The 55,599-nt window shown below is 65.6% G+C and carries 50 protein-coding genes, 1 pseudogene and 1 riboswitch (1 of these 52 cut by a window edge); of the genes and pseudogenes, 24 read left to right on the forward strand and 27 right to left on the reverse strand.

What is annotated here, in order from left to right; translation table 11 throughout:
• Window positions 1–596, forward strand: the 3' portion of a protein-coding gene (locus QCE64_RS20780; protein ID WP_310005983.1) for a pyridoxal-dependent decarboxylase. Its footprint begins 751 nt before the window's first position; only the last 596 of its 1,347 coding nucleotides appear in the window; the start codon falls outside the window, past its left edge; its stop codon occupies window positions 594–596.
• 3 nt (window positions 597–599) lie between these two features.
• On the opposite strand, the gene QCE64_RS20785 is transcribed toward QCE64_RS20780, so the two are convergent.
• The 5 genes from QCE64_RS20785 to QCE64_RS20805 form a co-directional block, all read right to left on the reverse strand.
• Window positions 600–1,478 carry an isocitrate lyase/PEP mutase family protein gene (locus QCE64_RS20785; RefSeq protein ID WP_309818230.1) on the reverse strand — a complete coding sequence of 293 codons (879 nt, stop codon included), beginning with the start codon at window positions 1,476–1,478 and terminating at the stop codon, window positions 600–602.
• Between the two features lie 34 nt (window positions 1,479–1,512).
• Entirely contained in the window at window positions 1,513–2,940 is a 1,428-nt protein-coding gene (locus tag QCE64_RS20790; RefSeq protein ID WP_310005985.1) for an MFS transporter, read from the reverse strand.
• Between the two features lie 83 nt (window positions 2,941–3,023).
• Window positions 3,024–3,710, reverse strand: coding sequence for a GntR family transcriptional regulator (locus QCE64_RS20795; protein WP_310005987.1), 687 nt, complete (start codon window positions 3,708–3,710; stop codon window positions 3,024–3,026).
• A 105-nt stretch (window positions 3,711–3,815) separates the two neighbouring features.
• Window positions 3,816–4,631: a cytochrome c gene (locus QCE64_RS20800; RefSeq protein WP_310005990.1), complete on the reverse strand. Its 816-nt coding sequence runs from the start codon at window positions 4,629–4,631 to the stop codon at window positions 3,816–3,818.
• Between the two features lie 10 nt (window positions 4,632–4,641).
• Window positions 4,642–5,424, reverse strand: a complete 783-nt coding sequence (locus QCE64_RS20805) for an IclR family transcriptional regulator (RefSeq protein WP_309923114.1) — start codon at window positions 5,422–5,424, stop codon at window positions 4,642–4,644.
• Window positions 5,425–5,615: 191 nt separating this feature from the next.
• Here QCE64_RS20805 and QCE64_RS20810 point away from each other — a divergent pair, with 191 nt between their 5' ends.
• A complete protein-coding gene (locus tag QCE64_RS20810; protein ID WP_309923117.1) occupies window positions 5,616–6,941 on the forward strand; it encodes an MFS transporter in 1,326 nt (441 codons plus the stop codon).
• Window positions 6,942–6,954: 13 nt separating this feature from the next.
• Window positions 6,955–7,401, forward strand: coding sequence for a type II 3-dehydroquinate dehydratase (locus QCE64_RS20815; protein ID WP_309923118.1), 447 nt, complete (start codon window positions 6,955–6,957; stop codon window positions 7,399–7,401).
• Here the strand turns inward: QCE64_RS20815 and QCE64_RS20820 are convergent.
• The 3 genes from QCE64_RS20820 to QCE64_RS20830 all read right to left on the reverse strand — a co-directional run bounded on the left by QCE64_RS20820 (window position 7,398) and on the right by QCE64_RS20830 (window position 11,122).
• Window positions 7,398–9,002 (reverse strand): acyl-CoA synthetase, encoded by a 1,605-nt coding sequence (locus QCE64_RS20820; protein WP_310005991.1) that lies wholly within the window; start codon window positions 9,000–9,002, stop codon window positions 7,398–7,400. The genes QCE64_RS20815 and QCE64_RS20820 overlap by 4 nt on opposite strands.
• Before the next feature lie 63 nt (window positions 9,003–9,065).
• Complete coding sequence (locus QCE64_RS20825; RefSeq protein WP_310005993.1) at window positions 9,066–10,622, reverse strand: MFS transporter; 1,557 nt, start codon at window positions 10,620–10,622, stop codon at window positions 9,066–9,068.
• Complete coding sequence (locus tag QCE64_RS20830; protein ID WP_309923124.1) at window positions 10,619–11,122, reverse strand: MerR family transcriptional regulator; 504 nt, start codon at window positions 11,120–11,122, stop codon at window positions 10,619–10,621. The genes QCE64_RS20825 and QCE64_RS20830 overlap by 4 nt, the downstream gene beginning before the upstream one ends.
• Window positions 11,123–11,335: 213 nt before the next feature.
• Between QCE64_RS20830 and pssA the strand changes: the two genes are divergently transcribed.
• A complete protein-coding gene (gene pssA, locus QCE64_RS20835) occupies window positions 11,336–11,944 on the forward strand; it encodes a CDP-diacylglycerol--serine O-phosphatidyltransferase (protein WP_309818240.1) in 609 nt (202 codons plus the stop codon).
• Between the two features lie 17 nt (window positions 11,945–11,961).
• On the opposite strand, the gene QCE64_RS20840 is transcribed toward pssA, so the two are convergent.
• Window positions 11,962–13,173: an MFS transporter gene (locus QCE64_RS20840; RefSeq protein WP_310005995.1), complete on the reverse strand. Its 1,212-nt coding sequence runs from the start codon at window positions 13,171–13,173 to the stop codon at window positions 11,962–11,964.
• A gap of 162 nt (window positions 13,174–13,335) precedes the next feature.
• Here QCE64_RS20840 and QCE64_RS20845 point away from each other — a divergent pair, with 162 nt between their 5' ends.
• Window positions 13,336–14,256: a LysR family transcriptional regulator gene (locus tag QCE64_RS20845; RefSeq protein ID WP_310005996.1), complete on the forward strand. Its 921-nt coding sequence runs from the start codon at window positions 13,336–13,338 to the stop codon at window positions 14,254–14,256.
• Window positions 14,257–14,409: 153 nt separating this feature from the next.
• Here the strand turns inward: QCE64_RS20845 and QCE64_RS20850 are convergent, their stop codons facing one another.
• Window positions 14,410–15,966, reverse strand: a complete 1,557-nt coding sequence (locus QCE64_RS20850) for a diguanylate cyclase domain-containing protein (RefSeq protein ID WP_310005999.1) — start codon at window positions 15,964–15,966, stop codon at window positions 14,410–14,412.
• A 344-nt stretch (window positions 15,967–16,310) separates the two neighbouring features.
• Between QCE64_RS20850 and QCE64_RS20855 the strand changes: the two genes are divergently transcribed.
• Genes QCE64_RS20855 through aroQ form a run of 3 tightly spaced genes read left to right on the forward strand, consistent with a single transcriptional unit; the run spans window position 16,311 to window position 19,289 of the window.
• Entirely contained in the window at window positions 16,311–17,729 is a 1,419-nt protein-coding gene (locus QCE64_RS20855) for an MFS transporter (RefSeq protein WP_309923133.1), read from the forward strand.
• A gap of 28 nt (window positions 17,730–17,757) precedes the next feature.
• Window positions 17,758–18,816: a Gfo/Idh/MocA family protein gene (locus QCE64_RS20860; protein ID WP_404987421.1), complete on the forward strand. Its 1,059-nt coding sequence runs from the start codon at window positions 17,758–17,760 to the stop codon at window positions 18,814–18,816.
• A gap of 26 nt (window positions 18,817–18,842) precedes the next feature.
• The gene (aroQ, locus tag QCE64_RS20865) at window positions 18,843–19,289 is read left to right on the forward strand and encodes a type II 3-dehydroquinate dehydratase (RefSeq protein ID WP_309923135.1); all 447 of its coding nucleotides are present in this window, start codon (window positions 18,843–18,845) and stop codon (window positions 19,287–19,289) included.
• Window positions 19,290–19,379: 90 nt separating this feature from the next.
• Here aroQ and QCE64_RS20870 read toward each other — a convergent pair whose 3' ends face one another.
• The gene (locus QCE64_RS20870; RefSeq protein WP_309923136.1) at window positions 19,380–19,541 is read right to left on the reverse strand and encodes a hypothetical protein; all 162 of its coding nucleotides are present in this window, start codon (window positions 19,539–19,541) and stop codon (window positions 19,380–19,382) included.
• 106 nt (window positions 19,542–19,647) lie between these two features.
• Window positions 19,648–20,067 carry a hypothetical protein gene (locus QCE64_RS20875; RefSeq protein WP_309923138.1) on the reverse strand — a complete coding sequence of 140 codons (420 nt, stop codon included), beginning with the start codon at window positions 20,065–20,067 and terminating at the stop codon, window positions 19,648–19,650.
• Between the two features lie 326 nt (window positions 20,068–20,393).
• On the opposite strand from QCE64_RS20875, the gene QCE64_RS20880 reads away from it, so the two are divergent.
• A complete protein-coding gene (locus tag QCE64_RS20880; RefSeq protein ID WP_309923140.1) occupies window positions 20,394–21,593 on the forward strand; it encodes an amino acid aminotransferase in 1,200 nt (399 codons plus the stop codon).
• 15 nt (window positions 21,594–21,608) lie between these two features.
• On the opposite strand, the gene QCE64_RS20885 is transcribed toward QCE64_RS20880, so the two are convergent.
• A complete protein-coding gene (locus QCE64_RS20885) occupies window positions 21,609–21,989 on the reverse strand; it encodes a hypothetical protein (protein ID WP_309923142.1) in 381 nt (126 codons plus the stop codon).
• Between the two features lie 174 nt (window positions 21,990–22,163).
• Between QCE64_RS20885 and QCE64_RS20890 the strand changes: the two genes are divergently transcribed.
• The 3 genes from QCE64_RS20890 to QCE64_RS20900 all read left to right on the forward strand — a co-directional run bounded on the left by QCE64_RS20890 (window position 22,164) and on the right by QCE64_RS20900 (window position 25,488).
• Complete coding sequence (locus QCE64_RS20890) at window positions 22,164–22,412, forward strand: hypothetical protein (RefSeq protein ID WP_310006001.1); 249 nt, start codon at window positions 22,164–22,166, stop codon at window positions 22,410–22,412.
• A 68-nt stretch (window positions 22,413–22,480) separates the two neighbouring features.
• Window positions 22,481–22,804 (forward strand): hypothetical protein, encoded by a 324-nt coding sequence (locus QCE64_RS20895; RefSeq protein WP_310006003.1) that lies wholly within the window; start codon window positions 22,481–22,483, stop codon window positions 22,802–22,804.
• Window positions 22,805–22,959: 155 nt separating this feature from the next.
• On the forward strand, window positions 22,960–25,488 hold the full coding sequence (locus tag QCE64_RS20900; RefSeq protein WP_310006004.1) for a glucose/quinate/shikimate family membrane-bound PQQ-dependent dehydrogenase: 2,529 nt from the start codon (window positions 22,960–22,962) through the stop codon (window positions 25,486–25,488).
• Window positions 25,489–25,504: 16 nt separating this feature from the next.
• Here the strand turns inward: QCE64_RS20900 and QCE64_RS20905 are convergent, their stop codons facing one another.
• The gene (locus QCE64_RS20905) at window positions 25,505–25,642 is read right to left on the reverse strand and encodes a hypothetical protein (RefSeq protein ID WP_309923147.1); all 138 of its coding nucleotides are present in this window, start codon (window positions 25,640–25,642) and stop codon (window positions 25,505–25,507) included.
• A gap of 194 nt (window positions 25,643–25,836) precedes the next feature.
• Between QCE64_RS20905 and QCE64_RS20910 the strand changes: the two genes are divergently transcribed.
• Window positions 25,837–27,591 (forward strand): PQQ-binding-like beta-propeller repeat protein, encoded by a 1,755-nt coding sequence (locus tag QCE64_RS20910; protein ID WP_310006007.1) that lies wholly within the window; start codon window positions 25,837–25,839, stop codon window positions 27,589–27,591.
• 10 nt (window positions 27,592–27,601) lie between these two features.
• On the opposite strand, the gene QCE64_RS20915 is transcribed toward QCE64_RS20910, so the two are convergent.
• The gene (locus tag QCE64_RS20915) at window positions 27,602–28,663 is read right to left on the reverse strand and encodes a lipopolysaccharide biosynthesis protein (protein WP_309923151.1); all 1,062 of its coding nucleotides are present in this window, start codon (window positions 28,661–28,663) and stop codon (window positions 27,602–27,604) included.
• 419 nt (window positions 28,664–29,082) lie between these two features.
• On the opposite strand from QCE64_RS20915, the gene QCE64_RS20920 reads away from it, so the two are divergent.
• Window positions 29,083–29,559, forward strand: coding sequence for a hypothetical protein (locus QCE64_RS20920; RefSeq protein ID WP_309923153.1), 477 nt, complete (start codon window positions 29,083–29,085; stop codon window positions 29,557–29,559).
• 20 nt (window positions 29,560–29,579) lie between these two features.
• Here the strand turns inward: QCE64_RS20920 and QCE64_RS20925 are convergent, their stop codons facing one another.
• On the reverse strand, window positions 29,580–30,026 hold the full coding sequence (locus tag QCE64_RS20925; RefSeq protein WP_310006008.1) for an ester cyclase: 447 nt from the start codon (window positions 30,024–30,026) through the stop codon (window positions 29,580–29,582).
• A 114-nt stretch (window positions 30,027–30,140) separates the two neighbouring features.
• Window positions 30,141–30,308, forward strand: a riboswitch (yybP-ykoY riboswitch).
• Window positions 30,309–30,317: 9 nt separating this feature from the next.
• Between QCE64_RS20925 and mntP the strand changes: the two genes are divergently transcribed.
• Window positions 30,318–30,887, forward strand: a complete 570-nt coding sequence (gene mntP, locus QCE64_RS20930; RefSeq protein WP_309932998.1) for a manganese efflux pump MntP — start codon at window positions 30,318–30,320, stop codon at window positions 30,885–30,887.
• Here mntP and QCE64_RS20935 read toward each other — a convergent pair.
• Window positions 30,880–31,290, reverse strand: a complete 411-nt coding sequence (locus tag QCE64_RS20935; protein WP_309923159.1) for a DUF6632 domain-containing protein — start codon at window positions 31,288–31,290, stop codon at window positions 30,880–30,882. The genes mntP and QCE64_RS20935 overlap by 8 nt on opposite strands.
• A gap of 224 nt (window positions 31,291–31,514) precedes the next feature.
• Between QCE64_RS20935 and alr the strand changes: the two genes are divergently transcribed.
• Entirely contained in the window at window positions 31,515–32,615 is a 1,101-nt protein-coding gene (gene alr / locus QCE64_RS20940) for an alanine racemase (protein WP_310006011.1), read from the forward strand.
• 28 nt (window positions 32,616–32,643) lie between these two features.
• Here the strand turns inward: alr and QCE64_RS20945 are convergent, their stop codons facing one another.
• The 5 genes from QCE64_RS20945 to QCE64_RS20965 form a co-directional block, all read right to left on the reverse strand.
• Window positions 32,644–33,408 (reverse strand): hypothetical protein, encoded by a 765-nt coding sequence (locus QCE64_RS20945; protein ID WP_309933000.1) that lies wholly within the window; start codon window positions 33,406–33,408, stop codon window positions 32,644–32,646.
• 166 nt (window positions 33,409–33,574) lie between these two features.
• Window positions 33,575–34,969 carry a CoA transferase gene (locus tag QCE64_RS20950; protein ID WP_310006013.1) on the reverse strand — a complete coding sequence of 465 codons (1,395 nt, stop codon included), beginning with the start codon at window positions 34,967–34,969 and terminating at the stop codon, window positions 33,575–33,577.
• A gap of 104 nt (window positions 34,970–35,073) precedes the next feature.
• Complete coding sequence (gene pdxA / locus QCE64_RS20955) at window positions 35,074–36,075, reverse strand: 4-hydroxythreonine-4-phosphate dehydrogenase PdxA (RefSeq protein WP_309818294.1); 1,002 nt, start codon at window positions 36,073–36,075, stop codon at window positions 35,074–35,076.
• A 31-nt stretch (window positions 36,076–36,106) separates the two neighbouring features.
• The gene (locus QCE64_RS20960; RefSeq protein WP_309933004.1) at window positions 36,107–37,363 is read right to left on the reverse strand and encodes a four-carbon acid sugar kinase family protein; all 1,257 of its coding nucleotides are present in this window, start codon (window positions 37,361–37,363) and stop codon (window positions 36,107–36,109) included.
• Window positions 37,360–38,358 (reverse strand): 2-keto-3-deoxygluconate permease, encoded by a 999-nt coding sequence (locus QCE64_RS20965; RefSeq protein ID WP_310006016.1) that lies wholly within the window; start codon window positions 38,356–38,358, stop codon window positions 37,360–37,362. The genes QCE64_RS20960 and QCE64_RS20965 overlap by 4 nt, the downstream gene beginning before the upstream one ends.
• Before the next feature lie 239 nt (window positions 38,359–38,597).
• Between QCE64_RS20965 and QCE64_RS20970 the strand changes: the two genes are divergently transcribed.
• Complete coding sequence (locus QCE64_RS20970; RefSeq protein WP_309923170.1) at window positions 38,598–39,377, forward strand: DeoR/GlpR family DNA-binding transcription regulator; 780 nt, start codon at window positions 38,598–38,600, stop codon at window positions 39,375–39,377.
• On the opposite strand, the gene QCE64_RS20975 is transcribed toward QCE64_RS20970, so the two are convergent.
• Window positions 39,358–40,533, reverse strand: coding sequence for a thiolase family protein (locus QCE64_RS20975; RefSeq protein WP_404987422.1), 1,176 nt, complete (start codon window positions 40,531–40,533; stop codon window positions 39,358–39,360). The two genes, QCE64_RS20970 and QCE64_RS20975, sit on opposite strands and share 20 nt — an antisense overlap.
• 42 nt (window positions 40,534–40,575) lie before the next feature.
• Complete coding sequence (locus QCE64_RS20980; protein WP_309923172.1) at window positions 40,576–41,877, reverse strand: MFS transporter; 1,302 nt, start codon at window positions 41,875–41,877, stop codon at window positions 40,576–40,578.
• A gap of 203 nt (window positions 41,878–42,080) precedes the next feature.
• On the opposite strand from QCE64_RS20980, the gene QCE64_RS20985 reads away from it, so the two are divergent.
• Together QCE64_RS20985 and QCE64_RS20990 are read left to right on the forward strand one after the other, a co-directional pair.
• Window positions 42,081–42,836, forward strand: coding sequence for an SDR family NAD(P)-dependent oxidoreductase (locus QCE64_RS20985; protein WP_310006018.1), 756 nt, complete (start codon window positions 42,081–42,083; stop codon window positions 42,834–42,836).
• Between the two features lie 15 nt (window positions 42,837–42,851).
• Window positions 42,852–43,655, forward strand: a complete 804-nt coding sequence (locus QCE64_RS20990) for an enoyl-CoA hydratase-related protein (protein WP_309923176.1) — start codon at window positions 42,852–42,854, stop codon at window positions 43,653–43,655.
• Window positions 43,656–43,659: 4 nt separating this feature from the next.
• On the opposite strand, the gene QCE64_RS20995 is transcribed toward QCE64_RS20990, so the two are convergent.
• On the reverse strand, window positions 43,660–44,562 hold the full coding sequence (locus tag QCE64_RS20995) for a LysR substrate-binding domain-containing protein (RefSeq protein ID WP_309923178.1): 903 nt from the start codon (window positions 44,560–44,562) through the stop codon (window positions 43,660–43,662).
• A 64-nt stretch (window positions 44,563–44,626) separates the two neighbouring features.
• Between QCE64_RS20995 and QCE64_RS21000 the strand changes: the two genes are divergently transcribed.
• On the forward strand, window positions 44,627–46,588 hold the full coding sequence (locus QCE64_RS21000; protein WP_310006020.1) for a CoA transferase: 1,962 nt from the start codon (window positions 44,627–44,629) through the stop codon (window positions 46,586–46,588).
• Here QCE64_RS21000 and QCE64_RS21005 read toward each other — a convergent pair.
• Together QCE64_RS21005 and QCE64_RS21010 are read right to left on the reverse strand one after the other, a co-directional pair.
• Complete coding sequence (locus tag QCE64_RS21005) at window positions 46,530–49,025, reverse strand: PAS domain S-box protein (RefSeq protein ID WP_310006022.1); 2,496 nt, start codon at window positions 49,023–49,025, stop codon at window positions 46,530–46,532. The genes QCE64_RS21000 and QCE64_RS21005 overlap by 59 nt on opposite strands.
• Window positions 49,026–49,235: 210 nt before the next feature.
• Window positions 49,236–50,114 (reverse strand): NmrA/HSCARG family protein, encoded by an 879-nt coding sequence (locus QCE64_RS21010; RefSeq protein ID WP_309923185.1) that lies wholly within the window; start codon window positions 50,112–50,114, stop codon window positions 49,236–49,238.
• A gap of 106 nt (window positions 50,115–50,220) precedes the next feature.
• Here QCE64_RS21010 and QCE64_RS21015 point away from each other — a divergent pair, with 106 nt between their 5' ends.
• The 4 genes and pseudogenes from QCE64_RS21015 to QCE64_RS21030 form a co-directional block, all read left to right on the forward strand.
• Window positions 50,221–51,078, forward strand: a complete 858-nt coding sequence (locus QCE64_RS21015; protein ID WP_310006023.1) for a LysR family transcriptional regulator — start codon at window positions 50,221–50,223, stop codon at window positions 51,076–51,078.
• 264 nt (window positions 51,079–51,342) lie between these two features.
• The gene (locus QCE64_RS21020) at window positions 51,343–53,619 is read left to right on the forward strand and encodes a type VI secretion system tip protein TssI/VgrG (RefSeq protein WP_310006025.1); all 2,277 of its coding nucleotides are present in this window, start codon (window positions 51,343–51,345) and stop codon (window positions 53,617–53,619) included.
• 10 nt (window positions 53,620–53,629) lie between these two features.
• Window positions 53,630–55,000: a hypothetical protein gene (locus QCE64_RS21025; RefSeq protein WP_310006027.1), complete on the forward strand. Its 1,371-nt coding sequence runs from the start codon at window positions 53,630–53,632 to the stop codon at window positions 54,998–55,000.
• Window positions 55,001–55,002: 2 nt separating this feature from the next.
• Window positions 55,003–55,599 (forward strand): annotated as a pseudogene (locus tag QCE64_RS21030) (type IV secretion protein Rhs); the annotation flags it as partial.

Consider the following 55,599-nt stretch of genomic DNA (forward strand, 5'->3'; position numbering starts at 1 on the left):
TACACGTGGATGGCGCATTTGGCTTGTGGGCGCGGGCGTCGTCGAAGGCGTTTCTGACGGACGGCATCGACGGCGCGGACAGCTGGACCACGGACGGCCACAAGTGGCTGAACACGCCTTATGACGGCGCCATGGTGATCTGCCGCGACGCCGCCGCGCTCGCTTCCGCGATGAACAGCGATGCCGTCTACCTGACCGGCGCGCCGGACGCGCAGAAAAACCTGACGCTGGAGTTCTCACGCAGGCCGCGCGGCATTCCGGTCTGGGCGGCGTTGCGCTCGCTCGGGCGCGCGGGTGTCGCGACGATGATCGAGCGGCATTGCGCGCAGGCTTCACGAATCGCCGAGGGCTTGCGCGAGGCGGGCTACGAGGTGCTCAATCGTGTGGTGATCAATCAAGTGCTGGCGCGCGCCGCGACCGACGAGCAGACCGTCGCGATCCGTCAGGCGGCGCAGGCCTCCGGCGATACCTGGTTCGGCGCCACCGTGTGGCAGGGGCGGCCCGCGTTCCGGATCAGCGTGTCGTCGTGGCGCACGACCGACGAGCACGCGGACCAGCTGGTCGCGCTGCTCGCCGATCTCAAGCGGCGCGTCTGAACCTCAATCCGCGTGTGCGCGATCGAAAGCCCAGACATCCGGGAAGCCCATCAGTTCGCACATCGCGGAGAACGGATACATCGCGTCCGCTGCGCTCTCCGTGTTCTTGCGGGCGAGGATCTGTCCGTACGCGTCCTTGAGCGCCTTCGCGGCGGTCAGGAAGCCCGTCGCCGGATAGATCGCCAGTGTGAAGCCGAGTTTCTGGAACTCGTCGGGCGCAAGCTGCGGCGTGCGTCCGCCTTCCACCACGTTCACCAGCAGCGGCTGGTCGAAGCTGCGGCCAATCTTCTCCAGTTCCTCGACGCTCTCCGGCGATTCGATGAACAGCACGTCCGCGCCCGCCTTCGCGAATGCTTCGGCACGGCGCAGCGCTTCATCGAGACCGAGCGAGGTGCGCGCATCGGTACGCGCGATGATCTGGAAGTTGCTGTCGCTGCGGCTTTCCGCGGCGACCTTGATCTTGCGCACCATGTCTTCCAGCGGAATCACGCGACGGCCCGGCGTGTGGCCGCACTTCTTCGGAAACTCCTGGTCTTCCAACTGAATGCCCGCCGCGCCCGCCTGCTCATAGCCGCGCACCGTATGCGCGACGTTGAGCAGGCCGCCGTAGCCGGTGTCGCCGTCGCAGATCATCGGCGTATTCGTGCCGCCGCAGAAGGCCGCGACGCGGTTGACCATGTCGGTGTAGGTGGCGAGGCCCGCGTCCGGCAGGCCGAGGTACGACGCCACCGTGCCGAAGCCGGTCATGTACAGGCATTCGAAGCCCATGGAATCGGCCATCTTCGCGGAGATCATGTCGAAGATGCCCGGCGCGGTGACGAGGTCCTTGCGCGCGAAACGCGCTTTCAGCGCCTGGCGCTTGCTTTCGTGTGTGACGCTCATGAGGTCTTCCTTTCGTGACGATGTAAAGTAAGGATCAGCGCTGCGATTCGTGCGAAAGCGGCGAGCGGGCAAGCGGGTCGCCAGGTTCGAGCGACGGCGCGATGTCTTCCAGCGAGCGCCGGTTCGTCTCGATGCCGAATACCGCCAGCACGACGGTCATCACGACCAGCGTGCCGATGATCATCGACAGCACGTCCTTGACGCCGCCCGCCGTGTACATCACGACGACGAGCTGCGGCGCGAAGATGCCCGTGATGCGTCCCGCGCAGCCCGCGATGCCGTTGGCGCGCATGCGGTTCTCGGTCGCGAACAGTTCGGGAATATACGTGGCGATGCCGAGCGCAACGAGCAGATAGGTGAGCGTGAACAGCAGGAAGCCGAGCAGCGTCGCCATCTCGACGCCGGTCGAATGTCCGTACAGCCAGCCGACCACCGCCGCCAGCGCCGAGACCACGATGAGCCCGTTCCTGCGGCCGATGCGGTCGGCGAGGAACACGCCGAGCAGCGCGCCCGCCGGTCCGCCGAGCGCCATCAGCGACGAATAGCCCAGCGACGACGCCATGCCGATGCCCTGTTTCATCAGGAAGGTCGGCACCCAGACGATAAAGCCGTAGATGACCATGTTGACCGCCACCTGTACGACGATGGACACGAAGGTGCGGCGAATCTGCGCCGGCCCGAAGAGTTCGAGCAGCGTGGTCTTGCGCGTGACGGTGCGGGGCACGTCGGCGATGGGCGGCAGCGGCGCGGCGCGCGACGACTCTTCCTCGGCGGCGCGCAGGATCGCTTCGGCTTCTTCGTAGCGGCCTTTCGATTCGAGCCAGCGCGGCGATTCCGGCATTTTCTTGCGGATCACCCACACGATCATCGCGCCAACGCCGACCATGGCGAACATCGCGCGCCAGCCAATCGACGGAATGATCAGGTAGCCGAGGAAGGTCGAGAAGAACAGCGCGGAATTCGTCATCAGCGACAGCATCGCCGACCACTTGCCGCGCACGGCGGGCGGCATGAATTCGCCGATCGAGCCATAGCCGACCACGATCTCCGCGCCCAGCCCGAGCCCCATGAAGAAGCGGCACACGATGAGCCACGTCATGTTCGGCGCGAAGGCGCCCGCAATCGAGGCCAGCCCGAAGACCGCGAGATTGAACTGATACGTGAACTTGCGGCCCTTCGCGTCGCCGAGCACGCCGGCCGCGAAGGCGCCGAGCAGCATGCCGATGAAGGTCGACGAGAGAAACGCGGCGTTCAGCTGCAGGTTCGACCAGCCCGTCTTGGTGAGCGCGCCGAGCACGCCGCCTGCGAGATAGACGTCGAACGAATCGAGAAACATGCCCGCGCCGATCAGCCATAGCACGCGCTTGTGAAAGCCGGAAATCGGCAGCCGGTCCAGACGCGGACCGGCATTGACGGTGCTGACGGTGGTGTCAGCGGTGGTGGTGCCTTCGGCGCCCGGCATGTCGTGTCTCCTCTGTCGTCCAAGCGACTTTTTCAACGACGGTTCATCAATGCTGTTGCTGCTCGACGGTCATGCGCGACGCGTCATGCGGATGCCGCATGCTCCCTGTCGTAACGGTCGAGCACCGCCTTTTCGGCGGCAAGAATATGGCAGCGCGTGATGGCTTCCGCCCACGCGACGTTGCGTTGTTCGAGCGCCATGACGATTTCGAAATGCTGGCGCGCGCTGCGTTCGCGGTCCACGTCGCTATAGGTGTCGAAGGTCCACTTGATGAGCGGCGTTTCCTTCATCGACTTGAGCGAGCGGTCGAGCCGCGCATTGTTGGCGGCCGCCGTGATGATGGCGTGGAACTCGCCGTTGGCGGCGAACCAGGCCTCGCAGGATTCGGGCGTGGATGGATGCTGCGTGATGGCGAACATCGCGTCGGCCAGCGTTTTCAGATGCACGATGTCCGGCGCACCGATCCCAAGCGCCGCGCGGCCCGTGAGATACGGCTCGACCAGCAGGCGCGCTTCAAAGATCTCGCGCGCATCCTGCAGCGTCCACGCCTTGACCCGTACGCCGTAGTTCGGGCGGGTTTCGACCCAGCCTTCGGCGTCGAGGCGGCGCAGCGCCTCGCGCACCGGTGTGCGGCTCACGCCGAGGCTGCGGGCAAGTTGCTCCTCGCGCAGATACTGGCCCGCGCCGTACTGGCCGCCGGCGAGCGCCTCCTTGATCGCGAGATAGACGTCGTCGGCCGAGCGCGCGGGTTCCGGCGAAGTTGTATGCAAAACTTGCTGAGATTCGGCCACATGACACCTTTTTCACGCGTTCGACGGGATCATTGTATGCAAAGTGAGCCGGTTGAACCGTGGGGGATTTCCCGCAGTGCCTGCTTACTTCCGGTGTTTTGCCATGTAGCCGAGATAGGCAACGAGGGCGTCGAGATCGCTGTCGCTGATGGCGTTCTGGTCGAAGGCGGGCATTTTCATGTCCTGCCACGCGCGGATCGACTTCGGATTGCGGATGAAGGATTGCAACACCCACGGCTGGAAATATTCGGTGGGGTTGTGCGGGAGATTGAGATCGGGGCCCATCGAGGCATCGCCGGCGCCGTTCATCTTGTGGCACACGATGCATTGCGTCACGAACACGGCCTGGCCGCGCCGGATGGGCGAATTTGCCGGCACGCTTCGATCGACCGCGAGTTGCGGCCAACGCGCGGCGAGCGTCGGCGCGACGCGGATCGAATCGACCTTGTAGGGCCATTGCTCGCTCGACACACCCGACAACGCCGGATCCAGCCACACGACATAGAACGGACCGATGTCGCCGCCTTCGGCCAGGCGCGGCCAGGGCGCGTCCGGCGTCTCGATGGCGAGCCAGGGTTCCGCGCGCTTGCCGGGCTGGCCGAACAGCAGTTGCGGAGAAAGATGTGTGACGAAGCCGTCGCTGGCGGTGATCTGGAGTTCCTGTTCCGCAGGCAGCGCGTTGACGCCGAGCAGCGCGCGCAAGGGCACGGCCCGATAGGTCATCGTGCGATGAAAGACGACGTCGTTCGGAACGTGGATGGTGGCGGCGTCGGGACGCGCGAGCAACTGCTCGGTCGTGAGCGAGCGCTCACCGCCGACGTTGATCGCCAGGCTCGCCGCCCACGATGCGGCACTGAAGCCCATCAGGCTCGCTAGAACGAGGACACGGCGCAGGTTCATCGCATGTCCTTCAGCGCGTGTTGCTGAACAGCGGCGAGGCGAGACTGGCCGCCGCCAGTTCGTTCGCTGCGGCGAGCAAGGTGGGGCCGAGCGTGGCCATGCGTTTCTCGGTGAGCCGGATCAGCGGCCCCGCGATGCTGATGACGCCGATCGCCCGATGGCCGCGCCGCTGCACCGGCGCGGCCATTGCCGTCATGCCCGGCGCGAAGACCTCGTTGATGGTCGCGTAGCCGCGCGTGCGGGCCGCATGCACGAATTCGAGCAGGCCGGTCACGGTGGTCGGGGCGCGCGGGCCGTACTGCTTCGGCGTGCCGAAGCCCTGGCGCGACACGAGTTCGAGCGCGCGTTCGTCGCTCATCGTCATCATCCAGGCGTGGCCGGTCGCGCTGCACGAGAGGATGGTGTCCATGCCCATGTCCGGGTCGTAGCGCAGGCCCTTGAGCGCGCCTTGCGCCTTCGCGACCCACGTGAGGCGGTCGCCGTCCACGATGGCCAGCCGCACCAGTTCACCCGATTGTTCGGCGAGGCGATCGAGCATGCTCTGCGCGATATCGACGATGCCGGACGTCGCCAGATAGCTCAGCCCGAGACCGACGAGCCGCGTGGTGAGCACGTAGTCGCCGTGCTCGCGCAGCTGGCGGACATAGCCGCATTGCTTCAGATCCACCAGCAGCCGATGACACGCGCTGCGCGGAATTTCGAGCTGGTCGGAGATCATCGCGAGCGGTGTGCCTTCCATTTGCGTCGCGAGAAATTCGAGGACCGCCATGGTTCTTTCGGTGACGCCGGGCATTGCTTCCTCTTGCTGGGTCATGCTTTGAAGAGCCGCATGATTGCATATGGCGGGATGAAATTCCACCCTGGAACGATGTCCCAGCGCTGCTGATAATCTGTGCGCCATGCCGGATTTCACGGCGATAAATGGAGAGGAGACACACACCTATGCAAGCCGCGACTCAACCGCCAACACCAGCGCATCAGTCGATGCGTACACGCGCCGTCACGGCCGCCGCCATCGGCACGGCGCTCGAATGGTTCGACTTCACACTGTACGGCGCACTGGCCGCGACCGTCTTGCCGAAGCTGTTCTTTCCGTCGATGGACGCGACCTCCGCGCTGCTCGCCTCGCTCGCGACGTTCGGCGTCGGGCTCGCGGCGCGTCCGCTCGGCGCGATCATCTGCGGACACCTGGGCGACAAGCTCGGCCGCCGCAATCTGATGCTCGGCACTGTTACGGTGATGGGCCTTGCGTCGATGCTGATGGGCTTCCTGCCGACCTACGCGAGCATCGGCGTATGGGCGCCGCTGTTGCTGGTGATTCTGCGTATTTTGCAAGGCTTCGCGCTCGGCGGCGAATCGACCGGCGCGCAACTGATGGCGATCGAACACGCCAGTCCGGATGCACGCGGCAAGTACTCGGGCCTGCTCGGCCTGTGCTCGCCGCTGAGTCAGATCATGGCGAACGGCGTGCTGCTCGGCCTGTCATCGACGATGTCGGCGGAGGCCTTCGACAGCTACGGCTGGCGCATTCCGTTCATCCTGAGCTTCGTGCTGGTGGTGGTCGGCGTGTATATCCGGCTGCGCGTGGCGGAGACGCCTGCGTTCGTGGCGCTCTCGAAGACCGACGTGGCGGACGTCGGCAGCCCGTTGCGCGATGCCTTGCGCCTGCACTGGCGCACCGTGTTGCGCTGGATGCTGTTCTTCTGCGGGCCGGCGGCGATCTTCTATCTGATCGTCGTGTTCTCGCTGAGCTATGTGACCAAGACGCTCGGCGTGCCGAAGCAGACCGGCTTCCTGCTGCTGATGGGCGCGAACGTCTGCGCGATCGTCGGAGCGCTCGCGGGCGGCATGCTGAGCGACCGGATCGGCAGGCGGCGTGCGCTGGCCATCGGCTCGACGGCCACGCTGCTGATGCTGTTCGTGTATTTCCAGATTCTCGACACGAAGAGCTTCCTGCCGATGCTGCTCGCCATGGGCTTCTTCCTCGGCTTCACGCAGTTCCAGAGCGGCATCCAGCCGGTGGCCTTCGCCGAAGCCTTTCCGACCAACGTGCGTTATTCGGGCTCCGCGCTGGCTTACACGGGCGCGAATCTCGTTGCCGGCGGCCCGATGCCCGTGCTCGCGGTGTGGCTCTTCGCGGTCTGCAACGGCTCGCCCTGGGGCGTGGTGGCGGTGTGCGTCGTGTTCAACCTGATTTCGCTCGCGATGATCCTGACCGCGCCGGAAACGCTGGGCATCGACATGAACCGTACCGACTCCGCGGCGGAAGTCGCGGGTGCGTCCTCGCCTTCTTCCCTGCAATCACACTGAACTGACGAAGCTGATGAATCCCACTGTCCATGTCCTGAACGGCTCGAACCTGAACATGCTCGGCAAGCGCGAGCCGCATCTCTACGGCACCACGACGCTCGCGCAAGTGCAGGCGCGCACCGAAGCGCTCGCGGGTGAACTCGGTCTTGTCTGCGAGTTTCGCCAGACCAATCACGAAGGCGTCATGGTGGACTGGCTGCAGGAAGCCTTCGAGAAGGACGCCGCCGTGATCATCAATCCGGCCGGCTTCTCCTTCTCGTCGATTCCCGTGCTCGATGCCATCAAGCTCATCCGCAAGCCCGTGATCGAAGTGCACATCACGAATATCCATCAGCGCGACGAGCAGTATCGGCATTCGCTTGTTTCGCTGGCGGCGCGCGGGGTGATCTGCGGGTTGGGGCCGCAGGGGTATCTGCTTGCGTTAAGGGCGGTTGCGGAGATGTTGCGGGAAGCCGCTTAGCCTTCGCCCGCCGTGAACTGCGCCCGCAACGACTTGCGGATGATCTTTCCTGTCGCGGTCATCGGCAGTTCGGCGGCGAAGCGCACTTCACGCGGATATTCATGCGCGGCGAGCCGCGTGCGCACGTGGTCCTGCAATTCGCGCACGAGTGCTTCGCCGGGTTCGAAGCCCTCGTTGAGCACGACCACCGCGCACACGATCTCCGTGCGCCGCGCATCCGGCACGCCGATGACCGCCGCAAAGCGCACCGCCGGATGCCGGATCAGACAATCCTCGATCGGTCCCGGCCCGATGCGATAACCGGCGCTCGTGATGACGTCGTCGTCGCGGCCGAGGAAGCGGAAGAAGCCGTCTTCGAGGGTGCCGAGATCGCCGGTCAGCAGGAACTCGCCGCGAAACTTCTGCGCGGTCGCGGCTTCGTCCTGCCAGTAGCCGAGGAACATCACCGGATCCGGCCTCTCAATGGCGATATGACCCGGCGTGCCGTCGGGCACCGGTACGCCGTGATCATCGACCACGGCCACGCGATGCCCCGGCACCGCCCGGCCAATCGCGCCGCTGCGCGGCTCGAACCAGCGCGCGCACGATGACAGCACCATGTTGCATTCGGTCTGTCCATAGAACTCGTTGATGGTGACGCCGAGCATCGCGCGTCCCCACGACAGCAGTTCCTCGCCAAGCGATTCCCCGCCGCTCGCCACCGAACGCAGCGCCAGACCGTCAGGCTTCGCACCGGGCGTCGCGCGCATCATCTTCAGCGCGGTAGGCGGCAGGAAGGTATGGCTCACCTGATGCCGCGCGAGCAGGTCATACGCGGCGGCGCCGTCGAACTTGTCGAAGCGGCGCGCCAGTACCGGCACGCCGTGATGCCACGAAGGCATCAGCACGTCGAACAGACCGCCGATCCATGCCCAGTCGGCGGGCGTCCAGAACAACGTGGCGTCGAGGGGAAAGCATTGCTGCGACATCTCCACGCCCGGCAGATGGCCCGGCAAGATGCGATGCCCGTGCAGCGCGCCCTTCGGCTTGCCGGTCGTGCCGGAGGTATAGATGATGACGGCGGGATCGTCGGCGGCGGTATCGACCAAAGCCGGTTCATCGGATGCGGCCTCGATCGCCGGCCAGAAGTCCGATTCGGCACAGAACACATGATGCAGATCAGGCAAGGCGGCGCGGATCTGCGCAATCTTCGCGGCGCCTTCGGCATCCGTGATGACGGCCTTCGCGCCCGAATGCCCGAGGCGGAATTCAATGGCGTCCATGCCGAACAGCGCGAACAGCGGCACGGCGATGCAGCCCATCCGGTACGCCGCGAGATGCGCAATGGCAGCTTCCACCGACTGCCGCACGAAGATGGCGACGCGGTCGCCGCGTTCGACGCCCCGCGCCTTCATCGCGTTGGCGAAGCGGTTGGAAAGACGCTTGAGGTCATCGAAGCTATAGCGCTGCTGCGAGTGATCAGCGGCTTCGACGATCAGCGCCAGGCGGCCGGAGCCGTCCGCCCATTTGTCGCAGACGTCCTGCGCGATGTTGTAGCGCGCGGGGATGCGCCATTCGAACTGCGCTGCGACGGCTTCGTACGAGTCACCAGACGGGAGCATGGGGCGAGGGCAGGAAGTTGATCGTGCGGACATCATACTTCGGTGCCCTGCGCGGCAACCGGTTCAGTCGATACGTTTCTGCCAGGCCGCCACCGCCCCGGCGACGAGCGCGACGCCGATCAGATAGTAGAAGCCATCGAGCGAACTCAGGAAGTTGGCTTGCTGCGCAACGAGGCGGCTGATCTCGCCCAGCGCGAGACTGCTGGCCTCGGACGCACTGTGCCCGCTGTTCAGGAAGCCGCCGAGCAGGCTTCGATAGGCATTCTCGAAGACCGGGTTGTACGGATTGATCGTTTCGACAAGCCGCGTCTGATGCAGCGCCACGCGATGTTGTTCGAGAATGATGATGGTCGCGGTGGAGAACGAGTAGGTCAGCTGCTTGACAATGTTCTTGAAGCGATAGCTGTGGCTGTATTCCTCGATCGCGAAGACGCGGAAGGTGAGATTCGCGACCGGCAGCGCGATGAAGAGCAGCAGCATGCCGCGCAGGATCATCGGGGCGATGAGCCAGCCCATGCTGACGTCGGGCGGCAGGCTGACCATCCACGCGCCGATGAACGCGGCCATCAGGAAGCCGGTCATGATGAGCCACTTCTTGTGCTTGATGCGCGCGGAATAGCGAAAGTAGATTACGGCCATGCCGAGCGACACCATCGAGGTCAGTCCGACTAGCCGCCCCGCGTTCTCCACCGGATAACGCAGCCCGCCTTCCAGCAGACGCGAGACGAGGAAGCTCATCGCGTTGTTGATGTAGTAGAACCCGATGTACAGCACGATGCCCACTTGAAACGTCTTCTCGCGCAAGGCCTGAAGGCGCAGCAGCGGACGCGGATGATGCCACTGATGCCAGACGAACCAGCCGAGCGCGAGCACGCCGGAGGCCGTCAGCACGATGAGTTCGGGCGAGCCGCTGAACAACTCGAAGCGCACTTGCTGCATGACGATCTGCAACGCGCCCTGCGCGAACGCGAAGATGATGTAAGGCCAGAAATGGGTGTCGCCGCGTTCTTCGGGCTGTACGCGGCCGGTCGAAGGCACGGCGAGGAAAGCGAGCAGCGCGAGCGTGGCGCCGCCGATTGCCGTGCAGGTGAACAGCGCGCGCCAGCCGAGCCACGCGACGAGATAGCCGCCGCACAGCGGCGCGAGCGCGGTGCCGAGCAGGATCATGTTGAGGAAACGGCGCGTCGCGGGCGGGCGCAGTTGCGGCGTGAAGCGCGTCTGGATCAGGATGCGCGCGGCGCTCATCATCGGGCCGATGAAATAACCCTGGAAGCCGCGCACGAGCGCCAGTTCGAGCGCGGACTCGGCGAACGTGGCCGCGACCGCGCCCGCTGCGAACAGCAGCAGACAGCCGGCGATGTATCGACGGTTGCCGATCCGTTCGATCCACCATTGCTGCTGCAGGATGCCGAGCACCGACGCGACCGCATACGCGCTGGAGGCCCAGACGAGTTCATCGGACGAAGCGTTGATGCCGCCCGCGATGGTGCTCGTGAAGAACGAGAAGACGGCGTTGTCGAAGTAGTCGAGGCCCGTTGCCAGCGCAATGGCCCACGCGAAGGAATCCGTCCGCAGCCTCTCCGCGATCCTTCCCGGCAAGCCGAACGATGCCGAGCTCATGCGTCATCGTCTCCCGCGCTCGCGGGTTTGCGCGGCTTGCGCGCGGCCAGCCGCTCCTGCAACAGCGCTTCCTTGCTTTCGCCCGCGATGCGCCGCCGCAGGTAGTCGAGGTCGTCGGCGAGATCCTTGCGCACCGCCTGCGCTTCCTTCAACTCGCGCCGCACGCCCGCGATGCGCGCGTCCACCGCTTCGATCTGCTGCGACAGCGCCTGCTCGATCTCGCGCAGCGATGCGCTCGAATAACCGGTACGGCCTTCGCCGAGCGTTTCCATCGGCCGCTTGAGCATCTCGACGATGCCCTGCAACGAGAAGCCGAGTGAACGCAGCCGCAGGATGCGCGCGAAGCGTTCCAGATCCTCTTCGCTGTACAGCCGGTAACGTCCTTCACTGCGGCTCGGCGTGACGAGCCCGCGTTCCTCGTAGTACTTGAGCGTGCGCGGGGTGACTTGCAGGCGTTCGGCGGCGTCGCGGATGGTGAGGAGCGCGGAGGGCGTGGACATGACGAATGACAGGAAACGATGCGTCGCAGTATAACGCAAACCTGTACGTTCACGTACAGGTTTGCCGGGCATGGGGCATGCTCGCCTTCGATCAATCGTTGAACGGGAACGCAGTGATAGACTCCAACGGCCTTTCACCGGGCCACGCGGCGCCTGCATCGGACACTGCCTGAACGTCCCGCACGCCACGAACGCCACGAACAAACAATACGAATGAAACGATTCTCGATGATCCGCGATTTCCACCTGGCCGACTGGTTCACGCTGGGCAACGCGGTATGCGGTACGGGTGCGCTGTTCTCGGCGATGTCCTATCTCGACGATTCCGATGTCCTGCACATCTATCTCGCCTGCGCACTGGTGTTCGCGGCGCTCGTCTTCGACGTGCTCGACGGACGCATCGCGCGGTGGCGTCAGAAGGCGTCGCTGCTCGGCAAGGAACTGGATTCGCTCGCGGACGTGATCTCGTTCGGCGTCGCGCCGGCGATCATCGCGTATGGCTTCGGCATGCGCGGCCTGTATGACCGCGTGATCCTGGCGTATTTCGTGGCGTGCGGCGTGTCACGTCTCGCGCGCTACAACGTGACGACGGAAGAGATGTCGGGCGCCGCCGGCAAGGTCACGCATTTCGAAGGCACGCCCATTCCCACGTCCTTCCTGATCGTGCTGCTGCTGACAGTCGGAGCGGCGCTGGGCGCGATCGGCGAGAACATGTGGTTCGGCTCGGCGCGCATCGGCGGGTTCGTGCTGCATCCGCTCGTGCTGGTCTACGCCATCTCCGGTTCGCTGATGATCAGCCGCATCCGCATCCCCAAGCCCTAAACGCCCGACGGGCGGCGTCAGTGGTGCGACGCGTGATGCCGCCCGACCAGCAGGAAATGCACGAGCGCGAGCAGCGGAAACACCGTCGCGCAGACTGCGACGAGCGGCCAGCCGCCATGCTCGTAGATCTGGCTGGCGAACGCCGAGCCGGATGCCCCGCCCACGAAGATACTTGTCATGTAAACCGCGTTCAGCCGGTTGCGGCTCGCGGCATGCAGCGCATAGATCTCGCGCTGGCCGAGCACCATGTTCATCTGCACCGCGAAGTCGAGCAGGACGCCCGTCACGACCAGCGCGCCCACGCCCCACGCAGGGTGAATCAGAACCGGCAAGTACGCGAGCGCGGCCAGGATCAGCGCGGCGAAGGTGGCGCGCACGGTGTGGCCGGCATCGGCGAGACGTCCGGCGGTCGGCGCCGAGGTCGCGCCCATTGCGCCGATCAGCGCGAAGATGCCGATAGCGGTCTGCGAAAGCCCGTAATGCCGCGTGAGTTCGATGGGAATCGCGGTCCAGAACAGGCTGAACGAGGCGAACATCAGCGCCTGATACAGCGAGCGATGACGCAGCACCGGCATCGTGCGGACGAGATGGCCGAGTGAGCCGATCAACTGGAAGTAGGTTGCCTGGTGATTCGGCTGGCGGCGCGGGATCGTGAGCGCCAGGACGGTCGTGATGACGACCATCAGCACGCCGGCTCCGGCGAACATGGCGCGCCAGCCGAAGTGACCCGCGACGATGCTCGACACCGGCCGCGACAGCAGGATGCCGAGCAGCAGTCCGCTCATGATGGTGCCGACCACCTTGCCGCGCGATTCGTCCGGCGCGAGGTGCGCCGCGAGCGGAATCAGGATCTGCACCGCGACTGACGAAAAGCCGATCAGCAGCGAAATCACCAGGAACCAGCCGGGCGTGTGGGTGAACGCGGCGGCCGTCAGGCTCGCGATGGAGACGAGCGCGGTCGCGATCATCAGCTTGCGATTTTCGAGCAGATCGCCGAGCGGCACGATGAAGAAGAGGCCGAGCGCATAGCCGATCTGCGTGAGCGAGACGATCAGGCTCGCCGTGCCGCCCGCCATGTGCAGTTCGGGCGCGATGAGTTCGGTGATGGGCTGCGCGTAATACAGATTCGCGACGATGGCGCCGCAGCAGAACGCGAACAGCGCGATCAGGCCGCGCGTGAGTTCGATGTGTTTGGTGCCGTCGAGCGTGGTCGATGTGGGTGTCGACATGAGAATTCCTTGAATGGCAGAGAGCGACTATACGGTGTTGCGGCGCAACCTGCTTGGGACGCCCGCAGCTTGAAGGGAAGCGTAATCGTTGCGTCCGGGTGACGGAATCACTCTAGAATGCAAGCTTGCGTTGCGTGCGATGCAACGAAAAAAAGGCACTGAATGGACAAGCTCCAGGCACTCAATACGCTTCTCGAAGTGGCCCGCGAAGGCGGGTTTGCCAAGGCCGCGCGGCGTCTTGGGGTCGCCACGTCGTCGGTGACGCGGCTGATGGACGCGCTCGAAGCATCGCTCGGCGCCGCCTTGCTCACGCGCACGCCGCGCAAGGTGAGCCTGACCGACGCCGGCGTCGCCTATGTGGACCAGGTCGGCCGTCTGCTCGACGATCTCGCCGAAGCCGACGAAAGCGTCTTCGACAGCGGCGCTGCGCCGGTCGGCGCGTTGCGCGTCGCGGTGCCGTCCACCTTCGGGCGGCTGCGGCTGGCCGGGCATCTGGCGGCGTTCATGGCGGAGCATCCGCGCGTGGTGCTCGACCTCGTCGTCGCGGATCACTACGCCGACCTCGTGACCGAGCGTATCGACGTCGCGGTGCGCATCGGCGTGCCGGACCGAGACGGCACGCTGATCGTGCGCAAGCTTGCGGACAATCCGCGCGTCGTCGTCGCGAGCGGCGGCTATCTCCGGCAGCGTGGCACGCCAGCGTCACCCGCGCACCTTGCCGAGCATGAATGTCTGCGTTTCGCCTATGGCGGCGGCCCTCGCGCGCGGCAGGAATGGACCTTTCGTGCGAAAGGCGGTGAGACGCGCGTGGAAGTGCAGGGGCACCTGCTGTCGAACAATCTGGACATGCTGCTTCAAGCCGCGCTCGCCGGACGCGGCATCGCACTGTTGCCCGCCTGGCTCGTGGATGCCGACGTGCGCGCCGGACGGCTCGTGCGGCTGTTCGATAGCCACGAAGCGAGTCCGCACGAGAAGGCCGTGGTGATCCATGCGGCGTATCTGCCGAACCGGCGGCAGTCGAGCAAGGTCCGGGCGCTCGTGCGTTTCCTTGAGGCGCGCCTTGCCGCTCCGGACACGACCTGAACTCGCGTACCGGCTTTCTCTACATATGATTTGCCGCTGCCCGGCCGCTGCGAAAGAGGGACTTCGTCGAGCCTGAGGCCGGTCCAGTGCCCGCCGATCTCATCTGCACGGTTCAGGATCACGCCCTCCGAGCAGTGCGGCCAAGCCGCGGCGTCACAGCGAGCGATCGCGTTCCTCGAGCCCCGTGACGGCATGCACGCCGTCCTGCGATGCGATTCGGTACGTGCCTCGCGCACACGTCTTCGCTTCGAAGAGCGCGGCGTCGGCGCGCTTCAAGGCGCTCTCGAACAGCTCGCCCGGTCCGGCGAGCGCCATGCCGGCGCTCACGCCCACTTGCTCGGCGATCCCGTCCGTCAGGTCATACGGCTCCGAGAGTTCGCGCAAGATCTTCTGCACGAAGGCCTCGCCGGAGCTGCTCGCGATAAAGGTCGCGACGATCGCGAATTCGTCGCCGCCCAGCCGCGCGGCCAGTTCGCCACGCCGCATCGCATTGCGCAGGCGGTCGGCGACCTGGCGCAGCAGTTCGTCGCCGGCGTTGTGGCCGTAGGCATCGTTGATGCGCTTGAAGCCGTCCAGATCCACGTACATGACGAAGACTTTCTCGCGTCCCGCGCCGCCCGTCATCAGGCGTTCGGCGTGATCGGACAGATAGCGGCGGTTCGGCAGGCCCGTCAGCGAATCGTGATGCGCCCAGTGCAGGATCTTCGCCTCGGTCCTGCGGCGCTCCGTCACGTCCTCGATGATGATCACCGTGCTGCCGTCCGGCACCGGATTGCGGATCAGCTGGAGCTGGCGGCCATCGCCGAGCGGCAAGTCGAGCGGTGCGTGGCCGTCCTTCAGCCATTGCGCAGATCGCGTGGCGAACTCGCGGCGCAAGGTCTCGCCGAACCTCGCAATGCCCACTTGGCCGATGAAATCCGGCAACGACACGTTCAGGCGCAGCGTGTCGTCGCTCACGCCGAACAGGTCGGCCGCCCGGCGATTCGCGATGATCACCTTGCCCGCCTGATCCACCGTGCACAGGCCGTGCGGCATGTGGGCGAGCGCGGCGTCGAAGCGCGCGGCGATCTCGGCATGGCGATGTTCGGCGGTCATCATCGCGACGAGACCGCGATAGTGGCGGCGCACGACCGCGGACATTGCAGCGAGATAGAGAAAGAGCGGCGGCACCAGAATGCCGTAGCCGGCTGGCGCCAGCAGCGCGCCGATGCCGATCGGCGCTGCGCCCAGGCTGACCTGGGCGAGCGCCAGGTGCGGCGTGCCCGCATTGCGGGAGCCGATGCCGCCGAGCGAGCCGGCTGTCACCATGATCGCGAGGGCGGTCAATACGGCGTCGCCGGACGCGACGCACGCCATCGTGCCGAGACCCGGCGCGAAGCATGCCGCGAGCGCGAACGGCGCATAGCGCCGGGCCCACGGAGCGGGATGCGCCAGCGCGGTGGCGCGCAAGGCGCGATACCTGCACACGATCCCCAGGCGCACGGCGAGCAGCAGGACATCGGTGGCCAGCCAGGCAACGGTCCAGGGCGCATGGAGCCGCACGCAGGCGACGACCGCGACGAACGCGCCCGACAGCCCGGACAGCAGCAGCGGACGCACATCGACGACGAGCGTCGACAGCAGTGCCGCGCGCATGGCGGGCGTGATCGTGCCGTCCTCTGTCGCCGGGGTGGCGAGAATCGAATCGATCAGGGACGGGGTACGTTGCATACAAAGGACCGGCGCGCCGGGAAGAGGAAATGACAGCACCGGCGGTGAGAGTACCGCCGGTGCACGTAATTACGGCAGTGCCTGCAGAAATCTTGAGCGACGGCCGCCGTTCAGCCGTCGCTGGCGCATTGTGCCCGTTCCGCATGATCGTTTGACGACCGCGCGCTGCAAAACACGCGCGACGCGGGTTTTGCCTCATCGAAAGCTTCCGGTTCACGGACGATGATGGATGACGGCCGGCGGCGCGCCGGTCGGTTGCGCCGGGCGCATTGTGATATCGATGTAGAGACAACGTCGTGAAGAAGGCCCGAGAGCCGTCAGGCGATCGATAACAAGGAGACGTCATGAACACGAATTCACGCTCATCCGGCGCACCGGACGGGTCGCACGCCGAACACCGCAAGCAGACCAGGAAGGCCACGGCGAGCGGCTGGATCGGCTCGGCGCTCGAATACTACGACTTCTTCATCTATGCGCAGGCTGCGGCGCTGATCTTCCCGCAACTGTTCTTTCCGTCCGGGAATCCGAAGGTGGCGATCGTCGCGTCGCTGGCCACTTATGGCGTCGGCTATGTCGCGCGGCCCATCGGCGCCTTCGTGCTCGGCCATTTCGGCGATACCCACGGCCGCAAGACCGTACTCGTGCTGTGCATGTTCATGATGGGCTTCTCGACGATGGCCGTCGGCCTGTTGCCGACGTATCACAGTGTCGGCATGCTCGCGCCCGCGCTGCTCGTGATCCTGCGTCTGGTGCAGGGCTTCGCGGTGGCGGGCGAGATTTCCGGCGCGAGCTCGATGATTCTCGAACACTCGCCGTTCGGCCGGCGCGGCTATTTCGCGAGCTTCACGTTGCAGGGCGTGCAGGCCGGCCAGATTCTCGCCGCCGCCGTGTTCCTGCCGCTCGCGTACTACATGCCGGAGGACGCCTTCAATTCATGGGGCTGGCGCATCCCGTTCCTGCTCTCGGCGGTCGTGCTGATCGCGGGCTACATCATCCGGCGTGAAGTGCACGAAACACCGGCCTTCGAGAAGGAAGGCGAGCGGGGCGCGGTGCCGCGCTCCCCGATCGTCGATGCCTTCCGCTACAACCTCGCCGACATGATCCGCGTGGTCTGCATGGCGCTGATGAACGTGATTCCGGTGGTTGCGACCATTTTCGGCGCGGCGTATGCGGTGCAGGCGGCGTACGGCGTCGGCTTTCACAAGAGCGTGTACCTGTGGATTCCGGTGGTCGGCAACATCCTCGCCGTGATCGTCATTCCGCTGGTCGGCAATCTTTCCGACAAGATCGGGCGCAAGCCGCCGATCATCGTCGGAGCGATTGCCTCAGGGCTGCTGTCGTACCTGTATCTGTATGCCATCAGCATTCATAGCGTCGGCATGGCGATCATCGCGTCGCTGCTGATGTGGGGCGTCGTGTATCAAGGCTATAACGCGATCTTCCCGAGTTTCTATCCGGAGCTCTTTCCCACTCGCACGCGCGTGTCCGCCATGGCCATTGCGCAGAATGTCGGCACGACCATCACGGCGCTGCTGCCCGCGCTGTTCGCCACCGTCGCGCCGCCGGGATCGACCAACATCCCGCTGACCATCGGCTCGATCACGCTGGCCGTCACGATCATCTCGGCCATCGCCGCATGGAGCGCGCGGGAAACCTACCGCATTCCGCTCAGCCAGCTCGGCGAGGCCGATGCGCGGGAAGTCGAGAAGTCCGAATACGAGCGGCTGCGCGCGGAGTCGGTGGCGAATGCGCGTGCTTCGTGAGCTTTCTTTCTCAGACAGGTGAGGTCCGGTGAATCCAGCAGCAGGCAAGACGCGCATTGCCGTGGCGGGCGCGGGGTATATCGGTCAGGCGCACATGGGCGTGGCGCAGCACAGTGCGACCTGCACGCTCGCCGCGATCGTCGATCCGGCGCCCGCCGCCGAGGCCATCGCGGCGCAGGCGCAAGTGCCGTTCTACGCGACGCTCGATCAACTGCTCGTTGAAGACCGTCCCGATGGCATCGTGCTCGCGACGCCCAATCAGCTTCATGTGGAGCAGGCGCGCACATGCCTGGCGGCGGGCGTGCCGGTTTTGCTGGAAAAGCCCATCGCGCCGACGGTCGCCGAGGCGCAGGCGCTCGTCGATGACGTGGAGCGCTCGGGCGCGAGGATGCTGATCGGGCATCATCGCGCGCATAGTCCGATCATGGCGCGCGCGAAGCAGGTGATCGAGGAAGGGCGGCTCGGGCCGCTGGTCGCGGTGATGGGCAGCGCCGTGTTCTTCAAGCCCGACGAGTACTACGCCGGCGCGCCATGGCGGCGCGAGCCGGGCGGCGGTCCGATCCTGCTCAACATGATCCACGAGATCCACAACCTGCGGATGTTGTGCGGCGATATCGTCGCGGTACAGGCGTTCGCTTCGCACGCGACCCGCGGTTTTGCCGTCGAGGATACTGTCGCGATCAACCTGCGCTTCGCCAGCGGCGCACTCGGCACCTTCATGCTGTCTGACACGGCCGCGTGCCCGCGCAGCTGGGAGCAGACGTCGCAGGAGAATCCGGCCTACTCGACTTATCCCGACGAAGACTGCTACGTGATCGCCGGCACGTTCGGCTCGCTTTCGGTCCCGACGATGCGCCTCAAGTCCTACGCCACCCCCGCCGACCGTTCCTGGTGGAAGCCCTTCGACGAGGAAATCGTGACGATGCAGCGCGCCGATCCGCTCGCATTGCAGATGGAACATTTCGGGCGAGTGGTGCGCGGCGAAGCTGAGCCTATTGTCAGCGCGCGCGACGGACTGCAGAATCTGCGGATCACCGAGGCCATCGTCGAGGCCGCGCGCAGCGGCAGAATCGTCGAGACCGTCTGAATTTCCTATCCCATCGAGGACAAGTCATGGCAAAAATCCTGACGCTGCACGGCGTCAATCTCAACATGTTCGGCAAGCGCGACCCGAAGCAGTACGGCACGGCGACGCTCGCGCAGATCGATTCCGAAATGAGCGCGCTTGGCAAGGAACTGGGTGTGGACGTGGAGGGCTATCAGACGAACATCGAAGGCGAGATGTGTTCGCGCATTCATCGAGCCTTCGAGGAAAAGGTCGATGCCATCGTCATCAACGCGGGCGCGTGGACGCATTACAGCTATGCGATCCGCGATGCGCTCGCCATTCTGACGGTGCCGGTCATCGAGGTGCACATGTCGCACGTGCATGCGCGCGAGGAGTTCCGCCACAAGTCGGTGTTCGCGGAGATCGCGAAGGGGCAGATCTCCGGCTTCGGCGTGGACAGCTATCTGCTGGGATTGCGAGCCGCTGTTTCCGCGATCGGCGCGGGGAAGTGAGGCTCGGGTAGAACGGCTTCTGAAACGTGTCCGGCGTGGCGGTCAATCAGGCCGCGCCGGTATCGGGCAAAGGCGTTGCGGTCGGGTGGGTCAGACCGTGTGGCCGAAATCCTTGGGCTTGGCGCCGGATTTGCGTTCCGCCGCACGCACGCGCACCGGTTGTTGATCGCGCCGGGTGGCGCCCCGGATGAACAGCACCGCACAGAGTGCGCTGATGGCCCAGACAGCTGCAATGATCGTCAAGTAGTTCATGTCGTTCTTCCTGATGCTTCTTCGTGCTGCCTGTGCGGTCCGTCGACGCGGGCGGCGGTCCTGAGGTCCAGTCCGTCCCGCGCGCTTTACCCGTCTTGTCTCAAACTCAAGCCTGCGAGGCCGGCATCGTCAGAAGACGGCCGATCAGCTGTTCCGCGATGGCGTGTTGCTCGGTGAGGGTGATGGCGTCGTCGCTTGCGGCGTCCGGCGCGGCGCGAAGCGTGCCCGCCAGGCGCATGATGTTGTCCGACACCGACTGCAGCTCTTTCAACAACTCGGCTTGCGTCGCCGACACGTTCTGCTGACTGTTCCCTGCAAGCACTTCAGCCGTGCGATGCGGCCTTGCGTTACCTTCCATCGTCTGAAACATGTCGACCCCCGTGAGTGGATGATGCGATTCTCCCGCCGCTGCTCGAAAAGCAATCCTCCGAACAACACCTGATTCCGGCCTCAAATCATTTTGTGGCCCGTAACCGATGCCTCGCTGAAGTTGCAGCAGGTCCGCCCAGCAAGGCTTTGCGGCCATCGGGCGAAAACATCGCGAATTTTTCGTGGCTTCTTTTTCAGACTGACAGCACGAGCGTGCTGGACGGAAAGGGTGGGCCGCTCAAAAAAACAACACTTTTTACACGAAAGGGCGCGGCGGCAGGTGGGCGAAATGACCCAAATTTTTGGGGTCGCAAGAGGCAAGCGGTAAATCTTGCGGCGTGGCTTGCGCTTTGGGGGATTCCGCGAGGCGGAGAACGGGCGGAATCGGCTACTATCTCGAAACCATAAAGACTCATCAGGCGGTCACGCACTGCGCGTCAATCGTCCCAACCCTCGCTGATCTCTCGTCCTGACACGCTCACCATGTTCGAACACATCGATGCCTATCCCGGCGACCCCATCCTGTCGCTGAACGAAAACTTCCAGAAGGACCCGCGCACCAGCAAGGTCAACCTGAGCATCGGCATCTACTTCGACGACGAAGGCCGTCTGCCCGTCATGAAGGCGGTGCGCGAGGCGGAACTGTCGATCCTGAAGGACCTCGGTCCCAAGCCCTACCTGCCGATGGCCGGTTTTGCCCATTACCGCGACGCCGTGCAGGCGCTCGTGTTCGGCAACGACAACCCGGCGCGCGCCGCCGGCCGCATCGCCAGCGTGCAGACGCTTGGCGGTTCGGGCGCGCTGAAAGTGGGCGCGGACTTCATCAAGCGCTATTTCCCGCAGTCGAAGGTCTGGGTGAGCGACCCGACGTGGGAAAACCACCGCTTCATCTTCGAGCGCGCGGGCTTCGAAGTGAACACCTACCCGTACTACGACGAGGCCAGCGGCGGCCTGCTGTTCGACGCCATGCTCGCCGCCATCGACAAGCTGCCGGCAAAAAGCGTCGTGCTGCTGCACGCGTGCTGCCACAACCCGACGGGCGTCGACCTCGACGACAGCCAGTGGCTCAGGATCATCGACGTATTGCAGAAGCGCGATCTGCTGCCCTTCGTCGACATGGCCTATCAGGGCTTCGGTTCCGGCCTGGATGAAGACGCCTTTGCCGTGCGCGAACTCGCGCGCCGTGGCGTTCCGGGCTTCGTCGCCAATTCGTTCTCGAAGAACTTCTCGCTGTACGGCGAGCGCTGCGGCGGCCTGCACGTGATCTGCGACGACTCCGCCGCCGCCGACCGCGTGCTCGGCCAGCTGACGAGCGCGGTGCGTTCGAACTACAGCAATCCGCCGACGCACGGCGCGAAGATCGTGACGCAGGTGTTGAACACGCCGGAACTCAGGCAGTCGTGGCAGGACGAGCTGGCATCGATGTGCCAGCGCATCGCGCGCATGCGTCAGGCTATCCATGACGGCCTCAAGGACCACGTTCGAGGCGAAATGCTGACGCGTTACATCAAGCAGCGCGGCATGTTCACCTACACCGGACTCGTGGCGGAACAGGCGGACCGCCTCAAGGAGGAATTCGGCGTGTATATCCTGCGTTCGGGTCGCATGTGCGTCGCGGGCCTGAACGACAGCAACGTGCAGATCGTCGCCGATGCGATCGGCAAGGTGCTGGCGGCCAAGTAAGTCTCCTCCACGGCGCTACATCGCGGGACAGGACAGTACTTTCTGCGGCGGCAGGCTGCCCGGTCCCGTGTCCACTTTCGTCCCGCGTGTCGGCGTCAGGATGAGCCGCACGCTGTTCGTGCCTTCGTTCGCGAGTACGTAGACGTCGCCGCTTCCCTCCGGCTGCCAGTACACGCGATACACCTCCCCTTCCTTGTAGACATGCAGCGCGCCATGCCGCACCGCGCCGCTGCGCCAGAAGTTCACGCTTTCGCCCTCGCGCAGGGTGATCGGTGCGTCCTGTCCGCCGGTCGCGCTTTCGAGCGTGCCACAGACGGCGTCGTCGGCGCGGGCGGACAGGCTGACCGTAAGCGCCATCAGCGCGCCGGCGCAGATCGTCAGAGATGAGCGTTTCATCGTCATGCGTCTCCTTTCAAGAACACCGGCGCGCGTGCGCCGTGCCGCGCTGGTTGCAAGATACGCGCCGCCGTTCTTTTTCCCGTGTGCTACTTTGAATGAAGCAGGCCGGCCCGGATGCCTGCATGCGAAGGCGGCCGGCCCGGCAGGCGGCGTTCGATCATGGAGGCCCTCATGTCAGTGATCGCACCGGACGAAAGAGCGAAGTTTCTGGCCATCCTGACGCGCCATCGGCTCGACGAGCAGGATTTCCTCGTGCAGGAGGGCGGTCAGAACGATGTCGTCGATGACGTGTATCCGTTACAAGGGCTCGTCACCATCACGCGGCGCTCCACGCTCAAGGAGCGCGAATATCGCATCGGACACGGCACGAACTGGACCGCTGCGTTCGAGAAGGATCTGAACAAGGGCGTGTTCCGTTGAGCAGCACGCCTGAAGGAAGTGAGCTGAAGCAGTCTTCCATCACGCATCTTTTTGACGCGGAGCAGGCGATGAGACCCATCGAATTCAAGTCGTTCAAGGCGCATGTCGCGATGATGCTGCGCGATCTGCCGCGCGGCGTGACCGCCGATCTGACCGACGTCGCCGTCGCGTACTGGAACGGGACTCAGGTGGTGGGCGCCTATCTGCGCGACCACGGCCGCCTCGACGAGGACTTCGACTTCGACGAAAACGCCTGGGGCAACTGGGGCGAAGAGTTCCTGATGTGGCTGGATGCGCCGCGCTTCACCGAACGCGCCGACCTGAAGGCGGCGTTTGCCGCCGGTGCGGTCGCGGCGTTGCCGCCCGGCGGACTCTGGCCGCGACCACGCTGACTTTTATCGTAAGTCACTTGTAAAGCTTTACCCATGGCGCGCTTTCATCCGCCGAAACGGCACGTTGATTGCTCCTGACGACGACGCGACAGCGTCCGAACCACGACCGCCCGCCGGCCGTGTCTCGCCATTCATCGTCACTGAGGGAGTCCAGCATGGCTGGCAACGGAAGACTTCATTCGCTCACGTTCTTCACGGCCATCGTGTTCGTCGTCATCGGCGTGCTGCTGGGGATCGGCGGCGCTTACCTCGTGGCGGTGAAAGGCTCGTGGTACTACGTGGTCACGGGCGTGGCCATCGTCCTGACCGGATTGCTTCTGCTGATCCGGCGCCGCTCGGCGCTCCTGCTGTTCGCGCTCGTGCTGTTCGGCTCGACGCTGTGGGCCGTCTTCGAAGTGCATTTCGATTTCTGGCAACTGATGCCGCGCCTGTGGGTCTGGCTCGTGCTCGCTATCTGGCTGCTGATTCCGTTCGTGCATCGCGGGGCCATGTTTGGGCCGCCTTCCACCGCGCGGGCCGCGCGTACGCCGCTGGCGGCGGCGATCATTCTCACGTCGCTGCTCGGCGCCGGCACGTATTTCCGCGATCCGCACGACCTGTCCGGACGCATCGACGTGGAAGCCGCCGCCGATGCCAATCAACCCGACACGAACGCCGGCACCGGACGCAAGCCGGGCGACTGGACCGATTACGGCGGCTCGCCGCTCGCGCAGCGTTATGTGCCGCTGACGCAGATCACGCCGGAGAACGCGCATCAACTGAAAGTGGCCTGGACCTATCGCACCGGCGACATGCCCGGTTCCGGCGATCCCACCGAGACCACCGACGAGAACACGCCGATCAAGGTCGGCGACACGATTTTCCTGTGTACGCCGCATAGCAAGGTGATCGCGCTGGATGCCGCGTCGGGCAAGGAAAAATGGCGCTTCGATCCGCAGATCCAGAGCCCGGTCGGCTTCAAGCATTGGGAGCATATGACTTGCCGGGGCGTCGCTTATTACGATCCGGCAATGCATGCGGCTGCTGCTCCTTCCGATGCGGCCGCTTCCGCGCCTTCAGACGCCGCCGCATCAGCTCCTTTGGATGTGGCCGCCTCCGCTCCAGCCGATGCCGCCGCAGCATCAGTACCCGCCGCACCCGCACCCGTAACAACGCCCGCACAAACCACCGCGCTTGCCGAGTGCCCGCGCCGCCTGTTCCTGCCCACCGCCGACGCCCGCCTGATCGCCCTCGACGCCGACACCGGCAAGCCCTGCGCGAGCTTCGGCAAGGACGGCGCGATCGATCTGCGCGCCAACGTCGGCCCGTTTACGCCGGGCGGCTATTACTCGACTTCGCCGCCGGCGCTGTTCCACAACCTCGTGATCGTCGGCGGCCACGTGACCGACAACGAATCGAACAACGAACCTTCCGGCGTGATCCGCGCGTTCGACGTGAACGACGGCCATCTCGTCTGGAACTGGGATCCGGGCAATCCGGACGCCACCGAGCCGATCGCCGCGGGCGGCACCTACGTCCGCAATTCGCCGAACATGTGGTCGATGTTCAGCGTCGACGAGAAGCGCGGCATGATCTACCTGCCAATGGGCAACCAGACGCCGGATCAATGGGGCGGCCAACGCACGCCGCAGGCGGAGAAGTTCGGTGCGGGACTCGTCGCGCTGGACGGCGCGACGGGCAAGCTGCGCTGGAACTATCAGTTCACGCATCACGACCTGTGGGACATGGACGTGGGCGGGCAGCCGACGCTCGTCGACCTGCAGACGGCGCAGGGCACGCAGCCGGCGATCATCGCGTCGACGAAGCAGGGCAGCATCTACGTGCTGAATCGCGAGACCGGCCAGCCGATCGTGCCGATCAATGAAGTGCCCGTGCCGCAGGGCGCGGCCAAGGGCGACCATGCATCGCCGACGCAGGCGGTTTCCGCGCTCAACTTCAATCCGCCGCGCATCCGGGAGGCGGACATGTGGGGCACGACGCCGTTCGATCAGCTCTGGTGCCGTATCAAGTTCAAGAGCCTGCGCTATGACGGGCCGTTCACGCCGCCGTCGGAGCAGGGCACGCTGGTGTTCCCCGGCAACTTCGGCGTGTTCGACTGGGGCGGCATCTCAGTCGATCCGGTGCGGCAGATCCTGATCGCGAATCCGGACTATATGGCGTTCGTGTCGAAGCTGATTCCGCGCGAGAAGATCCCGGAAGGCAAGAGCGACGGCGTGGTCAGCGAGACCAGCGGCATCAAGCTGGCGCGCGGTACGCCGTTCGGCTTCGAGATCAACCCGTTTCTTTCGCCGCTCGGCATTCCCTGCCAGGCGCCGCCGTGGGGTTACATGGCGGGCGTCGATCTGCGCACGAACAAGATTGCGTGGCAGCACAAGAACGGCACGATTGTCGACAGCGCGCCCTTGCCCATTCCGATGCCGCTCGGCGTGCCGAGTCTGGGCGGAACGATCGTGACGGCGGGCGGCGTTGCGTTCCTGACCGGCACGCTCGATCAATACGTGCGCGCCTACGACGTCCACGACGGCCGGAAGCTGTGGGAAGCGCGCTTGCCGGCGGGCGGACAGTCGACGCCGATGAGCTATGCGGACGCCAGCGGCAAGCAGTATTTGCTCGTGACCGCGGGCGGACATGGCTCGCTCGGCACCAAGGCCGGCGATTACGTCATTGCCTACACGCTGCAATGACGGTTGGGGCGCGAGATTACTGCGCGCGCCGATAGGCTTCGGCCATCAGCGCGCTGACCTTGGCGCGGGTATGAAGCGCGTCGCGCGTGGCTGCGCGAAGCTTGGCGGCGAGGAAGGAAACGAGGGCGATCGGGGTGGCGGCGATGATTCCCATGGCGGACTCCATACTAGGGGTAACTAACTAGGTAATAACCCTAGGTTAGCATACTTTGATGCGGTGCAATAAAACGCTTTCATAAAACCGCATCCGTGTGGGCATTTCGTAAGCTGATTAGACGGATCGCCGTCGCGTTGAAGTGTCGGCGCGATGGTTCCAGGTCGTCCCGTCTCTCCGTCGAGGAGTTGCACATGAAAGCGCTCGTTCCTGCCTGTGCCGCTGCTATCGGCGTCACGCTGCTCGCGATCATCATCGGCGCATGCAGCGGGGGCGGCTCCGGCGGGGACGCCTCCTCATCCGCGGCGGGCGGCGGAGCGGCTTCGGGGGCATCGAGCCCAGCGGGGGCATCGAGTGCATCAGGTGCATCAGGCGCCTCGGGCGCTTCCAGTCCTTCCGGCAGCAACGGCAACGGCAACGGCTCGACCACCGCCGTCAGTCATCCGACGGACGTCACCACCTGGCACAACGACATCGCCCGAACCGGCCAGCAACTGGCCGAAACCGTCCTGACGCCGTCGAACGTCAATACGGCGACGTTCGGCAAGGTGGGCGTGTTCAACGTGGACGGCGCCGTCGATGCCCAGCCGCTCTTTCTGGCCGGCGTGCCGATCGCGGGCGGCACGCGCAATGTGCTGTACGTCGCGACCGAGAACGCGAACGTCTATGCCTTCGATGCCGACAGCGGCGCCGTGCTCTGGAAAGTCTCGACGCTCGGCAACGGCGAGTCGCCCAGCGACGACCACGGCTGCGCTCAGATCACGCCGAACATCGGCGTCACGGCGACGCCGGTCATCGACCGTTCGCGCGGCCCGCATGGCGTGATGTACTTGATCGGCATGTCGAAGGACGGGTCGGGCGGCTATCACCAGCGCATCCACGCGCTCGACGTCACCACGGGCGCCGAGCTCTTCAACGGTCCGACCGAAATCACCGCGAGCTATCCGGGCAACGGCGCGGGCAGCCAGAACGGCCAGGTGCCGTTCACGCCGGGCCAGTACGCCGAACGGGCCGCGTTGCTGCTGTTGAACGGCGTCGTGTACACGTCCTGGACTTCGCACTGCGATTTCATGCCGTACACCGGCTGGGTCATCGGCTACAACGCCGACACGCTCCAGCAGGCAAGCGTGCTCAACCTGACGCCGAACGGCCAGATGGGCGCGATCTGGATGAGCGGCGCGGGGCCGGCATCGGACGGGCAGGGCATCTATCTGCTCGATGCCAACGGCACCTTCGACCCGACGCAAAACGCCCAGGAAATGCCGATCAACGGCAACTACGGCAACGGCTTCCTGCGCATCGACCCAAATCCGCTGCGGGTGCAGGATTACTTCCAGGCGTCGAACACGGTGCAGGAGTCGAACGAAGACGAGGATCTCGGCTCGGGCGGCGCGATGGTGTTGCCCGATTTCACCGATGCAAACGGCACCGTCCAGCATCTTGCGGTGGGCGCGGGCAAGAACTCGACCATCTACGTGGTCAACCGCCTGTCGATGGGCAAGTTCGATTCGAACGCCGACCACATCTATCAGGAACTCGTCGGGCAGATCACGGGGCCGATGTTCGCCGGGCCGGCCTACTTCAACAACACGGTGTACTTCGGTTCGATCGGCGACAGCATCAAGGCGTTCGCGGTATCGAACGCTGCGTTGTCCGCGACGCCCACCAGCAAGACCGCGAACACCTTCGGCGCGCCGGGCGCGACGCCGAGCATTTCCGCCAATGGCGCCACGAACGGCATCCTGTGGGCTGCGGAGAACGGCACCATCGCCGGGCTGCGCGCCTACGACGCAAGCAACCTGGCGACCCAGCTCTACAACAGCGGCGACACCAGTGGACGCGACCAGTTTGGTCAGGGCAACAAGTTCATCACGCCGACCGTCGCGAACGGCAAGGTCTATGTGGGCACGAAGAGCGGCGTCGGCGTGTTCGGGCTGCTGGCGAAGTGAGCGCGCGATCTCACGGCGCCGGATGCGCCGCGACGAACGACTTGAACGCGCTGTAGGCCGGCTTGGGCGTCTTGCCGTCGTTCAGCATGATGCCGTACGGGCCTTCGCCGCCGCTGGGGTCGTCGTAGAGTTCGTAGACCTGCAGTGACGTGATGCCGTATTGCGTGGAGATCGACTTGAGCGCGCCCAGCATGTTGACCGACAGGTAATCGGCGGCCTGTTGCTGGGTGCCCGGAAAGCTCGGCCGGATACCGACTTCGTTGATCCACACCGGCTTGCCGAAACTCTTCAAGGTGCCGATCACGTTGTAGCAGCCCGTGCCGCCGCACGCGTGGGTGATATCGCCTTGCTCGGAATACCAGTGCCAGGCCGTCACGTCCCAGGTGACTTTCGGATGACCGGTCGTGCCGTCGGGCTGCGTGCCGTTCGCGAGCATGACATCGAAGCCATAGTGCATCCAGGTGTTGCCGCCGATCACGATCTTGCCCAGCGGATCCAGCGACTTTATCCCCGCGATCAACCCGCGCACCACGCCGCGTGCAATCTGGAAGCGCGTGTTGTCGAAGTCGGTGCTGCGCACGCCGTCCACCCAGCCGACGAGACATTGCGCCGCGAGTTCGTTGGTCACTTCGTAGTACGCGTAGCGCTGCACCGCGACGATCTGCCGGGCGATGGAATACGCGGCGCTGTAGGCATCGCTCTCGCCGGCGAAATTGAGTTCGAGCAGGATGACCGGATACACGGTGATGCCGCTGGCGGCCATCGTCCTGGCGACGTTGGCGAGGGTTCGGGCGCCTGGCGCATCGCGCACCTCGATGCGGTACATCTTCACGTTGAGATCGCGCAATTGCGACCGTTGCAGCGCCGGGCTCGAAAGGGCGTACGCGCCGGTGTTGTTGTGGCCGTTGATGCCGTAGGCGATGTCGCGGGCACTCGGGTACGTGAGCGGCGCGGGAATGACCGGGCGCGCGGCATCGCTGACCGCGGCGGGGCCGGCGCTGTCCGAGCCGCCGCCGCACGCCGCGAGCAACAGGGGCAGCGTGAGCGCGCCGAACTTGTGGACGAGTTTCATGATGAGGAAGGACGCGAGAAATATCGAAGCGATACCCCGAACCGTTGCCGATATCGAATTAGTTGGGCGGATGCGAACCGGAGGGACGCGGCGTTGTGATGGTTCGATGGGAATGCGCGTCGGCGGCGGGCGTCTGGCCGGTGCACGCACGTTCTGCGGAAGGGACAGGAAGAGGCCGCGAAGGCCTTGTTTGGCGAAGCTGCGGGAACGTGTGGGAGCGTGCGTAGATGACTATAGACGCTGGTTGCGCGCGAAATCAAGGCGTGGCGTCGCCAGGCAAACGCACGAAACGGTAGACCCTCGGAAGCCCTGCTTTTGATTGGGCCGAACGGTCGGAATGCCGTGTCAAAGACGGATGCGTTATATTTCAAAATACATAGCGCATTGCATTCGACGCAAAGAACCTGTCACTGGCTACCATGTTGACCCGCACACGATCACGATCACCCGCCACGTCCGCCCCGGCCGATTCGAGCCTGGGCGCCAGCATCATTACCGTGCAGGCCGCGCGCGATCGCGAACGCGCCGAGCCGCTTCGGGATCTCGTCGATGCGCATCGGCGCTTGCAGGGCAGCGTGTTGCGCTTTCTCTCGTTATTCGTGGAGAGCGTGGAGCCCGCGCCGCTGGACCAACTGGTGGCCTGTCTGGAAAAGAAGGCGCGCGCGGCGGGCTTTGCGCGCATGCCGGAATTGAGCGAAGCCGTGCAGGCGACGCGCGAAGCCGCCCGGCAGCGCGAGTGGCTGTTCTCCGATTCCTTCGGCACCGATGCCGCCGCGCTCCGCGAAGCCGCTCGCGCGCTGGAGCGCCTGGACGCGACGCTCGTCGGCTTGTGTGTCGAACATGTGGTGCGGCAGACCGCCTCGCGCGGCGCGAAAGGCAAGGCGCGGCGCGCCTGAGCATCAATCCGGAAGTACTTTCAGGGCGATGGCCTGATCCCGGACGGCACGGCGTCGAGCTGGCGGAATACGCTGAGCCAGTCTTCGAGATGCCAGGTTTGCGAGACGCGGTCGCCGCGTATCTCGTGGAAGGAGTGAATCGCGAAACGAAGCGGCTTGCGGGTGGCGGCGATGCCCATCAGCGGCCCGGCCTGTGTGCCGCTCACTTCGGCGCGTACGCCCACGCGATCATCCTGCACCAGCATGTCCAGGATCTCGATGCGCATGTCGGGCAGCGCAATGGCGAGATCGGCGAAGATGGGAATCATCTGGTCGGGACCTGGACGCTCTCTGGGCGGTTCGGGAAGATACGCCCAGTCCGGTGTGACGGCCTCGCGCAGCAGCATGAGATCGTGCGTGGCAAATGCGCGATAGAGCCGTTCGACTGCGTCTTTCGCAGCCGCGTGGGTAAGCTGGCCTGCCTGCATGGCGCCTCCGTCATGAGCGAGTTGGCATGCGGTGGAAACTGCGGCATAACGTACCCACTGTACCGCAACCTGTCGTGAACGCGCAGGAACGGCCCAGGAGTCATGTTAAGCTCACGGCTCTTCGCTGGGGAGTAGCCGGCTTTCCGTTCGGGAAAGCGTCCATGTCAACACGCTCGGTCGTTCGGACCGTGGCATGGGCAACCGTCAAGGGTTGGCAAGACCATCGACAGATCCGCGACCGGTCGGGCGCGCGTTCTGTCGTTCCATCTTGCCCGACCAGAGCGCTACTCGATGAACCTCGCCTCCACACTATTCCTCGCCTTCGCCATGTCCACCGACGCCTTCGCGGCCGCCGTCGGCAAAGGCGCCACGTTGCACAAGCCGCGCATTGCCGAGGCCCTGAAGACCGGCGTGATCTTCGGTGTGATCGAGGCGCTGACGCCGCTCGTCGGCTGGGCGCTTGGCAAGGCGGCCGCGCAGTACGTCACCGCGTGGGACCACTGGATTGCGTTCGCGCTGCTGGGTCTGCTCGGCGCGCGCATGATTCGCGAAGGCCTGCGCGCCGTGGAGCATGAGGAAGAAAAGCCCAACTCCCACTCGTTCTGGGTGCTCGCGCTCACCGGCTTCGCCACCAGCATCGATGCCATGGCGGTCGGCGCGGGCCTCGCGTTCATCGATGTCGATATCTTCTCCACGGCCGCGACCATCGGCTTCGCGACCATGCTGATGGTGACCATCGGCGTGATGGTCGGGCGGCTCGTGGGCGCGACCATCGGCAAGCGGGCGGAGATTGTCGGCGGGCTGATCCTGATGGGCGTCGGCTGCGTGATCCTGGCCGAGCATCTCGGCTATCTCAACTGAGCTTGCCTGCCTGCCCGCGGCGCGGCGTGAAGTACGCGAGCGCGGCGGCGACGATGAACAGCGCCGGCACATCGCCGGCCAGATGGCCGATATGCGCATGAGACTGCGTGCCGCCGAATGACTGCACGGCCATGATGGCGCCGTGCACGATGCTCGACCACACCGTGAACCAGATGAGACTCAGGTGCCGCAGCGGATCGCGCGAGGCGATCAGCAGGAACACGCCGAGCGTCGCGTAGAGGCCGACGATCATCAGCGCGTACTCCGAGCGGCCTTCGTGCGTGCCTTCCCAGGCCCAGCCGGAAGGCCAGAGCAGCATCAGGGGATAGACGGCGAACAGCGCGATCAGCCCAACGATCACGAGCACGATGCGCAGGCAGGCAAGACGACGGGCGTCGGTCATGGCGATCTCCTTCGCCGCATGCGGCGTGAGCCTCACGATACGCCGGAAAGCACGCGTCGCGAAGCTTGGGCTGCGTGTTTGGCGGGCAGCGTCTTCCACCAAAATTCGGCGCGAATACGATAACAAAAACTGCCTTCCGGCCGATACGATTCGTGCTTCCACTGCCTTCTTTCACAAAAGCAGCATGGCGCGTCCGATCAGGCGGCCCATGCCGGGGAGCACGCATGCCACGTCCGATTTCCGCACGCATTCTTCTCGACGCCATCCGTCACAACCTGCAATTCGTCCGGGACACGGTGCCGACATCGCGCGTGTGGGCCGTGATCAAGGCGAACGCGTATGGTCACGGCATCGAGCGCATTTATCCGGCGCTTGCCGAGGCCGACGGCATCGCGCTGCTCGATCTCGACGAAGCCGTGCGCGTGCGCGAGCTCGGCTGGCACAAGCCGGTGCTGCTGCTGGAAGGCGTTTTCGAACCGGCTGACGTGCTGGTGGCGGACCGGTATCGCCTGCATGTCACCGTGCACTGCGACGAACAGCTCGACATGCTCGAAGCCGCCCGCCCGCGTGAGCGCATCGACATCCAGTTGAAGATGAACTCGGGGATGAACCGGCTGGGCTTCCGTCCGGCGGACTATGAGCGTGCGTGGCTGCGTGCGTCGCGGATCGGGTCGATCGGTTCGATCGGGCTGATGACCCATTTCGCCAACGCCGATGATGGCGCGATCGACTGGCAAGTCGACGCCTTCGACGCCGTCACGCGCAACCTGCCGGGCACGCGGTCACTGTCGAACTCGGCGGCGGTGCTGTGGCACCCGCGGGCGCATCGCGACTGGGTGCGGCCCGGGACGATCCTCTATGGCGCGTCGCCGAGCGGGTGCGCGCGTCATATCGCGGGCAACCCGCTGCGCGCGGCGATGACGCTGGAAAGCCGCATCATCGGCGTGCAGACGATGCAGCCCGGCGAGACGACCGGCTATGGCCGAACCTTCACGACGGATCGACCGATGCGCGTCGGCGTGGTGGCGTGCGGTTACGCGGATGGCTATCCGCGGCACGCGCCGACCGGCACGCCGGTCATGGTGGCGGGCGTGCGGACGCGGATCGTCGGGCGCGTGTCGATGGACATGCTCACGGTCGATCTCACGCCCTGCCCGGCGGCGGGTATCGGCGCGCCGGTCGAGCTGTGGGGCGCGCATGTCAGCGTCGATGAAGTGGCGGAGCCGTCCGGTACGATCGGCTACGAGTTGCTGTGCGCGTTGGCGCGTCGGGTGCCGGTGCGGTGCGAGGTGGCTGAAGGGGCAGCGGCGATCGTCTACGAGTGACCCCGGTGACGTGCCGCTGCGCGAAGAATCAGCGCGTCGCCGCCATGAAGAACGCCGTGGAACGCTGCGGCGTCACGCCCACGATGCTCATCTGATTGTTCACGACGGTCGCCTCGACCGGCATCGTCACGCCGCCGCCGGTGGCGCACGCGGCGCTGGTGAAGTTGAGCGAGCCGTCGAGAATGTGCTTGCCGGTCGCGCGCGGCTTGAAGTTGCCGGTGAACGTGCAGGCGCCCTGCGAACCGGTAACTGCGCCGTTTGCGGCGAAGGTGATCGTCGAGACGGTCGTGATGCTGCCCGGGTTGGTCCACGTGCCCAGCACATCGCCGATGGCGAGCGGCGTGTCGTAGGTGGCGTTGTAGTTGCCGTTGAAGTTCAGCGCGGTGGTGTTCGGCTTGGTGTTGATCGAACTCGTCGCCGAGAACGCGCTCTTCGCCGTGAAGGTGCCGCTGAGCGTGCCCGCGATGATCTCGCCGGTGTAGTGCAGCGCGACGACCGCCGGATCGGTGAATGCGCCGTTGGTGGCGGTGACGAAGCCTTCGGTCATCCAGACCAGATCCTGATTCAACGTATAGATGCTGAAGTACTGCCCGGTCTCGAGCACGATGGTCTGCGCGGCAAGGCCCGTGTCCGTCGCGCCGAACCAGATGCCTTCGGGAATCGCATGCGACGTCCTGGCGACGCAGGTCTTCGTGAGGTCTCCGTTCGTGACACATGTTTCGTCGCTTCCTCCGCCTCCGCAGGCGGCGAGAACGGGCAGGGCTAGCAGCATCACTTTCGGGAGCAGTTTCATGGGAACGTTGGAGGTTGTTCTTGTCGATGAGCATGGTGGGCGCGCGGGAAGGCGCGCCTGCCACGCGTTATCGGAACGTTCGGACGAAACTTGAGATGAGGTTTGTATCCAGGGCGCTATGCCATTCCTGATCGGCACGCTGTGGCATTGATTGGCGGGACATTCCTCACCACCGCGCCTCCCCCGCCCCCGGCCTCACCGACTCCCGCGCATACCCCGCCGGCGTCCGCGCCAGTTGCGCGCTCGGCGTCACCGCCACCAGCTCGCCAAAGCCCGACGCATACCGCGTCATGAACGGCGCGACCTCCGGCGTCGGTGCGGCGATGCCGCCTTCCACGCGCCCCAGTCCGCGCAACCACTGCCCCGTCTGCGCGAGCGAGACCTGCACATGCCAGCTCCCGCCTTCGCGCTGTTGCCGCCACAGCGCCGCCGCCGCGCCGAACGCCATCAGGAAGCCGCTCGCCATGTCGAGCATCTGCATGGGCAATGCATGCGGCTTGCCGTCGCCGGCCGCTTCGCCTTCGGCTGCGTTGAAGCCCATCGCCGTCTGCACGAGCGAATCGAACCCGCGCCGTTGCGCCCACGGTCCTTCCGTGCCGTACGCCGTCAGCGAGACATAAACGATGCCCGGCCGCCGCGCCGCCAGCGCATCCGGCCCGAAACCGAGCGCCGCCAGCCCGCCCGGCCGATAGCCCTGCGAGAACACATGCGCCTCGTCGATCAGTTGCCTGAGCGCCGCACGATCCCGCTCCGTGCGCAAGTCGAGCAGCGCCGAACGCTTGCCGCGACTCGTGTCCGCGATCGCCGGAATGTTTGGCAGATGCGGCGCGTTCACCAGCATGACGTCCGCGCCGAACGCAGCCAGCGCGCGCCCGCCGACCGGTCCCGCAAGAATGCGCGTGAAGTCGAGCACACGAATGCCGTCGAGCGGCCGCGCGGCTTCTGCCAACGCAGGCAGCGCGCGCGGCGGCGCATCGCCGATACGGGTCAGCGTCATCAACGGCTGCGCGGCGATCGCACGCGCCTGAGGCGTCGCGTCCCATTCGTCGAAGGTGCGCAGCATCGTGACGACCAGCCCTTGCGCCGCCGCAGCGTCCTCGAATTCACGGCCGCGCCAGGCCAGCATCGCGTGCTCTGCGTCCGCGCGCGTCGCCGTCTTCGGATCGAGACCGAGCAGGCGCAGCGCGCCATCCTGATGATGTTCGAAGTTCGCGTGAATGCGCACGTAGCCGTCGGCGCAGCGATACAGGCCGGAGAAGCGTCCCCATGTCTCGGGTGCTTGCCCATCGACGGTGAAGGCGCCCGTGCATTCCACGGCCGCGTGCGTCATGTCCACTGACACGCGCTGCCGCTCGACGCCCCGCGCATGCGCCAGTTCGCACGCGGCAAGCGCCGCTGCGGCGACGCTCGCCTGCGCCGCCGTGCCAATGGCGAAGCTCGATGGAAAGACCGGCTCGCGGCCCGGGAGGTCGATGAAAGAAAGCGCATCGTCGGGCAAGCCGGCGATGCGCCAGAGCGCGTGAAGCGTATCGGAAGCTGAAGCGGACGTTTGAGCGGACATGATGGATGGGCGCGCGTGCTTCGTGAGGAAGAAGCCCCCATTGTCGCGCTGACCGCGCGCTCGCGCTCGACCCGCCGCTCAGTGACGTAGCTCAGTGACCTAGCTCAGTGACGCCGCGTCGCCAGTTCCGCGCCTTGCCGCAGCGCTTCGAGCATGCTGCCTTCATCGGCGATGCCCTTGCCGGCGATATCGAATGCCGTGCCATGATCCACCGACGTGCGGATCACCTCCAGCCCGACCGTCACGTTGACGCCCGCTTCGAGACCCAGCACCTTCACGGGACCGTGCCCCTGGTCGTGATACATCGCGACGACGAGATCGAAATCGCCGCGTCCGGCGCGGTAGAACAGCGTATCGGCGGGCAGCGGGCCGGTCACGTCGAGGCCGCGTTCCTGCAGCACCTTCACCGCCGGAATGATCTTCTCTTCTTCCTCGCCATAGCCGAACAGACCGTTCTCGCCCGCATGCGGATTGATCCCGCATACGCCGATGCGCGGCTTGCTGATCCCCGCCTTGATGAGCGTCGCGTTGCCGCGCTCGATGGTGCGCTGGACCAGACCCGGCTCGATCTTGCGGATGGCGTCGATGATGCCGATATGCGTCGTCACGTGGATCACGCGCAGTTGCGGAGCGACCAGCATCATCGAGACTTCGTCGACGCCCGTCAGGTGCGCCAGCATTTCCGTGTGGCCCGGATACTTGTGGCCGCCCGCATGCAGCGCTTCCTTGTTCAGCGGCGCGGTGCAGATCGCGTCGATCTGGCCGGCCTGCGCGAGTTCGACTGCGCGCGCGATGTACTGATACGCGGCATCGCCCGCGACGGCGGACAGCTGGCCGAACGGCAGATCATCGGGAATCAGGCCGAGGTCGATGCAATCGATCGTGCCGCGCTCATAACGCGCTTCCGGCGCGCCCTGGATGCGTCGCACGCTGGCGCTGACGCCGGTGAGTTCGATCGCGCGTTCGAGGCGGCGCGCATCGCCGATCACGAGCGGACGGCACTGCTGGTAGACCGCATCGTGCGCGAGGCTCTTGACGACGACTTCCGGACCGACGCCGCTTGCGTCGCCCATCGTGATGCCGATTACGGGGAGGTAGTTGCTCATGATGTTTCGTCTGGATTCGGGGTGAATTCGGTTACTGGCGCGCGACGGGAAGGTCCGCGCCGCGCAAGTGCAGGTAGGCGCCAAGCAGCGCATGCTCGCTGCCGAACGCGCCCGCCTTGGTGACGATGGCCGGCCCCGCGCCGTTCGCGGGCCTGCCGAGCGCGACGCCGGCTTCCACCTCGCGCAACAGCTCGAGACTGCCGACACGGGCGGCAGCGAGCATCGCGCGCGCGGTTTCGCCGCCGGTCGCGATCAGGCCGCCCAACTCGTTGAAATGAGGCGCGACGAGCGCGGCAAGAGCGTTCGACAGGCGCGCGCCTTCGGCCGGATCGAAGGCATCGTCGCGGCCGATGCGCACGATCGCGTCCTCGCGATCCCGCACCGTTCGGCCAATGCGTTCATGCCACGCTTGCCACTCCGGATGACGCGCGCCGTCGCGCAGCACGGCGGGCGGCACGATCATCTCGCGGACGCCGGCTTCCGCGCCGAGCAGCGCGCACTGGCGCTCCGAGATCGCCGAGAGACTGCCGACCAGCGCGAGGATCGGGCCTTGCGTGCCGTCGAACGGACGGGCGCCGTGGGTATCGGCTTCGGTGGCGAAGAGATCGGGCAACGCGGCGAGTTCGCGCGCAAGCCCGCCCGAGCCGACCCAGAAGAACGACGCATCGAGCGCCGCCGTCACGCGGGCGAGCGAGGCGAGATCCTCGCTGGTCTCGGCATCGACGATGATGGCATCGACGCCGTCCGTTGAAGCCGCCGCCGCCATCACCATCGCCGCGACATCCTGCGGCGCGGCGCGGAACGCTTCGAGCGATACATGCGCGACGCGCAGTCCCACCATGTCGAGCATCGCGCGCAGTTCGGGGTTCTGGCCGGCGTGTTCCAGCTGCCAGGTCTCGGTTTCTTCGAGCGGCACGCCGCGCACGATCACGCGGCCATCGCGCACCGCGCGGCCGGTGGCCGGAAAGGCGGGCGCGACGATGGCCGGTCCCGCGAGCCGCGCGAGCGCCGCGACTTCGGCGGTCCAGTTGCCGCGCAAGGTCGAATCGATCTTCTTGTAGAGCCGCCGGCCCGGCGCGCGCAGTGCCTGCCACGCAGCAGCCACGCGCTGCGCGGCTTCGGCGGGCGCGAGGCGCCGCGTGTCGGTATCGGCGGCGATCACGGCTGCGTCCTGAGGCGGCGTGTGCGCGTCGAGCGACACCACCGTCCTGCGGCCCGCCGCCGCAAACGCGATGGCGCAGTCGGCGGCGCCCGAGAGATCGTCGGCGACGATCAGCAAGCTGTTCATTGCGTGGCCTCGCGTGTCTTCGCGGTGGCGCGCGCCTGATCCCGGGCGTTGGCGCGTTTCGCGATCGACGCTGTCAGGATCGGCGAGACGATGGCCGTCACCACCACGCAGGCGGCCACCAGCAGCGTCGCCGATTTGGCCGCTTCGTTATAGACCGGATTGGCCGCCGCGATCAGCGCCGGCACCGCCGCTGCATTGCCCGCGGTATTCGCGGCCGCCGCACCGGCGACACCCGTGCCACCACTGAGACGGTCGGCGAAATACAGCGGAATGCCCGTCACGATCACGACCGCGAAACCCAGACCAATGCCGAGCAGTCCCGCCTGCCAGACCTTGTGGAGATCGAGGCTTGCGCCGAGCGCCAGCGCAAAGAACGGAATCATCACCGGCACGGCACGGCCGAGGAACGCGCGCATCTCGCGGTCGAGATTGCCGAGCAGCATGCCGACTGCGAGCGGCAGGATGCTGCCGACGAGATTCGGCCACGGAAACGCCGAAAGGCCCGCGACGCCCAGCGTGACCATGGTCAGGAACGGACCGGATTCGAGCGACATGATCGTGTACGCGCCCACGTCCTCCGAGCGGCCGTACTGACCCATCAGCGCCATGTAGAGACCGCCGTTGGTGTCGTTCATCGCGGCGACGACGGCCAGCGTCGAGATGCCCGCGAACAAGCCCGAGCTGACCGGCTGCTCGCCGAGGAAATGCCCGAGCACGATGCCCGCGACAATCGCCGTCCCGACCTTGGTCGCGAACAGCGCGCCGCCCTTGCGCAGCAGGTAAGGCGTCGCCTTCACGTCGATGCCCGCGCCCATGCAGACATAGAACACCGCGAGAATCGGCAGCGAACCGGTGAACAGCGCGTTCGTGAACGAGCCGAAGAACTTCGGCATGCCCGGCGCGAAAGTCGCGATCAGCGAGCCGATCAGCAGGGGGACGATCATCATCCCGCCGGGCACGCGCTCGACGGCGCGCTTGATGTGAATCTGAGCCATGCATGTCTCCAAGTGGTTTCTGGCCGAATCACGCAGAATATGATTGATTCGATCAATTTGGAGTGTAGCGCTATCGCCCGGTTCGCGCAATTTGCGCAGTGTGCGGGTTTCTACTGATCGTTTCGATCATTTGGTGTATCGGAAGATGAGCGAAACGATCAAACGGCAAGCATGCGGCGAGCCCGCCGGGTTCGCTACACTGTGCGTCCCGCCGGGAAGCCATCGAATCAGGAAACAGGATGAAAGTAGAGAAACGCCGCGAAGCGATGCTCAAGGCCGTGCTGTCCGGCATGAACGACGTCGCCGCGCTGTGCGAGCACTTCGGCATGTCGGAAGCGACGGTGCGCCGCGACCTGAGCGCGCTCGCCGGCGAGCGGCGGCTCGTGCGCACCTACGGCGGCGCGGCGTCGGTGGGCATGCATGAACCGGAGGAATCGCTGGACACGCGCCGCGAGAGTTTCCGGGAACAGAAGGAAGCGATCGCCCGCGCGGCGGTGCGTCACGTGCAGGACGGCGACACCATTTTCCTCGACGGCGGCACCACGACCGCCGCACTGGCACGCCTGCTTGCCGGGCGCACGGCGATTCATGTGGTGACCAACAATCTGCTCGCCGTGGGCGCGCTCGCGGCGGCGGATGTGCGCGTGACGCTGATCGGCGGCGATGTGCGGCCGTCCAGCATGAGCACGCTCGGACCCATCGCGCAGGTGGGGCTGACGCGCGTCACCTTCGACAAGGCGTTCCTCGGCGCGGACGGCGTCGTCGCGGGCCGCGGGCTGTGCGAGGCGACGGCGGAGCAGGCGTATCTGAAGGAATGCATCGTTGCGCAGGCGGCGGGCGTGTTCGTGCTGGTCACGTCGAACAAGCTCGAACGCGCGAGCCAGCAGCACTGGACGCCGCTGGACCGCAACTGGACGCTCGTCACCGATGCGCTGGCCGAAGCGCCGCTGCTCGCCCGTTTCAGCGAGCGCGGCAATGTGACGGTGGAAGCGGGGCCGCTTACGTCGAAAGAAGCGTGACCAGCGCGACCGCCGAGTCGCCCGCGAGCTGACCGCCGTTGTTTTCCGCGAGCGCGACCTTCGCGCCCGGCCGCTGCCGCGCGCCGGCCTGGCCGCGCAACTGCTGCGTCAGCTCGACGATCTGCGCCACGCCCGTCGCCCCGACCGGATGGCCACGCGACAGCAAGCCGCCGCTCGAATTCACCGAAATCCTTCCGCCGATGCCGGTATCGCCCGAACGGATCAGCTTCGGTGCATCGCCGGGCGCGCACAGGCCGAGGTTCTCGTAGTGGATCAGCTCGGCGGGCGCCGAGGCATCGTGCAACTCGACTACATGCACGTCCTCCGGACCGATGCCGGCCTGTTCATACGCCTCGCGCGCGGCGCGCACCGCGACCAGTTCGCCCGTGCCGTCCGCTTTCGCCGATACGATCGAACTCGCGCGAATGAACACCGGGCGGATGTCGTGCCGCGCCGCGAAGGACTCGGAGCAGATGAACACGGCCGCGCCACCGTCGCCGATGGATGAGCACATGAACAGCGTCAGCGGATCGCTCACCATGCGGCTCGACAGCACTTCCTCGACGCTCGTCTCCTTGCGAAACTGCGCGTGCGGATTGAGCGAGCCCGCATGACGGCTTTTCACGACGACTCGCGCGAAGTCGCTGGCCTCGGCGCCGGTCTTGGCCATCCACTTGCGTGCCTTCGCCGCGTACAGATCCATGAACAGCGAGCCGGTGCCGGCCGTCACGCCTTCGGGCAGCGGCTCTTCGAGATCGACGGCCTTGGCGAACGCGCCGAACGACACCGCCTTGTCTTCGTGCGAGAGCTTTTCCACGCCGACGACCAGCGCCGTCTCCGATTGACCCGACGCCACCGAAAGCCACGCGAGATGCAGCGCCGAACTGCCGGACGCACAGGCGTTCTCGACGTTGAACATCGGCTTGCCGTCGAGTCCGGTATGGCGCAGCGACGATTGCGCCCGGATCATCTCCTGTCCCGTGACGACGCCCGCCGCTGCATTGCCGAAGAACACGCGATCCACGTCATCGACGTGCACATGCGCGTCCTGCAGCGCGAGCGACACCGCCTCCTCCGAAAGCGACTTGAGATTGCGTTCGAGAAACTTGCCGAATGACGTCATGCCGACGCCGCCAATCACCACGTTGCGCATCATTGCCTCCATTGCATTGGGATAAGGAAATCGGTCAAGCGGGTCTTAGTCGAGCGTCTTGCCGCGCGTTTCCGGCATGCGCGCATAGACGATGCAGCCGAGCACGCAGACGGCGGCCACATAGATCCACAGGTAATCGACGATGCCGGCGTTCGCCATCGCGGTGACGATGGTGGGCAGCGTGCCGCCGAAGAGCGCGGCCGAGAGCGCATAGGGCAGCGCGACGCCGGTGGCGCGGACGTGCGCCGGGAACTGTTCGGCCATCACGGTGGCGCAGGTCGCGGCGAATCCGGACGAAAGCAGCATGCCGAGGGTGACGATGACGGTCGCGCTCCAGTAGTCGTTCGAGAGGAAGTGCAGCGCCGGCCACGCGAACAGCGCGGAACCGGCGGCGAACGCGAGCAGCACGGGCTTGCGGCCGATGCGGTCCGACAGCATGCCGAGCAGCGGAATCGCGACGAGCGACACGACGATGGACACCACGCTGGCACTGAAGGCATCGCGCAGCGGCAGGCCGCGCATGTGGGCGAGGGTCGGGAACAGCACGAGCCAGAGATAGATGCAGAGATTGCCCGCCATGGCGATGCCGATCACGCGGAGCGCCGCGCGTCGATGCTCGCGGATGATCGTGACGAACGGATGCCGCGTGTGTTGCCGGGCGGACGCGGTCTTCCTGAAGGCATCCGTTTCGGCGACGGCGAGCCGCACCCACAGCGCGACGAAGCCCATCAGGCCCGCGATCGCGAAGCCGATGCGCCAGCCCCACGCGGCCATCGCGGGGGCATCGATGACCGACGTCAGCAGCGCGCCGATGGAGGCCGCCACGAGCACGCCCGCGTTGACCGCAAAGTGCTGCCACGAGCCCGCGAAGCCGCGTCGCGCGGGCGCCGCCGATTCCATCAGGAAGGTCGATGCCGAGCCGAACTCGCCGCCGGCCGCGAAGCCCTGCACGAGCCGCGCGGCGACCAGCACAAGCGGCGCCGCGACGCCGATCGACGCATGGCCCGGACACACGGCGATCACGAGCGAACTGCCCGCCATCAGCGCGACCGAGAGTGCGAGGCCGTTCTTGCGGCCGTGCCGGTCGGCATAGGCGCCGAGCAGCGCGCCGCCGATCGGCCGCATCACGAAGCCCACGGCGAACACGGCGAAGGCCGCGAGCAGCGCAATGCCGGGGTTGTGCGCGGGAAAGAACTGCCGCGAGAACAAAGAAGCGAAGGTCGCGTAGATGATCCAGTCCGTGAACTCGACGATGGTGCCGAGCGTGGCCGCGACGATCGCTTTCTTTTGCGTTCGGCTGAGCGGCGTCGCGGCGGGTTCCGCGACGTGGGGCAAGGTGGTGTGCATGGCGGCGTCTCCGTGTGGGTATGTGCTGGACGCATCCTAGGTTCGGCCCGCCGCGCGCTCAAACGACATTTTTTGCGTGCTCGATTGACTTCTTCTCAATCGAAAACGCCATCACGAAAACTCAATCAAGCGCGCAAAAAATGTCGTTTGAGCGCATGACAGGGTGCGGCCTACGATCAGGGCATTCGTTCACGGAGACAGCAATGAATGCTTCAGCAAGCGAGGTCGCCATCGTCACGGGCGGCGCGAAGGGAATCGGCTTCGGCATCGCACAGGGCCTGGCGCGCGACGGCCGGCACATCGCGCTGTTCGACCGCGATCGTGCGGCGCTCGACGAGGCCGCCACGACGCTCGCCGCAGCCGGCGTCGACGTCATGGCGCTGGCCGTCGATGTAACCGACAGCGCATCGGTCAGCCAAGCCGTGGAAAGCGTGATGGAACGCCATGGACGCATCGACGTGCTGGTGAACAACGCGGGCATCGTGCGCGACAAGCGCATCACCCGCATGAGCGACGACGACTGGGACGCCGTGATCGACGTCAATCTCAAGTCGCAGTTCCTGTGTTGCCGCGCGGTGCTCGGACACATGAGCGCGGCGCGTCATGGGCGCATCGTGAACATCTCGTCGCGTGCGTGGCTCGGCGGCGTGGGGCAGGTGAACTATGCGGCGGCGAAGGGCGGCGTCGTGAGTCTCACGCGCAGCCTCGCGCTCGAATGGGCACGCGATGGCGTGACGGTCAATGCGGTCGCGCCGGGCATCGTCGATACGCCGCTGTTCCAGGCCTTCGATACCGCGCTTCAGGAGAAGCTGAAGCAGTCGGTGCCGGTGCAGCGCATCGGCACGCCGGAGGACATCGCCGAGGCCGTGCGTTTCTTCGCGCGGCGCGAGGCGTCGTACATCACCGGCCAGACGCTTTATGTGTGCGGCGGGCGCTCGCTTGCGTCGCCGAGCGTTTGAGACACGGAGGCCATCATGACGATTCGCTATGCCGTGTCCGCGCACGTCGCCACGCTGACACTCGACCGGCCCGAAGCGCTCAATGCGCTCGATCTCGATACGCTGATTGAACTGCGCGCGCGTCTCGCCGATGCCCGCGACGACGATGACGTGCGCGTGATCGTGATCACCGGCGCGGGGACCAAGTCGTTCTGTGTCGGCGCGGATCTCAAGCGCAGCTTGCCGCCTTCGACCTCGTTCGGCGCGTCCTTCGTGAAGCCGCTCGAACGCGCCGGCGCGGAGGGCATCTACGTGCGTCTCATGGAACTCGGCTCGCTGCGCATCTTCAAGCCGCTGATCGCCGCGATCAACGGCTATTGCCTCGGCGGCGGCCTCGAACTGGCGCTGCAATGCGATCTGCGCATCGCGTCGAAGAGCGCGGTGTTCGGCTTGCCGGAAGCGGTGGTTGCGAGCATTCCGGGCGTGTGCGGGATTCAGGCGCTGCAACGCGCCGTGCCGTCGGCCATCGCGATGAAGATGCTGCTCACCGGCGGCAGGATCGACGCAGCCTATGCGCATCGAGTCGGTCTCGTATCCGATCTGACGGAACCCCAAGCGCTGCTGGAAGAAAGCCTGCAACTCGCGCGCACGATCGCCGCGAACGGACCGCTCGCCGTGCAGATGATCAAGAAGGTCATCGAGACCAGCGCCAACGTACCACTCGCGCAGGCGCTCGAATTCACGGAGATGGCGTGGGGCGCGCTGCGCGATTCCGAAGACCGCATCGAGGGGCGCAAGGCATTCGCGGAAAAGCGCGCGCCGCGCTATGCCGGGCGCTGATGCGTCAGCGTTGCGCGTCGTCGCCGCTGGACAGCAGCCAGGTGCGGAACGCGGCGAACTCCGGACTCGCAAGATGGGCAGGCGGATAGATCAGGTAGTAGGTGAACGCGCCGAGATCCAGCACGAACGAAAACGGCATGACGAGCGTGCCCGCGCGCAGTTGATCGGCGACCAGCACGCGCTGCGCGATCGCGATGCCATGGCCCTGCGTCGCCGCGAAGTACGCAAGGATCGAGCTTTCGTAGGAGAGCCCGCCCAGCGGATTCACGCCGCGCACGCCGGCTGCGTCGAGCCACTTGGCCCAGTCCTCGGGACGCGCAAGCGAATGCAGCAGCGGAACGTGACGCAGCGCTTCGGGCGTGGCGTCGTCGAGTCCGGGATGGGCGCGCAGGAAATCCGGGCTGCATACCGGCACCAGTTCGTTCGGCACGAGCCGGTCGAAGCCGAACTCGGAGGACGGCGCGTGCGACAGGCGGATCGCGCCATCGACGTCCTCGGTGTTGAAGTCCACCGGCTGCAACGAGGTGGTCAGGCTCACTTCGATATCCGGATGGTCGCGATGAAACGTCGACAGGCGCGGCAACAGCCAGTTCATCGAGAAAGTGGTGTAGGCGCGGATCTTGAGCGTGCGGCGGCGTCGCGCCTCGGTGAGATTCACGGTCGCGGCGCGCAGCGTCTCGAAGCTGCGGATGACGTCGGCGAGATAGCGCGAACCCATGGGCGTCAGCGTGATCGCGCGATGGCCCCGCTCGAACAGCAGCACGCCGAGCTGGTCTTCCAGCAGCTTGATCTGCCGGCTGACGGCGGCGGGCGTGACATTCAGCTCGTCGGCGGCGAGCTGGATGCTGAGCAGCCTGCCGCAGACTTCGAAGGCGCGCAGGGCATTGAGTGACGGAAGGGTTCGCATCGAAAAATGGTAGCAATGCGCGCGCGGGCGCGCCAGCCGTGAAGACACGGAGAAGGAGACGATCATGCTGGACGGTGTGCGGGTTCTCGCGTGCGGAGCGCGCGATGCGGTGCGCTTGTGCGCGGTGCTGCTCGAACAGGCGGGCGCGTGCGTCGGGTTCGACGGCGCCGATGCGACGGGTTACGACGTCATCGTGGTGTCGTCGGATAGCGGCGAGACGGGCGGCATCGCGGGATGGAAGGCGGGAGGCACGCATATCGTGTGCGATATCACCGCGACCGGGCCGCAGGATTCGCGCGCCGGCACGGCATGGACGGACGCGCAAATCCAGGCGATGAGCGGCCTGATGGACACCACCGGTTTCACGCAGGGCGCGCCGGTGCGGATCGGCATTCCACTGACGGAGATCACGGCGGCGCTGTACGCGGCGGCGGCGATTGCTGCGGCGGTGCGCGTGAAGCGCCTGGGCGGCGGGGTGCAGAACATCGACGTCACGCTGAGCGGTTGTGCGGCGAACGCGCTCACTACCTTTTTGCCCGCCGTCTTTGCGCGCCGCATGGCGGGGCGCGTGGGCAACCGCCATCCGGCGAGCGCGCCGTGGAATGGGTATCGCACGCGCGACGGCTGGATCCTCATCTGCACCAGCACCGACGAGCAATGGCGCAAGCTGAAGTTGGCCGCGGACATGCCGCCGCTCGACGACGCGCGTTTCGCGACGCTCGCGGGCCGCGTGCGTCACGTCGACGAACTCGATGCGCTGCTCGAGAGCTGGACCATGACGCTCGGTACCGAAGAGTGCGTGCGCGTGTGCGAGCGTATCGGCGTGGCGGCGGGACCGATTGTCGGCATGCACGAGCTGGCGGCCGAACCGAATTTCCGCCTGCGTCATGCGGCGGTGGCACATGCTATCGATACGGCGGGCGTCGGTGCGCAGACGTATCGGCAGGTGCCGGTTTTCACGGAGTCGCCGTTGAGCGAGGTGCATGGCGTCGCTCGGCCGGACCTGCACGCAAGCGGCAATCCGGCGCCGCTCGCGGGCGTGAAGGTGATCGAGATCGGCCAGTACACGACGGCGCCGCTCGTCGGCAAGCATCTGGCGGCGCTTGGTGCAGAGGTCGTGAAGATCGAGCCGCCCGATGGCGAGGCGGCCCGCGCGTGGGCGCCCGGGCAAGGCGGGACCAGCTATTTCTTCGCGCTGAACAACACGGACAAGCAGACCCTCGCGCTCGATCTCAAACAGGAAGCCGACCGCGCTCACTTGCGCGAACTGCTCGCGGACGCCGACGTGCTCGTCGAAAACCTGCGTCCCGGCGCGCTTGCCAAACTCGGCTTCACACGCGAGACGCTCGGCGCCATTAACCCGACTCTGATCTATTGCTCGATCTCGGGATTCGGGATGGCGTCGGCGTATCCGTCGCGGCCAGCCTTCGACACGGTCATACAGGCGATGAGCGGCCTCATGGACCTGACCCGCAGCGATGGCATACCGGTCAAGACCGGCGCGTCGGGCGCAGACATCCTGGGCGGGCAGGCCGCGCTGTTCGCGATCCTGGCGCGGCTTGCGGGGCGTGCGAGGCGCGCATCGGGCACGGGCGCGTTCATCGAGATCTCGATGCAGGACGTCGCTGCGTGGTGCGCGTTGTTCGCGGCAGGCCGATCGCCCGTGCGCGGCGAAGTGCTCGCCTGTCTGGACGGTCATGTATGGATCGAACGCGAAACCTCGGACGCCGAGCGTGAGCGGTGCGCCGGATTGCCGAAGGCGCGGGCCGCGCAACAGATGGCGTCAGCCGTGCCCGTGGTCCGCGTGGACGAATTGCTGCACGACGGCAACTTTCTCGCCGACGTGCTCTCCGCCGCACGCGATGAACATGGTGGGTTCTGGCCCGTGCTGAAGCCGCCCTATCGGCTGGCGAAGACGCCTGCCTGCGTGCGTGGCATTCCGGGCGCGCCGCGACGTGTCAGTGAGTTCAGCCCCGTCCCGCCAGCGCCAGCACGCGTTCCAGTTCCGGAAGATCGACCGGCTTGACGAGATGCGCATCGAAGCCCGCGGCGCGGGTGCGCGCGCGGTCTTCATCCGAGCCGAGCCCGGTCATCGCCGCGACGACCACGCGCGCGCCATCATCGCGCATGCGGCGGATGACATCGAAACCGGTCAGGCCGGGCATCGAGAGATCGAGCAGCACGACCTGCGGCCGCTCCGCCTCGAACAAGGCGAGCGCTTCAGAACCGCCATAGGCCGGGCGCGTGCGATGGCCCAGCATGTCCACGAGCAAGGTCATGCTGTCGGCGGAATCGCGGTTGTCATCGACCACGAGCACGTCGAGCTGACGGGTCGCGGCCGTGCCGGACGTCGTGCTCACGGGCGCGCCCGTGGCCGGCGGTTCCGCGAGCGGCAGCCACAGCGAGAACGCGCTGCCCTGGCCCGCACCGCCGCTCCTGGCTTCCACATGGCCGCCGTGCAGTTCCGTGATTGCCCGCACGAGCGTCAGGCCGATGCCCAGCCCGCCTTCATCCGGATGCGCGCCCGGCGGATGTTCCTGCACGAACAGGTCGAACACGATGGCGAGCGCTTCCGGTGAGATGCCGCGCCCCTGGTCGATCACGCGCACCATCACCGACGAGCCGCGCGGACCCATTTCGAGCGTGATGGTCGAGGCGGGCGGACTGAACTTCGATGCGTTGTTGAGCAGGTTGTTGAGCGCCTGCACGAGGCGCGTGGGATCGCCGTTGACGTACAGCGGCTGGCCGCTGTCCTTCACGACGATGCGCTGGCCGCGTGCGTCGATCAGCGGCTGGCTGGCCTCGACGCTCAGATGCACGACCGTGGCGATGTCGATGATGTCGGTACTGAGGCGGATCTTGCCCGAGCTCACGCGGCCGGCTTCGAGGAGATCGTCGACGAGCCGCGTCAGGTGCGCAAGCTGCCGGTCGACGATCTGACGGCTGCGGATCACTTCTTCGTCGCTGGTGGCCTTGAGCTTCAGGATGCTGACCGCGTTGCGGATGGGCGCGAGCGGATTGCGCAATTCGTGGCCCAGCAGCGCGAGAAATTCGTTCATGCGCCGGCTCGACGCCTCCAGTTCCTCCAGACGCCGCCGCGCGGTCATGTCGCGCGTGATCTTGACGAAACTGCGCTCGCCGTCGGAACCGTTCGGCAGCGCGCTCAGCATCACGTGCGCCCAGAATTCCGAGCCGTCGCGACGCATGTGCCAGTCTTCGTGTTCCACCCGGCCGCGTTCGGCGGCCAGCATCAGGTCGTCCATGGGACGGTCGCGGCCGTGTTCGTCCGACGGGTAGAACAATGCGAAATGCCGGCCGATTGCCTCGCTGGCCGTGAAGCCATAGATGGCGCGCGCGCCCTCGTTCCACGAGCGCACGTAGCCGTTCTGGTCGAGCATGCAGATGGCGTAGTCGCTGACCGAATCGATCAGCAGACGCAGGCGTTCGTTCGCCTCGCTCGCGCGCCGCCGGTCGGTGATGTCGTGCACGAAGCAGGCGAACTGGCGCTGGCCTTCGTACCAGACTTCGCTGATGGTCAGTTCCGCGGCGAATTCGCTGCCGTCGCGGCGCAGCGCGGGCAACTCGACGCGCCGGTTGATCATGCGCGCCTCGCCGGTGGCGAGATAGCGCGTGAGCCCGGCGCGGTGCGCGTCGCGCAGACGTTCCGGCACGATCAGCGCCGCCAGTTCGCGGCCCGCCGCTTCCGGCGCTTTCCAGCCGAACAGCAGCGCGGCGGCCTCGTTCCAGTCGACGATCATGCCCGCTTCGTCCATCGACACGAACGCGACATGCGCGTTGTCGAGCACGGTCTGGCGGCGGCGCATGGCGTCGGCGAGCTTCTTCTCGTACTCGAGCCGCAGCGACGACTCCACCGTGAGATCCGCCGCGACGCTCGCGTTTTCCTTGAGCAGCTTGCGGTTTTCCTGCGCGAACTCCTCACGCGCGATGGTTTCCGCGATGCAGGCGCAAAACGCATTGAGAATGCTGATGTCGGACGGACCGAAGAAATCCGTTTGCCCGGAAATCAGTTTCAGGACAGCGACCGAACGGCTTTCATAGATGACCGGAGCCACCACCATCGACACCGCGCCGACCGCCTTGCACGCGGCGCGGTCCACGCGATGATCCGTGGCTGTATCACGGCAGATGAGGGCCTGCTGCCGCGTGATGCACAGTCCCGACAGGCTGCCGGCGGTAGGCAGACGCACGCCGATATGCGCGGCCGCCGCGCCGCTCGCCGCCTGATAGACGAGTTCGTCGCCCTCGATCCATTCCACCACCGCCGATGCGACGCCTGCGACTTCCCTCAAGGTTTCGGTGACTTTTTGCAGATAGGCGGGCAGCGGCAGCCGCGAATGCGCGAGACTGGCGAAGGTGGCGAACCAGCGCTGGAAATGCGCCTGACGCCCGTCTTCCGCATTGTTGCGCTTTTCTGAAGTCGATGCCTCGGATTGAGTCCGCATGAGCCGAATATCCAATCGATGATTCGCGATGGTAATCGCGAAAGTAATCGCGGGGTTTAAACAGATAATCAGATCAATTGGAACACAAAACAGCGACCAAACGTTTGCTCTGTGAGGGTTTTTATTAAAACAGATTCGGAACCGGGCGTTCGCCAAAATCCTCGGAGCGCATGGCTGACCCCTTTGCGAATGCCCGATTCGAGGCTCCTTTTATTCGGTTGCCCATTGCTGCGCACATTCGGCAGCGAAATCGCGGTATGTACGCGGCGCACGTCCGAGCAGTCCGGACAGACGCTCGATTTCATGCGCGTTCGCCACGGCGCCATCCTGCTGGTAACGCTGCATCATGAGGCGGATGTCGTAGGCGAGCCAATCGGGTCCTGCGCCTTTCATTCGCGCTTCGAGCATGTCGAGATCGTCGCCGCCGTAGTGGATCTCGCGATTCAGCGCGGCGCTCCAGATCGCTGCGATGCTGTCCGCCGTCAGCGCATCCGGTCCGACGAGCTCGTAAGTGACGCCCGGCAGCGGTTCCGCGCTGCGTTCGCGCCGCAGCAGTTCGCGAGCGGCGACCTCGCCGATATCGCGCACGTCGACCATCGAGATGCCTTTCGCGCCGATCGGCATGCCGTAGACGCCGTGCTTCAGGAGCGCCTCCTTCATGCGTGCGTCGTTCTGCATGAAGTACGCGGGGCGCAGGACGGTCGCGGGCAGGCCGGCCTGCTCGATCATGCGTTCCACTGCATGCTTGCTGGTGAAATGCGGCACGTCCGCATACGCTTCGCCCTTGAACACCGACAGATACACGATGCCTCGCACACCGGACTCGCGCGCGATGCTCAGCGCCTGCAATGCCTGCGTGAGTTCGTCCGCCGCGTTGGGCGCGAGGAGGAACAGCGTGTCGACGTCCTTCAATGCGTCGCGCAGCCCGCCGATGTCGCCGAGTTCGCCCTTGATGGCTTCCACCCCGGCGGGGAATTGCGCGCGCTCCGGCGAGCGCGTCAGGGCGCGCACGCTCGCGCCGCTGCCTTGAAGATGGCCGAGAACCTGATTGCCGATTACGCCGGTGCTGCCCGTCACGAGAATGGTCATTTCAAAGCTCCTTACTGATCGGGTTGGGATGCTGCTACGATAATCGTTCCGATTGGGCGTCGATAGACCTCGGTTCGAGACGCATCGTCTCGTAGATGGAACGAAAATGGACGTGGTTGCACTCGTCGATTTCAATGCCGTCGCGTTGCATGGCGGTTTCGGGCCTGCGGCGCGCCAGACCGGACGGCCCAAGGCGACGCTGTCGCGGCATGTCGCCGAACTGGAGCAGAGCTTGGGCGTGCGGCTGATCGAGCGCGGCGCACGCACGCTGCGCCTCACCGAAGAGGGCCGCGCGCTGCATGAACGCACGCGCGGCCTGCTTTCCGAGATCGATGACGCCGGAGAAGCGCTCGCCGCGCGCGCCCCTGTGCCGCGCGGACGCTTGCGCGTGAGCGCGCCGATCGTGTTCGCGCACGTGATGTTGCCGGGCATTGCGTCGCGTTATGCGCGGCACTATCCGCAGGTCGAGCTGGAAATCGTTGCCGAGGATCGCGTGGCGGACCCCGTGCAGGATGGCTATGACCTCGTGATCCGCGTCAATCCGGACGCCGATGAATTGCTCGTCGGACGTTGTGTCGCGACTGACCGGCGCGCGCTCGTGGGGCCGCGCGGCTTCAAGGCGGAAGCGGACGCGCCGACGCTGCCTGCGGTCGTGCTGGCGCGCATGGCGAACGAAGTGTGGCGGATCGAGGATCCGGATGGCGGCACGCGCGCGCTCACGCCTGAACCGGTGTTGCGGCTGTCTTCCTTGCTGATGGCGCGCGAGGCCGTGCTGCAAGGCGCGGGCGCGGCGTTGCTGCCGGGCATGCTGGTCGAAGCCGATGTGGCGGCGGGCCGCCTCGAACTGCTCGGATACGAAGCCGGGCCGCCCGTGGAGCTTTGGGCGCTCTATAGTTCGCGGCGTCTGTTGAGTGCGAAAGTCCGCGCGTTCATCGACATGTTGAATGCGGATTACGACGCTTGATTTGCATTCTGTCAGCAGTAGTGTCGGGCTTTGAATCTCCTGAAAACAGGTTGATCTCGATTAATGATGCTCATTGGCATTGATTAATTCGGATGCCTGTTCTTGACTGCATGCGTACTTTGAAGAATTAAGAATCGTCGCGTTCAGTCGCATGCGCTCGCGGGGATACATTGGCAGTCGGTCGAATACGCAATCTCGCGTGTTCCGCTTCAGATCGATTGTCGAGGTTTCATCGTGTCGAATGCCGGGATGCAGAATAGTGGAATGCTCGAGCGCAGCGCGGCGGACATCGCCGGGAGCGTGCTCGGCTCGAAACGCAGCACGATTACCCTGAGCGGGGCCGCGCTGCCCGTCGCGGCCATAGGCGAACCTGCGTTGCGCTTGCGGTCGATCGAGGGCGAGGAAGTGCTGTCCCGGCTGTATGCGTACACCATCAAGTGCGCCACGCCGCTCGATTCCGTGATGCCCGGTCAGGCGGCGGCGAACCTCGACCGGAACGCGATGATCGGCAAGGAACTGACCGTGTCCATCGAACTGGAGGGCATGGGGTTCGGCGGCGTGGGCAATATCGGCGCGGGCGTGCGCGAGATCAGCGGCCTCGTCACGCATGCGGACTACATAGGCCAGTCGGACCGTCAAAGCCTCTACCGGCTCGTGCTGCAACCCTGGCTGGTGCTGCTCGCGCAGCGCTCCGATTACCGGATATTCCAGCGCAAGACGGTGGTGGAAATCATCGAGGAGGTGTTCGAGAACTACCTGTACTCGTATGAGATGCGTCTGTCGGAATCCTACCCGGTGCTGGACTACCAGGTTCAGTATGGCGAAACGGATTTCGAGTTCATCCAGCGGTTGATGGCGGAGCACGGCATCTACTGGTTCTTCGAGCACAGCCAGTCTTTCCATCGCATGGTGCTGGTGGATCAGGTCGGCGCGCATCGGCCTGTACAGAGTGCGGCGTATCAGACGCTGGGGTACTTTCCTCCGGGTTACAAGACCGACGCCGAACACATCAGCAAGTTCGAGGTCAACGGCAGTCTCCAGCCGGGGCGTGTCACCACCAACGACTTCGATTTCAAGAAGCCGCGCGCCACGCTGATCAAGCAAAACGAACTGCCGCTGGAAACCGATCACAACCGTCTGGAGCGCTACGAGTGGCCAGGCGACTACACCGATCCCTCACACGGTGAACAGTTCGCGCGGATGCGCATGGAGGAGTGGCGCGCGCAGGGTGAACGCGCTTCCGGTTCGGGCAATGTGCGCGATATCGTCTGCGGCACGACCTTCAAGCTCGAAGGCTATCCGCACGAAGCGGCGAACCGGGAATATCTGGTCATCGAATCGCGGATCACCGCGTCCGAACCGGATCAGACCAGCAACTCGGGCCACTATCTGTTCGTGGCCTCGTTTGTGGTGCAGCCGGCTACGGTCGCGTTTCGGCCCTCGCGCAAGGACTATCCCAAGCCGCGCACCAGCGGGCCGCAAACCGCCATCGTCACGGGACCGGCCGGCCAGGAAATCTGGACGGATCAATACGGCCGGGTGAAGCTGAGCTTTCATTGGGACCGCTCGGGCGTGAAGGACCAGAACTCGTCGTGCTGGGTGCGCGTGTCGTATCCGTGGGCCGGCGGCGGCTATGGCGGCGTGAATATTCCGCGCATTGGCAGCGAGGTGATCGTCGACTTCGAGAACGGCGATCCGGACAGGCCGATCGTCGTGGGACGCGTCTATAACGCGGAGTCGATGCCGCCCTGGCCGCTGCCGGCCAACGCGACGCAGAGCGGAATGTTGTCACGTTCGATGAAAGGGGGCGTCGAGACGGCGAACGGTATCCGCATGGAGGACAAGCAGGGCGGTGAGGAACTCTGGGTGCAGGCCCAGAAGGACATGAACACGACGGTCAAGAACAACGAGACGCACAAGGTTGCGGCGGATCGCACCAAGTCCGTGGGAGGGAACGAAGTCACAACGGTCACCGGCACCCGCACCGAGACCGTGACGAAGGACGAGACCATCACCCTCAAGGCCAACCGCAAGCGCGAGGTGACGGCGAACGATACGTTGACCATTGGCGGGGATCAGAAGACCGACATCACCGGCACGCAGACGCATACCGTCGGCAAGGATCGCACATCGACTGTGGTGGGGAAGGACACCTTTACGGTTCACAAGGATCGCGAGGCCGAGGTTATCGGCGCGGAGCACGAAACGGTTCACCTGGCCAAGACTTCGGACTTCCTGAACAGCCACACGGTGAACGTCACGGGTCATCAGAAGTTCGTTGTCGGGGCCGGTCAGGAAGTTCACGTAACGGATAACGTGGTGCTTACGTCGACGACGCAGATCAAGCTTCAGTGCGGCGCGTCCAGCATCACGATGATGCAGGACGGCACCATCACGATATCGGGCGTCAAGATCACATCGACAGGCACGGACAGTCATGCGATCAACGGCTCGACCGTCACCTTCGACGGCTCGACCATCACCAGTAGCGCAACGGGCGAACACACGGTTCAGGGCGCCAAGCTGAAGCTCAATCCTTGATGCCGTCCTCATGCAAGACTGGAAACCCACCAATCCGGTAGAACGCCGGCTGATGGCCGCGCATGAAGACTGGCTTCGCTTCGCCCACGACCCCGCCGCGCTTTTGCTCTATTGGCACGCCAATCCGGCCGACGTCGAGCTGCTGAAGACGTTCTTTCAGGGGCAACGGGAACTGTCGAATGCCGTGCTGGAGTTGAGCGCGCCTTTTGAAGACGCGGATCAATACGTCAATGCTTTGACCGACGAGGTCATCCGGTTCTATGACGCGCGTCGCGAGGGGTCTGCAAGGGCGGGCATCGTCGCGGACTGGCAGCCTCCAGTGAGAAATCGTGAGCCGGCAGCGGCTTATTTTCTCGCGATGCTTGCCAGTCTGATGCGGCATCACCCGGAGGTATTTCCGGGCGTGGTGCTGGTGCTCGTTCCTGAAAGCATCAAGAAGCCCAAGGCGTTCGAGGCGTGTCTCGAGAACCTGTTGCTCTTGCTTGAAAGCACTAATGCCGAACTTTCCCGGCGGCTCAGGCTGACGCTCTACGGAACCGAGCCGACGTTGCTCGACCGACTCGCGCAACGGCAAGCTCACGCCGTGCGCCTGATTCATGGACGCTATCAAATGGATGCGCTTCCTCGGGAACTCGCTGCGCAATCGGGCGAGCGTGGGACGTCGGGGCAGTTCAGGCGGCTGTTCGTCGAACTCTCGGAAAGCGTGTCGCACGGGGATGCCGCTCGCCTCGAACGCTTGCGTGTCGCCGCGCTTGCGGTGAGCAACGGCCGTCAATGGTTCGATCAGAGTGCGACCGTGCATCTGCTGGCGGGCGCGGCGTATCTCAAGCGGGGCGACACCGACCGTGCGTTGCATGCCTATCGCGAAGCGGCCGCTTCCGGGCAGCAGGCGCGCGCCGTAGCAGCGCCCGCTGGCAACAAGCTCGTTCTCAACGGCTTGTTCGGCGAAGCGAGCGTGCATGTCATGGGCGAGCGCTATCTCGACGCAGCGCGCTGCTACGCCGGTGCGGCGCCGTATGCGCAGACGGAGAACGACGCCATCATGCTCGTCGAGGCTTTTCGGATGCAGGCGTGGTGTCTGGATCGCAAGCGCGAACGCGCGGCCGCGCTCGAAGCGGGCTTCAACGCGCTGAACGCCGGCATGGGCATCGATCCGGCGTTGCGCGCGAACAGCAACCTGCAACTTGCGGTCGCGTGGATGCTGGCGCGGATCGACTGGCTGCACGCGCAGCGCGGTCAACTGGAAGGCGCACTGCGATCGCTCTATGGCATCGACTGGAAACAGGCAGTCCAGCCGCTGGCGCCCGCTGAGGTCTCGGCCCGCCTGACTGCGCCCGACGCCGACAACAATAACGCAGGCACGGGGACGCAAGCGAGATGACGATGCTGGCAGTGAACCACCTGACGCCGGTGGTCGGCATCGACGTGCATTGGGTCAATCTCCCGCCGTCGCCCGCGCCTGTTCCGCTGCCGCATCCTCACGTGGGCATGGTGCTGGATTTGCGCGAATACGCGAATGCGGCGCTGGCGGTCATGGGCAGCATCGTGTTCAGCTTCGTCGAGGAGCAGGTCGGCACGTTCGTGCAGGCCCACGAACAGCAGATCGCCGATGTGATGCAAAGCGATCTGGTCCAGTCGGGCTTGGGCGCCGTCGATACCGTCATGAACAATGACGTCGTCAAAGGCGGCATGGACGCGCTGAAAGCGGCGAACGCGCTGCAGCGCAAGGTGAGCGATGCCTTGGGTGGCCACGTCGGGTCGGGCGGCGGGGGCGCGCCGGTCACGATCAACGGCTTGCTGCGCGCCACGGCGGGCACGCACACGTTCCACGCGCCGGGCCTGCACTTTCCGCTGGGCGCAGGCTTTGCCGCATCGGATGCGCGGGGGCCGTCGCAGGATGCGGAGTCGTTCATGGGCAGCCGCACCGTGCTGGCCAACGGCGATCCGATGTCATTCGCGGCGCTGCCCGCGTTGAGTTGC

The sequence above is a fragment of the Caballeronia sp. LZ043 genome, assembly GCF_031451075.1.
In the GTDB taxonomy this organism is placed as follows: domain Bacteria; phylum Pseudomonadota; class Gammaproteobacteria; order Burkholderiales; family Burkholderiaceae; genus Caballeronia.

What these genes read in the sequence shown, in the direction of transcription:
- QCE64_RS20785 (WP_309818230.1), bottom strand. Translation starts at nt 1,478, where the DNA reads ATGAGCGTCACACACGAAAGCAAGCGCCAGGCGCTGAAAGCGCGTTTC.
- QCE64_RS20790 (WP_310005985.1), bottom strand. Translation starts at nt 2,940, where the DNA reads ATGCCGGGCGCCGAAGGCACCACCACCGCTGACACCACCGTCAGCACC.
- QCE64_RS20800 (WP_310005990.1), bottom strand. Translation starts at nt 4,631, where the DNA reads ATGAACCTGCGCCGTGTCCTCGTTCTAGCGAGCCTGATGGGCTTCAGT.
- QCE64_RS20805 (WP_309923114.1), bottom strand. Translation starts at nt 5,424, where the DNA reads ATGCCCGGCGTCACCGAAAGAACCATGGCGGTCCTCGAATTTCTCGCG.
- QCE64_RS20810 (WP_309923117.1), top strand. Translation starts at nt 5,616, where the DNA reads ATGCGTACACGCGCCGTCACGGCCGCCGCCATCGGCACGGCGCTCGAA.
- QCE64_RS20815 (WP_309923118.1), top strand. Translation starts at nt 6,955, where the DNA reads ATGAATCCCACTGTCCATGTCCTGAACGGCTCGAACCTGAACATGCTC.
- QCE64_RS20820 (WP_310005991.1), bottom strand. Translation starts at nt 9,002, where the DNA reads ATGCTCCCGTCTGGTGACTCGTACGAAGCCGTCGCAGCGCAGTTCGAA.
- QCE64_RS20825 (WP_310005993.1), bottom strand. Translation starts at nt 10,622, where the DNA reads ATGAGCTCGGCATCGTTCGGCTTGCCGGGAAGGATCGCGGAGAGGCTG.
- QCE64_RS20830 (WP_309923124.1), bottom strand. Translation starts at nt 11,122, where the DNA reads ATGTCCACGCCCTCCGCGCTCCTCACCATCCGCGACGCCGCCGAACGC.
- pssA (WP_309818240.1), top strand. Translation starts at nt 11,336, where the DNA reads ATGAAACGATTCTCGATGATCCGCGATTTCCACCTGGCCGACTGGTTC.
- QCE64_RS20840 (WP_310005995.1), bottom strand. Translation starts at nt 13,173, where the DNA reads ATGTCGACACCCACATCGACCACGCTCGACGGCACCAAACACATCGAA.
- QCE64_RS20845 (WP_310005996.1), top strand. Translation starts at nt 13,336, where the DNA reads ATGGACAAGCTCCAGGCACTCAATACGCTTCTCGAAGTGGCCCGCGAA.
- QCE64_RS20850 (WP_310005999.1), bottom strand. Translation starts at nt 15,966, where the DNA reads ATGCAACGTACCCCGTCCCTGATCGATTCGATTCTCGCCACCCCGGCG.
- QCE64_RS20855 (WP_309923133.1), top strand. Translation starts at nt 16,311, where the DNA reads ATGAACACGAATTCACGCTCATCCGGCGCACCGGACGGGTCGCACGCC.
- aroQ (WP_309923135.1), top strand. Translation starts at nt 18,843, where the DNA reads ATGGCAAAAATCCTGACGCTGCACGGCGTCAATCTCAACATGTTCGGC.
- QCE64_RS20870 (WP_309923136.1), bottom strand. Translation starts at nt 19,541, where the DNA reads ATGAACTACTTGACGATCATTGCAGCTGTCTGGGCCATCAGCGCACTC.
- QCE64_RS20875 (WP_309923138.1), bottom strand. Translation starts at nt 20,067, where the DNA reads ATGGCCGCAAAGCCTTGCTGGGCGGACCTGCTGCAACTTCAGCGAGGC.
- QCE64_RS20880 (WP_309923140.1), top strand. Translation starts at nt 20,394, where the DNA reads ATGTTCGAACACATCGATGCCTATCCCGGCGACCCCATCCTGTCGCTG.
- QCE64_RS20885 (WP_309923142.1), bottom strand. Translation starts at nt 21,989, where the DNA reads ATGAAACGCTCATCTCTGACGATCTGCGCCGGCGCGCTGATGGCGCTT.
- QCE64_RS20890 (WP_310006001.1), top strand. Translation starts at nt 22,164, where the DNA reads ATGTCAGTGATCGCACCGGACGAAAGAGCGAAGTTTCTGGCCATCCTG.
- QCE64_RS20895 (WP_310006003.1), top strand. Translation starts at nt 22,481, where the DNA reads ATGAGACCCATCGAATTCAAGTCGTTCAAGGCGCATGTCGCGATGATG.
- QCE64_RS20900 (WP_310006004.1), top strand. Translation starts at nt 22,960, where the DNA reads ATGGCTGGCAACGGAAGACTTCATTCGCTCACGTTCTTCACGGCCATC.
- QCE64_RS20905 (WP_309923147.1), bottom strand. Translation starts at nt 25,642, where the DNA reads ATGGGAATCATCGCCGCCACCCCGATCGCCCTCGTTTCCTTCCTCGCC.
- QCE64_RS20910 (WP_310006007.1), top strand. Translation starts at nt 25,837, where the DNA reads ATGAAAGCGCTCGTTCCTGCCTGTGCCGCTGCTATCGGCGTCACGCTG.
- QCE64_RS20915 (WP_309923151.1), bottom strand. Translation starts at nt 28,663, where the DNA reads ATGAAACTCGTCCACAAGTTCGGCGCGCTCACGCTGCCCCTGTTGCTC.
- QCE64_RS20920 (WP_309923153.1), top strand. Translation starts at nt 29,083, where the DNA reads ATGTTGACCCGCACACGATCACGATCACCCGCCACGTCCGCCCCGGCC.
- QCE64_RS20925 (WP_310006008.1), bottom strand. Translation starts at nt 30,026, where the DNA reads ATGCAGGCAGGCCAGCTTACCCACGCGGCTGCGAAAGACGCAGTCGAA.
- mntP (WP_309932998.1), top strand. Translation starts at nt 30,318, where the DNA reads ATGAACCTCGCCTCCACACTATTCCTCGCCTTCGCCATGTCCACCGAC.
- QCE64_RS20935 (WP_309923159.1), bottom strand. Translation starts at nt 31,290, where the DNA reads ATGACCGACGCCCGTCGTCTTGCCTGCCTGCGCATCGTGCTCGTGATC.
- alr (WP_310006011.1), top strand. Translation starts at nt 31,515, where the DNA reads ATGCCACGTCCGATTTCCGCACGCATTCTTCTCGACGCCATCCGTCAC.
- QCE64_RS20945 (WP_309933000.1), bottom strand. Translation starts at nt 33,408, where the DNA reads ATGAAACTGCTCCCGAAAGTGATGCTGCTAGCCCTGCCCGTTCTCGCC.
- QCE64_RS20950 (WP_310006013.1), bottom strand. Translation starts at nt 34,969, where the DNA reads ATGTCCGCTCAAACGTCCGCTTCAGCTTCCGATACGCTTCACGCGCTC.
- pdxA (WP_309818294.1), bottom strand. Translation starts at nt 36,075, where the DNA reads ATGAGCAACTACCTCCCCGTAATCGGCATCACGATGGGCGACGCAAGC.
- QCE64_RS20960 (WP_309933004.1), bottom strand. Translation starts at nt 37,363, where the DNA reads ATGAACAGCTTGCTGATCGTCGCCGACGATCTCTCGGGCGCCGCCGAC.
- QCE64_RS20965 (WP_310006016.1), bottom strand. Translation starts at nt 38,358, where the DNA reads ATGGCTCAGATTCACATCAAGCGCGCCGTCGAGCGCGTGCCCGGCGGG.
- QCE64_RS20970 (WP_309923170.1), top strand. Translation starts at nt 38,598, where the DNA reads ATGAAAGTAGAGAAACGCCGCGAAGCGATGCTCAAGGCCGTGCTGTCC.
- QCE64_RS20975 (WP_404987422.1), bottom strand. Translation starts at nt 40,533, where the DNA reads ATGATGCGCAACGTGGTGATTGGCGGCGTCGGCATGACGTCATTCGGC.
- QCE64_RS20980 (WP_309923172.1), bottom strand. Translation starts at nt 41,877, where the DNA reads ATGCACACCACCTTGCCCCACGTCGCGGAACCCGCCGCGACGCCGCTC.
- QCE64_RS20985 (WP_310006018.1), top strand. Translation starts at nt 42,081, where the DNA reads ATGAATGCTTCAGCAAGCGAGGTCGCCATCGTCACGGGCGGCGCGAAG.
- QCE64_RS20990 (WP_309923176.1), top strand. Translation starts at nt 42,852, where the DNA reads ATGACGATTCGCTATGCCGTGTCCGCGCACGTCGCCACGCTGACACTC.
- QCE64_RS20995 (WP_309923178.1), bottom strand. Translation starts at nt 44,562, where the DNA reads ATGCGAACCCTTCCGTCACTCAATGCCCTGCGCGCCTTCGAAGTCTGC.
- QCE64_RS21000 (WP_310006020.1), top strand. Translation starts at nt 44,627, where the DNA reads ATGCTGGACGGTGTGCGGGTTCTCGCGTGCGGAGCGCGCGATGCGGTG.
- QCE64_RS21005 (WP_310006022.1), bottom strand. Translation starts at nt 49,025, where the DNA reads ATGCGGACTCAATCCGAGGCATCGACTTCAGAAAAGCGCAACAATGCG.
- QCE64_RS21010 (WP_309923185.1), bottom strand. Translation starts at nt 50,114, where the DNA reads ATGACCATTCTCGTGACGGGCAGCACCGGCGTAATCGGCAATCAGGTT.
- QCE64_RS21015 (WP_310006023.1), top strand. Translation starts at nt 50,221, where the DNA reads ATGGACGTGGTTGCACTCGTCGATTTCAATGCCGTCGCGTTGCATGGC.
- QCE64_RS21020 (WP_310006025.1), top strand. Translation starts at nt 51,343, where the DNA reads ATGCTCGAGCGCAGCGCGGCGGACATCGCCGGGAGCGTGCTCGGCTCG.
- QCE64_RS21025 (WP_310006027.1), top strand. Translation starts at nt 53,630, where the DNA reads ATGCAAGACTGGAAACCCACCAATCCGGTAGAACGCCGGCTGATGGCC.